We start from the raw sequence: 57,671 nt of genomic DNA, 5'->3' as shown, positions 1-57,671 counted from the left end.
CGTTGGTGCTGCCGATGCCCGCATTTCCGCCGGCGCCGCCGTTGCCGCCGGCGCCGCCGTTGAATCCGGTGCCGCCGGGTGAGGAGCCCACCGCGCCGGTGCCGCCGGTGCCGCCGGTGCCGCCGGTGCCGGCACTACCGCTGCCACCAGCGGGGCCGCCGCCGCCGAAGAAGCCTGCCGCGCCGCCGACTCCACCGGCGCCAGCGCTTCCGCCGACACCGCCGTCGCCGCCCGACTGACCATCGCTGAGGACGCCCGCACCGCCCGTGCCGCCGATACCACCGCTGCCGCCGTCGCCGCCGATCCCACCGGCGCCGCCGTTGCCGAACAACAGTGCGTGATTGGCGCCACCCGCCCCGCCTTGTCCGCCGGCCCCACCGGCTCCGCCGGTCCCCGCGGCCGCGCCCCCGACAATGCCCGAGGTGCCGGTGCTACCGGTGCCACCGACACCACCGGCGCCACCGCGGCCGCTACTTCCACCGAGCAGTCCGTGATTGGCGCCCCCGGTTCCGCCGGTCCCGCCGCTTCCGGCGTCCTGTCCGTTCGCTGCCGTGCCACCGGCTCCGCCCGCCCCGCCATCGCCGCCGACGGCGCCCAGCAGCGCCATCCCGGCGCCGCCCGCTCCACCGGCGCCGCCGGCGCCGGCAACCTGCCCTACCGCGCCGGCCCCGCCGGCCCCACCGATCCCGCCGGTGCCGCCGCTGCCGAACAGCAGCCCACCGCTGCCGCCGGATCCGCCGGTACCGCCGATCGCGCCTGCCAGGGCCGCGGCCCCACCGGCACCGCCGTTACCGCCTCGGCCGATGAGTCCGGCCGCTCCGCCGGCCCCGCCATTGCCGCCCGGCGCTCCGGACCCGCCGTTGCCGCCGTTGCCCAGCAATATCCCGCCGGCGCCGCCGGCCTGTCCCGTGCCCGCCGCCCCGCTGGTGCCGTCGCCGAGTAAGGGGCGCCCCAGCAATGCGTTCGTCGGCGCATTGATCACTGCCAGCAGGCTTTGCTCGAGGGTCGCCAGCGGCGCCGCGCTGGCCGCTTCCGCAGCCGCATACGCTCCCGAACCCCCGCGCAACGTCAGCACAAACTGCTCATGAAACTCGGCCGTGCGCGCGCTGAGCGCTTGGTAGTCCTGCGCGTAGCTGCCGAACAACGCCGCAATTGCCGCTGACACCTCGTCGCCGGCAGCGGCCGCCATCCCCGTCGTCAACGGCGCGGCGTTGGCGCTGGCCTTCCTGATGGCGGCTCCGATCCCTGAGAGATCCCCCGACACGGTGGCCAGCGACTCAGGCATGACAACGACGTACGACGACATCAAAGACCCCCATCAGGACGAGATGGACCGCAACAGGACTTCAGATCTACGCGACTCGGCGTCGACAAACCAGCAGTTGCGTAAATTTGTACAAAACATGCGATTTGCTCAGCATTTGGACGGCGTCCATTAACGAACGGTCTGATCACCTCCCGGGACGCATACCTGCCTGGTTTCACCCCGCGATTCGGCGGGTGCGCGGCGCTGCGGTACGAATGGGAAGTGGCTGAGCCTACGATTTTGCTGCTGTCGACGTCCGATACGGACCTGATCAGCGCCCGTTCCACCGGCAAGAACTACCGCTGGGCCAACCCGTCGCGGTTGTCGGAGGTCGAACTGCCCGACCTGCTCGCCGAGGCCTCGATTGTCGTGGTGCGGATTCTCGGTGGCTACCGGGCCTGGGAGGACGGCATCGATACGGTGCTGGCCAGCGGCGTACCGGCCGTGCTGATCAGTGGCGAGCAAGCCGCCGACGCCGAGTTGACCCGGCTGTCGACGGTCGCGGCGGGTATCGCGGTGCAGACGCACATCTACCTGGCGCACGGCGGCATGGACAACCTGCGCCAACTGCACGCCTTCCTGTCCGACACCGTGCTGATGACCGGGTTCGGCTTCAGCCCGCCGGTGCAGACCCCCACCTGGGGTGTGCCGGAGCGAACCGACAGCGGAAATCCGGACGGGCCGACGATCGCGGTGCTCTACTACCGCGCCCAACAGTTGGCCGGCAACACCGCGTACGTCGAGGCGCTGTGTCAGGCGATCGAACAGGGGGGCGGTCGCGCCCTGCCGGTCTATTGCACATCGTTACGCACCGCCGAAGCCGAGTTGCTGAAAACTCTGCGACGCGCCGACGCCATGGTGGTCACGGTGCTGGCCGCCGGGGGAGCCAAACCCGCGGCCGCGTCCGCCGGCGGCGACGACGACAGCTGGAACGTGGAACATCTTGCGGCTCTGGATGTCCCGATTCTGCAGGGCCTGTGCCTGACCAGTCCACGAGATCAGTGGTACGCCAACGACGACGGCCTTTCCCCGCTCGACGTTGCCACCCAGGTCGCGGTGCCCGAGTTTGACGGCCGCATCATCACAGTTCCTTTCTCGTTCAAAGAGATTGACGACGACGGCCTGATTTCCTATGTTGCCGACCAAGAACGTTGTGCACGGGTGGCCGGGTTGGCGATCAGGCATGCCCAGCTGCGCAAGATCGCCCCGGCGGACAAGCGCGTGGCCCTGGTCTTCTCTGCCTATCCCACCAAGCACGCTCGGATCGGCAATGCCGTCGGCTTGGACACCCCGGCCAGCGCGGTGTCGTTGCTGCGCGACATGCGCGGGCGTGGCTATCAGATCGGCGACCTGCCGGGTGTCGATGCCGAGGACGGCGACGCCCTCGTCCACGCGCTGATCGAACGTGGCGGCCAGGACCCCGATTGGCTCACCGACGGGCAACTCGCCGGCAATCCCATCCGGGTCTCCGCCAAGGACTACCGGGACTGGTTCGCCACCCTGCCCGCCGAACTGACCGACGCGGTGACCCACCACTGGGGCCCGGCGCCCGGCGAATTGTTCGTCGACCGAAGCAACCACCCGGACGGCGAAATCGTCATCGCTGCAATCCAATCCGACAACGTCGTATTGATGGTCCAGCCGCCGCGCGGGTTCGGCGAGAACCCCGTCGCGATCTACCACGACCCGGATCTGCCACCCAGCCATCACTACCTGGCGGCCTACCACTGGCTCGACGCAGGGTTCAACGCGCATGCCGTCGTCCATCTGGGCAAGCACGGCAACCTGGAATGGTTGCCGGGCAAGACGCTGGGCATGTCGGCAGCCTGCGGGTCCGATGCGGCGCTGGGCAACTTGCCGCTGGTCTACCCGTTCCTGGTCAACGACCCCGGCGAGGGGACCCAGGCCAAGCGACGCGCGCACGCGGTGCTCGTCGATCACCTCATCCCACCGATGGCTCGCGCCGAAACCTACGGCGATATTGCCCGTTTGGAGCAACTGCTTGACGAACACGCCAACGTCGCGGCACTGGACCCCGGCAAGCTGCCTGCGATTCGCCAGCAGATCTGGACGCTGATCCGGGCGGCCAAGATGGACCACGACCTGGGCCTGACTGAACGTCCTGAAGAGGACACGTTCGACGACATGCTGCTGCACGTCGATGGCTGGTTGTGTGAGATCAAAGACGTCCAGATCCGCGACGGGCTGCACATCTTGGGCCAAAAGCCAACGGGAGAAGTCGAACTGGACCTGGTACTCGCCATCCTGCGGGCTCGCCAGTTGTTCGCCGGCGAACTTGCCCTGCCGGGTCTGCGGCAGGCACTCGGATTGGCCGAGGACGGCACCGACGAACGGACGTCGGTGGACCGGGCCGAGGCGGCAGCCCGCGAGTTGGTCGCGGCACTGCAAGCCAGTGGTTGGGACCCTGACGCCGCCGACCGGATCACCGAAAACGCCGATGTCGCAGCCGTATTGCGGTTTGCCGCCACCGAGGTAGTGCCGCGTCTGGCTGGCACTGCCGGCGAAATCGATCAGGTGCTGCGGGCGCTGGACGGCCGGTTCATCCCGGCCGGGCCATCGGGTTCCCCGCTTCGCGGTCTGGTCAACGTGCTGCCCACCGGACGTAACTTCTACTCCGTCGACCCCAAGGCGGTGCCGTCCCGGCTGGCCTGGGAAGCCGGTGTGGCACTGGCAGATTCGCTGCTGGATCGCTACCGGGGCGACCACGGGCAGTGGCCGCAGTCGGTAGGTCTGTCGGTGTGGGGGACCTCGGCGATGCGCACCTCCGGTGACGACATCGCCGAAGTGTTGGCCCTGCTCGGTGTGCGACCGGTCTGGGATGACGCGTCGCGACGAGTGGTCGACCTGGCGTCGATCCCGTTGGAAGAGTTGGGCAGGCCCCGCATCGACGTGACCGTGCGCATCTCCGGATTCTTCCGCGACGCATTCCCGCACGTGGTGACTATGCTCGATGACGCGGTGCGTCTGGTCGCCGAGTTGGACGAGTCCGACGACGACAACTACGTGCGGGCACACGCACAAGCGGACCTCGCCCAGCATGGTGACCAACGACGCTCCACGACAAGGATCTTCGGATCAAAGCCGGGCACCTACGGCGCCGGACTGCTGCAGCTGATCGACAGTCGCAACTGGCGCGACGATGCCGACCTCGCGCAGGTCTATACCGCCTGGGGAGGGTTCGCCTACGGCCGTGGATTGGAAGGCCGCGAAGCCGTCGACGACATGAACCGCCAGTACCGGCGAATCGCTGTGGCCGCCAAGAACACCGACACCCGCGAGCACGACATCGCCGACTCAGACGACTATTTCCAGTACCACGGCGGCATGGTTGCCACCGTGCGGGCGCTGACCGGGCAGGCACCGGCCGCCTACATCGGCGACAACACCCGGCCTGACGCCATCCGCACCCGGACATTGTCGGAAGAAACCACCAGGGTATTCCGGTCTCGGGTGGTCAACCCGCGCTGGATGTCCGCGATGCGCCGGCACGGCTATAAGGGCGCATTCGAGATGGCGGCGACGGTCGACTACCTCTTCGGCTACGACGCCACCGCCGGGGTGATGGCCGACTGGATGTATGAACAACTCTCCGAGCGTTACGTGTTGGACCCCGAGAACCGCAAGTTCATGACGGAGTCCAATCCGTGGGCGCTGCACGGCATGGCCGAGCGATTGCTGGAAGCCGCCGGCCGCGGGATGTGGGCCGAGCCGCAACAGGACACCCTGGACGGATTGCGTCAGACGCTGCTGGAAACCGAGGGCGACCTAGAGGGCTAGTTCCTCCGCTCGCCGTGCTAGATGAAGTCAGAGCCGCCGTCCACGTTGACCGTCGCGCCGGTCACGTAGCCGTTGCGCCGGGACGCCAGGTACGCGGTGATCGACGCGACCTCTTCCGGTAATCCGGCACGCCCCAAATCGCAGGGCTGGTGAAAGTTGTTGTCGATCCACGTCATCACATCGCGCGGATCGGTGGCGTCCAGGCCGTCGGCGGCCAGGATGTCCTTGAGCACCTCGGTGAAGCTGGCCGTCACAATTGTTCCCGGACAGATGCAGTTGACCAGAATGCCATCCACCGCAAGGCTTTTCGACAGGTTTTTGGTGATGCTCGCCAGCGCCGCCTTCGATGCGGTGTAGGCGACGATGCGTGGATTCTGGCGCTGAATGGAATGTGCCGACAGGGTCACAATGCGGGCCCAGTCCGCCGCGCGCAGCTGGGGGAGCGCGGCTCGGATCGACCGCACCGCCGACATCGTCCCGACCGAGAACGCCGCGTCCCAGTCAGAATCCGCCATTTGCTCGAAATACCCGTCACCCGGTCCGATGGTGTGGACCAGGGAATTGAGTCGTCCCCACCGCTCGGCAACCTGGGCGAACCCGGCCGCGATGGATTCGGCATCGGACATATCCACGCTGATCCCCACGGCATCCGGGGCACCGGCGTCGCGCAGCGACACCACGGCAGCGTCGAGCGCCTCCTGCCCCCTGGCCATCACCGCGACGCTCGCACCTTCGGCCGCAAGGGTTTCGGCAATGGCCAGACCCATGCCCTTACTGCCACCCGTCACCACGGCCGTCGCTTCACCGAAACCCAAATCCATCGAGCACCTCCTTAGTCAGTCAGAACAAACCTGCCAGATCACATCCGCTGCCACACCCAACGCCCGCAGGCAGAACCACAGCATGCGCTCGCGGATCTCCGCGCGGTCGCAGTCACCGCGTGTCCAGTGCCGGTCAATGCCCGACCACACCACGCCGTGGATGAACTGGGCGTCGGTCAGCGGGTCGATGTGATCGAAAGTTCCGCGCTGCACGCCGCGTTCGAGCGCTTCCACGAGCGGTTCGAGCATCGCGGTGTAGGCGGGCTGAACCAGATTGGGGGAGGCCAATGTTTGTGACTGCGCCTCCAATGACAGGCGCCGCAGGTCGGATCGGACACTATTGTCGAACGCCAAATCAAGCCGGCCATCGATCCACGCCACGACCGCGTCGATTTCCGTTGCGGCCGTACTCATTCGATGCCGAAGCCGCTCTGTCTCGACGCGGGCACCGGCCAGGAATACCGCGGCTACCAGCTCGTCTTTGGAATCGAAGTGCCGATAGAACGCGCGGGTGCCCAGACCTGCGCGCTCGAGAACCGCGGAGATGCTGAAGCCTCGGATTCCCTGCTCTTGCAGCGTCGCCGACGCGGCGGCGAGGATCTCGCGGCGCACATCGGGGTCCGGGGCCAGCTTTTCACGCCGCCGGGTGCGGGGGGCGCTCATTCGATCAAGCTGTTGCATCGTAGGTAGCGAGGTAATCCGCGAACCGCGCGCGAACACCGTCGGATGTCAGGCCGTAGTCGGCCAGATCGTAGTCGTGTGCACCACGCGAACCCGGTTGGTGACCTTCGGCCCACCGTTTGACCGAGTTCAGGGTGTCATCGGTGAACGTCAGCCCCAGAGTTTCGTAGCTACTTTGCAGAGTGGCAACGGGATTGGACTGCAACTCGGCGAACGACACATCCGCGAATCGATCGTTGCCCACCCTGGCGCGGAAGTCCATCGCCCGCCGAACAGCTTCCGCCCAGCTGTCGACCTGCTCGGCGCCGAGTTCGTCGGCGTCGTTGCGGTCGCTGCTCCAACTGCGCACGTAGTGGATCAGACTGCACACCGACCCCATCACTTTGGCCGGATCACGGTGACTCCAAAGGAATTTGGCATTCGGGTACGCCTCGACCAGTGCGTCGAGTGCGAACATGTGCACTGGCGTCTTGAGATGCCACAGATTCGGCGGGCAATGCCATTGCAGCAGTTTGAGGACCCGGCGGTGGAAGGTGTACGTCTCGCGCATGTCGCAATCCATCAGCCAAGCCAGATACGCAGGTGCTCGTACCGCGCCGTCGAAGTGAAATGTCCGGAAGCTCATGCCCATCAGGTCTTGGCATTCCGTCGGGGCCGTCGCCTCGGAGTTGTAGAGCGTCTTCATCAACGGGAACATGTCATCGAGCATCTTCAGGCCGGCCTCGGCCTGCGCGATTCGCGGATCATCGTGCTGGGTAGCCGATTCCGGCGGCGGAACAGGTGCCTGCGACTCCCACATCCGTAACGACCGGAACTGCGGATCGGCAGCCACCAGTTGGCTCAGTGCGGTGGTGCCGGTGCGAGGCAGTCCGATGACGAAGACCGGGCCGCCGACAACCTCGTCGTCGATCTCCGGGTGCTTGCTGTAGGTGTCTTCGATCTTCAGACGTTGGATCAGCGCGTTGCTGATGGTGGCATGCTGAATGACGCTGCCCAGCTCGTTGAGATCGGCTTCGGTGTTCAGCGCGTCGACTATGCGTTCCAGCCCCTCCCGGTAGTGGGGCGAGCCGAAATTCTCCAGACCCGTTGCGGCGCAGGCGCCTTCTTCCAACTCGGCCGCACTGAATGTCATCGTCCGAACCTTTCTCGTACGGCCTCGCGCCGCGCTGCAACAATGGATGACCGCCGCTCCGGGGTGACCAGTGCGGTATCGGCAGGTAGGGCGCCGAGCACGTCATCGATCGGCACAACCCGCGTCGTCGGTGTCGGCGCGGTCTTGGTCCGCACGCAGCGCAGAATGATCGGACCGTTGCTGTGGCCGGCGGTGTCGAGCCAATTCGCAACGCCGGGGTCATCCGCGGACACCACCACGCGCACCAAGCCGTCGGAATCCACCACCGCTTGATGGGCGTTCAGACTGGACTGGTGACGACCGTAATGAATCGTTTCCCACCAGGGGTTGCCGATCGAGAAACTCCAGTAGATGCCTTCTGGCGGTTCGACTTCGAGGATAAGCGCCTCGCCCGGTTGCAGCTGCCACCGGCCGATCACCGGTCGGTTCTCCGCGGCCGCCCCCATGTCGCTGCGATCGATTGGCGGCAGGAATCCGTTGCTGGGTGCCGCGGCGCCGAACTGCAGGAAAAATGCCAGATTATCCTGAACGAAGTCACCGAGGGCTACCAGCTGTCGTGACAGTGCCGCGCCCGCATCGACCGGGCCACTTTCGCTGACGACCGGATCACCGATCCTTTCGATCCGCAGCGACGACACCACCTCGGTATCCCAGTCGTAGAAGAAGTGCCGCACGGTCAGCGTGGGGTGGTCACCCTCGATCCGCATCCAGTTGCCAGCCTGCTGCTCGGCGGACAACACGACCTCGAAGTTTCCGTCGGCATCCACCTCGAGTTCGTCCACCAGGGCGTTGGCGGTCGCCGCGATCCCGTTCATCGTCTGCAGACCCACGTAGCGTGCCGAGCCGCGATTTCCGAACAGCCGGTAGCTCTCGCCGCCGCGCAGCACCGCGCGGGTGTAGACACAGTCCGGGCACTCCATGCCCCAGGTCACGATGTCATCGGTGCTGGTCTGCTGCACCCGCAGCACGGGGTCGGTGTCGAAACGCAGCACCTCGTCGATGCCGGCGGTGAGCAGAACGAGCAGGTGCCGCACGCCCGAGGTCAGGTCGGCGCGATTCCTGTTGGCCGGGGCGCTCGCGACGGCCTTTGCGGCGTCACGCAGGCCGTCCAGGAGCTGCCCCCACGCCGGCGCGAGGTCGAGTGCGGCGCCGGTTTCTGACAGCGCCGCCTCGGCAATCGAGAACGGCAACCAAGCCGCCGACTTCTGCGGGTCGCCCACGTCGGATCCTCGCTTCCGTGCGTCCTTAAATGAAAATATTATTTTCACTTAACGTAGGACGACTATCGCAGTCCATCGCGGGAAATGTCAACGGAGGCTTGTGAGCGCTAGGTTGGCAACCGTGACACCCACGTACGCCGACCTGGCCAAAGCGCAATACATCCTGCTGACCACCTTCACCAAGGATGGCCGGCCCAAGCCGGTTCCGATCTGGGCCGCCGCTGACGGTGACCGACTGTTGGTCATCACTCAGGAAAAGTCATGGAAGGTCAAGCGGATTCGCAACACGCCCCGGGTGACCCTGGCCATCTGCGACATGCGCGGCAACGCAAAAAGTGAAGCCGTCGAGGGCACTGCGGCCATCCTGGACAAGTCGAAAACCGCTGCCGTCTACGACGCGATCGGCAAGCGCTACGGCATCATCGGCAAGGTCTTCAACATCTTCAGCAAGCTGCGTGGCGGCATGGAAAACAATGTCGGCCTCGAACTGCGGGTAACCGCGGCCTGACGCCCGCCATGGCAACCATCCTGATCCCGATCCCGGACCGAGACTTCGACCCGACCGAGGTCGCGGTGAGCTGGCGCGTTCTCGTCGACGACGGGCACAAGGTCATCTTCGCCACCGAGAGCGGCAACGCCGGCGTTGCTGACGACATCATGGTCACCGGCCGCGGTCTCGACGTGTGGTCCGCGTTGCCGGTTTTCAAGGTCATTCCGCTGGTGGGTCTGATGTTGCGGGCCAATAAGGACGCCCGGCGTGCGTACGGCGAAGTGGTGCAATCGCCCGAGTTCCGGCACCCGGTCAGCTGGTCTGAGGCCACCCTCGACGGCATCGATGCACTGCTGCTGCCCGGCGGCCATCGGGCCCGCGGCATGCGCAGCTACATCGACAGCGACATCTTGCAGCGACTGGTGGTGGCGGCCTTCACGAGCGGGGTGACTGTCGCCGCCATCTGCCACGGGGTGCTACTCGCCGCTCGCAGCGTCGACCCCGCTACCGGCCATTCGGTGCTCTATGGGCACAAGACCACGTCGTTGACCTGGGCGCTGGAGCGCACCGCCTGGCAGCTCACCCGCGTCACCCGGTTCTGGGATCGTGACTACTACCGCACCTATACCGAGGAACCCGGCCAGGGCCGTGGATACATGTCGGTTCAATCCGAGGTCACTCGCGCGCTCGAGAGTCCGACCGATTTCTGCGACGTCGAACGCGGCTCACCGCATTGGTTGCTGAAGAGTTCCGGCATGGTGCGCGACACCGCGACCGAGCCGAAGCCGGCATTCGTTGTCGACGACGGCAGCTACCTGTCGGCGCGCTGGCCCGGAGACACGCACACTTTTGCGAAAATCCTTTCGGCGAAACTGAATTCGGCAAGCTAGCGACTATTGCCCGGTCGCTGCACCGTAGCTTTGCCACCACTGGTAGAGATCGTCGAGGCTCGGTCCGCCGTTGACCGTCGCCAACAGCAGCTGGGAGTCGCGGGTCCAGGCGATATCGGACTGATCTTCGACGCTGCCGCACACGATCTTGCCGCCGGGAATGCCGAGGTTCGGTCCGTAATTCCAGGTGCCGGGCGACCCATTGTCACCGGGGCAGGCCGAAACCGACATGCCGGCGACAATGGCGTAGAAGTCGGCTGTCAACGCATCCGAGTTGTTGTACAGCGTGAAACGGGCGTAGTCCGGAGTGTCGGTGTTTCTGTCGTCCGTGCAATCCAGGCTCGCGATCGAGTTCTCGAACCCGTTGGTGGCTGGAGTGCAGGCGCTGGCGTGATAGCCGGGTGGCAACAGCCCAAGGAGATGTTGTTCGGCAGGGGAGAACTGCCCCGGCTCCGCTGCTGCGACGCCCATCGCGTTGACCGCCAGCACAACCGCGAAAGTGCAACAGGCCACGATCGAGCGAATACGCATCAATTGCTCCCGGAGCCCAGGTGCTCACCGAAGAACGCAAAAACGCGACGCCAGGCATCATCGGCGACAGCTTCGTCGTAGCCAAATCCGGTGATACGCAGCAGCGGCTGCCCGGGCAGCTTGTTGGCGAAGCTGTGTCCGGCGCCCGCGTAGGACTTGACGTCGGCGGTGATCTGTTTGGCCTCGGTCACCTTGCGCAGCTTGTTGGGCGCGCCCACACCCAGCGGATCCCGGCTACCGAAGCTGGCCACAATGGGGCACGCGCCGTCCAAGATCTCATTGAGATTCCGCGGCAACGGGGTGCCGTAGAACGGTGCAGAGGCCCCAAAACCATGGGACGACAAGACAAGTGCGAATTGGCCGCCCATACAGAATCCCGCGATGCCCACCTGTCCAGAGCACTCGGGCATTGCCAGCAGATGTTCGCGCGCAGCCAGCACGTCATCGATCGAGCGACCCCGGGTCGTCATCACCTCGCGAATCACCCTGGTAATGCATCGGGCGCGGCCGCCCCGCGCGTACAGATTCGGGGTGAGCGCCACGTAGCCTGCCCGGGCGATGCGCTGTGACACGGCCTCGTTATCGGGCGCGTAGCCGATCGCATCGTGGACCACGACCACACCCGGCCACGGCCCTTCCCCGGTAGGGATACTCAGCAGCGCGTCAATCGGCCCGGCGGGGGTGTCGATCTCAATCGTCGTCATAGCGTCATCTAACTGCAGCCACGCCGCGACCGGCAGAGGAACTCTGGGATGCGACGCAGACGTTGGCATCTCATGTTAGGACGGCTATTTCTCACTTACGCCGTCGTCGAGCTCATGGTGACTGTCGGGCTGGCGGCGACTATCGGCGTCGGCTGGACCGTATTGCTCCTGCTGGGCACGTTCGTGGTGGGCTTGGGTATCGGCGCCCCGATGGGCGGTTTGCAGCTCAGCCGGCAGTTCAGCGCGCTGCGGGCGGGTGCGGGCGAACCGCGCAGCGCGCTCAGCGACGGCGCGCTGACCGCCCTGGCCACCGGTTTGGTGGTCGTTCCCGGCCTGGCCACCACCGTGCTGGGGCTGCTGCTCCTGGTGCCACCGATCCGTGCCGCCGCACGTCCCGCGCTGACGGCGGTCGCGATGCGTGGATTACTGCGGGGCGTCCCGCTGACCGGTGCGGACTCAGCGCGTCTGGATGATGCCTTTGATCGCGGGAAGTCGCCCGACGGTCGTGATTACATCGACGGCGAAGTGATCGACGTCCGCGAAGGATGGGACCACCACGAGCCGCAGACGCTGCCCCGGGCCCCGATCGCCTATGAGCCGCCCGTGCGGCCACGCTCACGCACCATCTAGTTTTTCCGTGTGACGCAGAAATCCACCAGGTTGCTGGTGAACGGCCGGGTGCACAGCCCGACCCATCCCGACGCCACCGCGATGGCGGTACGTGGCGATGTCGTCGCCTGGCTCGGTAGCGACGACGTTGGCCGCAGCCAATTTCCCGACGCCGACGTGCAGGATCTCCACGGCGCTTTCGTGGCGCCGGGATTCGTCGACAGCCATATTCATCTGAGCGCGACCGGTCTGGCGATCAGCGGCTTGGATCTGAGGGGCGCCACCTCGCGCACGCAGTGTCTGCGATTGGTCGCCGACTATGCGGCCGCCCACCCGGCTCGTCCGGTGTGGGGTCACGGATGGGACGAGTCGGCGTGGCCCGACAACACCCCACCCGGTACCGCCGAGTTGGATGCGGTGCTGGGTGATCGGCCCGCCTACCTGGCCCGCGTCGACGTGCACTCCGCCCTGGCGTCCTCCGGCCTGCGACGGCTGGTGCCGGCCCTGGCGGCATCCGATGGATTCTCGGCCGAGCTTCCATTGACCGGCGAGGCCCATCACCGGGCCCGCGCCGTCGCGCGCGGCCTGCTGACCGACGGTCAACTCGCCGAAGCTCGCGTCGACGCCGTGCGGGCCTTGGCCGCTGCGGGCATCGTCGCGGTACACGAATGCGCGGGTCCAGAGATCGGCGGCCTGGACGACTGGTTACACGTGGCCGCCCTCGATCACGGCGTCGAGGTGATCGGCTACTGGGGTGAGGCGGTGACCACCTCGGCGCAGGCCCGCAAGTTGATGGCCGATACCGGGGCACGTGGCCTGGCCGGTGACCTGTTCGTCGACGGGGCCCTGGGCTCGCACACCGCCTGGCTGCACGAACCGTATGCCGATGCACCCGACTGCGTCGGCACCCGACATCTGGAACCCGACGCTGTCGAAGCGCACATCCGCGCCTGTAGCGAGGCCGAAGTGACCGCCGGCTTTCACGTCATCGGCGATGCCGCGGTGTCCGCGGTGGTCGATGCCTTCGAACGAGTTGTAGACGACCTCGGCGTGACCGCGGTCGCCCGCTGCGGGCATCGCCTCGAGCACTTGGAGATGGTCACCGCTGATCAGGCCACCAAGTTGGGGTCGTGGGGAGTCATCGCCAGCGTGCAGCCCAATTTCGACGCCTTGTGGGGCGGTGTAAACGGTATGTACGCGCAGCGTCTGGGTCCGAACCGAGGTTGCCGGCTCAACCCACTTGCGCTGTTAGCATCCCAAGGCGTGCCACTCGCTTTTGGTTCTGACGCCCCGGTCACCGGTTTTGAGCCGTGGGCCAGTGTGCGCGCCGCGATGCACCATCGCACCCCGGGCAGCGGGGTGTCGGCCCGCGCGGCTTTCGCTGCCGCGACGCGCGGTGGCTGGCGCGCCGGCGGCATCCGCGACGGCATCGCCGGAACACTGGTCCCGGGCGCGCCGGCATCTTACGCGGTGTGGGACGCGGGCCACCTCGATGTCAGCGCACCCAACGATGCGGTTCAGCGCTGGTCCACCGACCCGCGTTCCCGGGTGCCTGCGCTGCCGCGCCTGGACGCCTCCGACGCGCTCCCGCGGTGCCGTCAAACTGTGCATCGGGGTGCAGTGATCCATGGCGAGTGAAGACGACGAGCAGCCGGTAGACGCGGCAGAGCTCACCGAACAGCAAACTCCCGATGAGTTGCCGAGCGAAGCTGCAGGAGATTTGCCAGCAACATCCGAGGAGGCTCTGGAAGGGTCGGTGACACCTGAGCCCGCCGGTCCGAGCGTCGCAACGCGGCTGGGCGCCCGCCTGGCAACGTGGCCACCGGCGGTGTGGGCGGCGCTGCGTCCGCGGTTGACGCGCCTGGTGCTGGTGCTGCTCGCCGGTTGGCTGATGTACGCGAGCTTTCCGCCCATCAATTGGTGGTGGGCCGCCGTCATCTCCATCGCTTTATTGAGCTGGGTGCTGATGCATCCGGCCACCACCCCTGCCGGCGGGCTGGGCTACGGCTTCCTGTTCGGCCTCGCGTTCTACGTGCCGCTACTGCCATGGATCAGCACGCTGGTCGGTACCGTGCCCTGGCTGGTCCTGGGGGCGGTGTGTGCGCTTTATCCCGCGCTGTTCGGTGTGCTCGCGGTAGTCGTGCGACGGGTACCGGGCTGGCCGATCTGGTTCGCGGTGCTCTGGGGCGCCCAGGAATGGTTCAAATCCAGCTTCCCGTTCGGCGGCTTTCCCTGGGGATGCGTCGCGTTCGGCCAGTCGGCGGGTCCGCTGCTGCCGTTGGTCCAGCTCGGCGGGGTGGCGCTGTTGTCGACTGCGGTGGTGCTGGTGGGCACCAGTTGTGCTGCGATCGTGGGCGAGATCGTGAAATGGCTTCGCGTCGGTGGCGCCGCAACCCGTCACGCTGACGCCGAAGAGGGCTCAGAAGGCGTCGAAGCAGCTAAGCCACCCGCGGTGTTGCTGCCCGGCGTCAGCATCTGTCTGGTCCTGTTGGCAGCCATTCTGGTCTGGCCGCAGGTGCGGCATTCGGGGGCCGGCTCCGGTGGCGAACCGACCATCACCGTCGCGGTGGTGCAGGGCAATGTGCCCCGGCTTGGACTTGAATTCAACGCACAGCGGCGCGCTGTGCTGGACAACCACGTCAGTCAGACACTGCGACTGTCTGAGGACATCCGGGCCGGCGCCGCCCCGCAACCCCAATTCGTGTTGTGGCCGGAAGATTCGTCGGACGTCGATCCGCTCACCAACCCCGACGCCGCCCAGCAGATCTCGAAGGCTGCGCAGGCGGTCGGGGCACCGATCCTCATCGGCACCGTGCTCGACGTGCCGGGCCGGATGCGCGATACGCCGGAATACACCAACACGATGATCGTGTGGAATCCCGGGACCGGGCCTGCCGACCGGCACCATAAGGCGATCGTGCAGCCGTTCGGCGAATACCTGCCGATGCCGTGGCTGTTCAGTCATCTGTCCGGTTACGCCGACCGTGCCGGCCACTTCGTGCCCGTGCCGGGAACGGCGGTGGTGCGTATCGCCGGTGTGCCGGTCGGGGTGTCCACCTGCTGGGAGGTGGTCTTCGACCGCGCGCCGCGCAACGCGGTCCTCAACGGCGCGCAGCTGTTGACCGTGCCCAGCAACAACGCCACGTTCACCAAGACGATGAGCGAGCAGCAACTGGCCTTCGCCCGCGTCCGCGCCGTCGAACATGACCGCTTTGTCTTGGTCGCCGGCACCACCGGAATCAGCGCGGTGATCGCTCCGGACGGCGCTGAGCTGCGGCGGACCGACTTCTTCGTGCCCGATTATCTAGACGCCCAGGTGCGTCTCAAGACCAGTCTGACGCCGGCAACGCGCTGGGGTCCGATCGTGCAGTGGACCCTTGTCGCAGCGGCGGGAATCCTCATTTTGGTCGCAATACGGCACAATGGTTGGTTCCCGCGTCCGACGCGGCGGCGGTCCGGGCACATCGATGACACTGACGACTCCGATGTCCCCCCGGCCGAATCTGAGGACGACTCAGAGACTCTGAATGACTTAGAGCCTGCGAATGACGACGTAGAGACTGCGAACGAATCCCCGTCCGGCGAGGGCGGAAATACCCACACCGGGCGAAATGAAGGAGCTACATGACCACCGGCCACCCTGCGTCCGAGGTCCCGGGCAAGAATCCCAGCCAGCGTGTCCTGGTCATCATTCCCACCTACAACGAGCTGGAAAACCTGCCGCTGATCCACCGGCGTGTCACGCAAGCCTGCCCCGACGTGCACATCCTCGTCGTCGACGACGACAGTCCGGATGGCACGGGGCGACTTGCCGACGAGTTGGTCGCGGCCGACTCCGGGCGTACCCACGTGCTGCACCGAACCGGCGAGAAAGGTCTCGGGGCGGCCTACGTCGAGGGTTTCGGCTGGGGTCTGAGTCGCGGCTACACGGTGTTGGTCGAGATGGACGCCGACGGCAGCCATGCGCCCGAACAGCTGTACCGCTTGTTGGAGGCGGTCGACGCCGGAGCCGACCTCGCGATCGGCTCGCGCTACGTCCACGGTGGTGCCGTGCGTAACTGGCCCTGGCGGCGGCTGGCCCTGTCTAAAACGGCCAACACCTATGCGCGCCTGATACTCGGCATCGGCGTTCACGACATCACCGCCGGCTACCGCGCCTACCGTCGCGAAGTGCTCGAGACCATCGATCTGGATACCGTCGACTCGAAGGGCTACATCTTCCAGGTCGAGATGACGCTGCGCAGCATCAACACCGGCTTCATCGTCGTCGAGGTGCCGATCACCTTCACCGAGCGGGAGATCGGCGTGTCAAAGATGAGCGGATCCAACATCCGCGAGGGCCTGACCAAGGTCACCCGGTGGGGCCTCAAGGGCCGCTTCGAGGGCCGCAAGAACCGGCGCAACCGCGCCGGCGCGCACACCTAGAGCCACCGGCGATCGCAAGCGCGGCGGAGCCGGGCGCAGCGGGTCGACCAGAACCTGCGATCAGCTGCGGCGGCGCGACCGGATGAGGTCGAGGCGCTCCTTGAGCAGTTCCTCGAGCTCCTCCACGGAGCGACGCTCCAGCAGCATGTCCCAGTGCGTGCGCGGCGGCTTGACTTTCTTCGGCTCGGGCAGGTTGCCCTCGATCAGCGTGCCTTCCATGCCGTTGCGGCACAGCCAGGTGCCGGGAATCTCGGCGTCGTCGGCAAATGGAACCTCGAACTCCTCGCCGTTCTCGGTGCGATAACGCGCGAGCTGGCGGGGTGCGAGGTCGTGGTTGCGGTCGGTCTCGTAGCTCACGGCTCCGAGGCGACTGCCTCGTAGGACACGATCAGCCATTAGTGCTGCTCCTTTAGGGTTCCGGCGAGCTTCTGACGCTGCCGTACTGCAGTTCTCATGAGTCTGTTGTTAAGTAAACGTTAAGACCGTTCACCTGAGTTCCCGGTTCCGCTCGGTTGTTTTCGGCCGTGCGCTGCCGCGACGCGAATACCCATGATACCGGGATCACGCCGGGGATCCGACTAAAGTCTGCAGGCGTGAGTCGTCGGGTTCGGCCCCAGCCATGTCGTTGGTGCGGTCGTGATGTGTCCGATGCCGGAATGGGGCGTCGTCGCCAGTATTGCCGGCAGTCGTGTCGCCAGCGGGCCTATGAGCAGCGGGCCATGATCGCGCGAGGAGAGTCGGGGGCTTTGGCGCCCGACGCGGTCGTGCTGTCGGCTGAGGAGGCCGCCGACCTCTCCGATCGGGTCTATCAGGTCCGATGCGCGGCCGAGGACGTTGCTACCGCATTGGATGAAGGCGCAGGAGCAAGCGAACTCCGCGAGCTGTGTGACCAACTGCTGCATGCGGCCCGGACTGCGGACGGCTGGCGCCGGGTGGGCGTCTGAGCGGCGCTCGGGTACTCCCGATTTGCCGTGGAGGTACAGTCACGCCAGGCGGCTGACCAGGTGTACAAGGGAGTACTGAGGGCATTTGACGCGCCGCGGATCCAGCCCATGGTCTACCCGGGTGCGCTGGTGCTTTAGCAGTTCCTCGTGTAGGCGGGAGTGTCCGAAGTTTTGAAATCCTGCCGGAGTTGGCGATACTCACCTCGAGATTCTTGGGTCGGAGAACTGCGCGCGGATGGTCGGCAAGACCTGAAAATTCGAAGTCGTCAACTTCGCACAGCAACTTTCATGACTCGGCGAGCGCCGCATCCGGCGGGTCAGAGACGACCAAATTAGGCGAGGGGTTAGTAATGGTTGATCAGCTCCAGCACGCGACTGAAGCGTTGCGGAAAGCGCTGGTCCAGGTTGAGCGCCTGAAGCGCAACAACCGTGCGCTCCTGGAGCGGTCGAGCGAGCCGATCGCGATCGTCGGAATGTCGTGCCGTTTCCCTGGTGGGGTCGACTCTCCGGACAGCCTGTGGCAGATGGTGGCCGAAAACCGCGATGTGATCGCAGAGTTCCCCACCGATCGCGGCTGGGACGTCGGCTCGCTATTCGACCCTGACCCCGACGCCGCGCACAAGTCCTACGCCAACACCGGTGGCTTCGTCGACGGTGTCGCAGACTTCGACCCCGCCTTCTTCGGGATCGCGCCGAGCGAGGCGCTGGCGATGGATCCGCAGCACCGCATGCTGTTGGAGCTGTCTTGGGAGGCCTTGGAGCGGGCCGGCATCGATCCGGGTTCGTTACGCGGTAGCGCCACCGGGGTGTTCGCCGGGATCATCGCCCAGGGCTATGGCATGTTTGCTGAAGAGATCGAGGGCTACCGACTTACCGGCATGACGTCCAGCGTCGCGTCCGGCCGGGTGTCCTATGTGCTGGGCCTGGAAGGCCCGGCAGTCTCGGTGGACACGGCGTGTTCGTCTTCGTTGGTTGCGCTGCACATGGCGGTGCAGTCGCTGCGGACGGGGGAGTGCGATCTGGCGATCGCCGGGGGCGCAACCGTCAACGCCACCCCGACGGTGTTCGTCGAGTTCAGTCGGCATCGGGGTCTGGCTCCGGACGGTCGATGCAAGGCCTACGCGGGGGCCGCCGACGGGGTCGGCTGGTCTGAAGGCGGCGCCATCCTGGTGGTGGAGCGACTCTCCGATGCGCAACGGCTCGGGCATCCGGTGTTGGCGGTGGTGCGCGGTTCGGCGGTGAACCAGGACGGTGCTTCCAACGGGTTGACGGCGCCGAACGGTCCATCGCAGCAGCGCGTGGTGCGGGCCGCGTTGGCCAATGCCGGGCTGTCGGTCACCGATGTGGATGCCGTCGAGGGTCACGGCACCGGCACCACGCTGGGTGATCCGATCGAGGCCCAGGCGTTGTTGGCGACCTACGGGCAGGGCAGGTCGGAGGTCGGGCGACAGCCGCTGTGGTTGGGCTCGATCAAGTCGAACATGGGTCACACCCAGGCCGCGGCGGGCGTCGCCGGTGTCATCAAGATGGTCCAGGCGATGCGCCACGAGGTGTTGCCGGCCACCCTGCATGTGGATGCACCCTCGCCGCACGTGGATTGGTCCGCAGGTGCGGTGGAACTGCTGACGCAAGCGCAGCCCTGGCCGGCCGAGGGCCGCGCCCGCCGGGCGGCCGTGTCGTCGTTCGGGATCAGCGGCACCAACGCGCACGTGATCATCGAGTCGGTGTCTGCGATCGAGGCACCGGCGCCCGACGCGGCTCCCAAACCGGCGACAGTTCCGTGGGCGATTTCGGCCAAGTCGGCGTCGGCATTGTGTGCGCAGGCGGGACGGCTGGCCGAGTACGTAACCGACCACGAAGAACTCGACATCGCCGATGTTGCCTGGTCTCTGGCGGGCCGCTCATCGTTTGAACATCGCGCCGTCGTGGTCAGTGCTGACCGGGCCGAGTTGCTGGCCGGTCTGGGTGAATTGGCCTCGGGCGAGCCGGTCAATGTCCTCAGTGGAGCCGCCCAGCCCGCCGGTAAAACCGTCTTCGTCTTCCCCGGCCAAGGCTCGCAATGGGTCGGCATGGGTGTCGAATTGCTGCACAGTGCACCGGTATTCGCCCAGCAGATCGAGGCATGCGCCGAAGCTTTCGCGGATTTCGTCGACTGGTCGCTGACCGACGTGCTTCGCGGCGCGCCCGGCGCACCCGGACTGGACCGCGTCGACGTCGTGCAACCGGTGCTGTTCGCCGTGATGGTGTCGTTGGCCGAATTGTGGAAGTCGGTCGGAGTACGCCCCGACGCCGTCATCGGCCATTCTCAGGGCGAAATCGCTGCCGCATACGTGGCCGGAGCGCTGTCGCTGCGCGACGCCGCCAAGGTGGTGACGATGCGCAGCAAATTGCTGACCGGTCTGGCCGGCCCCGGCGGCATGGTCTCCATCGCGTGCGGTGCCGAGCAGGCCCGAGAGTTGTTGGTGCCCTTCGCCGAACGGATCGACATCGCGGCCGTCAACGGCCGGTCGGCGGTCGTGGTGTCGGGTGAAGTCGCCGCACTGGACGAGCTGATTCAGCTCTGCACCGACCGGGAGCTCCGGGTGCGGCGCATCGACGTGGACTACGCGTCGCACTCCGTCGAGGTCGAGGCGATCCGCGGCGAACTCACCACGGTCCTGGCCGAAATCCAGCCGCAGTCCACGCGGACCGCTTTCTTCTCGACGGTGACCGGAAGCCGTTTGGACACAGCCGATCTGGACGCCGAATACTGGTACCGCAACATCCGCCAGACGGTGCAACTCGACCAGGCGGTGCGCAGCGCGACTGAGCACGGATACCGCGTGTTCATCGAATCCAGCCCGCACCCCGCGTTGATCGCCGGTGTCGAGGACACGGCCAACGATTGCCTGGCCAACGCCGCCGCCGACGTGGAAGCGCTGGTGGTCCCCACCTTGGGCCGCGAAGACGGCGGGCTGCAGCGGTTCTTGTCGTCAGCGGCGACCGCCTTCGTCGGTGGTGTCAACGTGAACTGGCGTGGTTTGTTGGACGGCGCGCGCTTCGTCGAATTGCCGACGTACGCCTTCGACCGGCGCCGATTCTGGCTCTCCAGTGAGGCTTTCGACGCCGACGCCTCCGGTTTGGGGCTTGCGGCCAGCGAGCATGCGCTGTTGCGGGCGGTGGTGGAGTTGCCCGCGTCGGGCGGCGTCATCCTGACCGGCCGGCTTTCGCCCAGCGCCCAAAGCTGGTTGGCCGATCACGCCGTGTCCGGCATGGTGGTGTTCCCCGGTACGGGGTTCGTGGAGTTGGCGATCCGCGCCGGCGACGAGGTCGGCTGTTCAGCGGTCGACGAACTGACACTGCGGTCACCATTGGTGATCCCGGCGGGGAATTCCGTTGCCGTGCAGGTGGTGGTCGGCTCCGCTAGCGAGGGTTCGGCAGAGTCCGCCAAGCGCAGCGTCTCGATCTACTCCCACGCCGACGTCGACGGCGGCTCGGTGTGGGTATGCCACGCCGAAGGCACCCTGAGTACCGGCACGGCCGAGCCAGGCGCCGACCTGACAGCCTGGCCGCCGGCCGGCGCCGTCGCCATCGACTTGGCCGGTGGCTACGAACGGTTGGCGGAGCACGGCTACGGATATGGGCCGGCGTTTCGCGGGCTGACCGCGTTGTGGTCCCGCGGCGAAGAGTTGTTCGCCGAGGTGAGGCTGCCGGAGGCGGCCGGCGGTACGACTGGATTCGGGGTACACCCGGCGCTGTTGGATGCCGCACTGCACGCGGCCGTGCTGGCCAATCCGGCGGCGGAGCTGGTGCTGCCGTTCTCCTGGCAAGGCGTGTCGCTGCACGCGGCGGGCGCGTCGGCGGTTCGGGCGCGGATCGCACCCGTCGGGCAGTCGGCGGTCTCGGTTGAGCTCGCCGACGGTCTGGGGTTGCCGGTGTTGTCGGTCGCCGCCATGGTCGCCCGGCCGGTCAACGAACAACGACTGCGCGCCGCCATCTCCGGATCGGGTCCGGAACGGCTGTTCGAGCTGGCCTGGTCGCCGGCGGCGTCCACCAATGGCGAGGCCCCGTCGTCTTACGAGATCTTCGAATCCGTTGCAATCGACGAAGATCCGGTGACAGCGAGCCATCAGCGCATCCACCAGGCGCTGGCCGCCGTGCAGTCCTGGCTGACCGACCACGAATCCGGGATGCTCGTGGTGGCCACCCGGGGTGCCGTTGCCTTGGCCGGAGCTGACGTCACCGATCTGGCGGGCGCGGCCGTCTGGGGTCTGGTGCGCTCGGCGCAGACCGAAAATCCGGGCCGACTGTTACTCGTCGATTCCGATGTGCCGCTTGATGATTCGACGATGAAAGCGGTCTTTGCGGTCGGCGAACCACAGGTGTTGCTGCGCGGCGGACAGGCGTACACGCCGCGAGTGCGCAGCAGTCGGGCGGTCGAGGGCATTCTGCAACCGCCCGGCGACGGGCCGTGGCGGCTGGGTCTGAGCAGTGCGGGCACCTTCGAAAATCTGCGCCTCGAGCCGGTTCCCAACGCCGAGGCACCGCTGCAGCCCGGCCACGTCCGGGTCGCTCTGCACGCCATCGCAGCCAACTTCCGCGACATCATGATCACGCTGGGCATGTTCACCCACGAAGCGTTACTCGGTGGCGAAGGCGCCGGCGTGGTCGTCGAAGTAGGACCCGGCGTCACTGAATTCGCGGTCGGCGACTCGGTATACGGCTTCTTCCCCGACACCAGCGGCACCCTGGTCCCGGGTGACATCCGGTTGTTGCTTCCGATGCCTTCGGACTGGTCGTATGCCGAAGCCGCGGCGATTTCGGCGGTGTTCACCACTGCGTGGTTCGCCTTCATCGACCTGGCCGCGGTGAAGCCCGGGCAGCGGGTACTGATCCATGCGGCCGCGGGCGGCGTGGGGATGGCGGCCACTCAACTGGCCCGGCACCTGGGTCTGGAGGTGTTCGGCACCGCCAGCAAGGGCAAGTGGGACACCCTGCGGGCCATGGGATTTGACGATGACCACATCTCTGACTCGCGCAGTCTGGACTTCGAAGAGAAGTTCCGCGCCGTCACTGGCGGCGCTGGGTTTGATGTTGTGCTGGACTCGCTGGCCGGCGAATTCGTCGACGCCACACTGCGGTTGGTCGCTCCGGGTGGAGTTTTCCTGGAGATGGGCAAGACCGACATCCGCGACCCCGGCGTCATCGCGCAGCAATACCCGGGAGTGCGGTACCGGGCATTCGACCTGTTCGAGCCCGGCCGTCCGCGCATGCATGAGTACATGCTCGACCTCGCCGAACTCTTCGACGCCGGTGTGCTGCGCCCGTTGCCGGTGACCACGTTCGACATTCGGCGGGCACCGGCGGCACTGCGGTACCTCAGCCAGGCGCGCCACATCGGCAAGGTCGTCATGACCCTGCCTTTCGCGCCGGGTAACGGCATGGGCAAGGGCACCGTCCTGATCACCGGCGGCACCGGCATGGCGGGCTCGGCGTTGGCTCGACACGTCGTGAACCAGCATGGGGTCCGTGATCTGCTGCTGCTGAGTCGGCGGGGTCCGGATGCACCGGGGGCCGCGGAGTTGGTCGCCGAACTGGAGGCCCTGGGTGCGCAGGTGCAGGCGGTGGCGTGCGACGCCTCCGATCGGCCCGCGCTGGCCAAGGTGATCGCCGACATCCCGGTGCAGCGCCCGCTGTCTGCGGTGATTCACGCCGCCGGCGTGCTTGACGACGCGGTGGTGACGTCGCTGACACCCGATCGGGTGGACACCGTGCTGCGCGCCAAGATCGACGCGGCCTGGAACCTGCACGAGCTGACCCGCGACCTGGATGTGTCTGCCTTCGTGATGTTTTCGTCGATGGCCGGACTGGTGGGTTCATCCGGACAGGCCAATTATTCGGCCGCGAACTGCTTCCTCGACGGGTTGGCCGCGCACCGCCGGGCCCATGGGTTGCCGGCGATGTCGCTGGGCTGGGGGCTGTGGGATCAGGCCAGTGCGATGACTGGCGGACTGGACGCCGCCGACCTGGCGCGCCTGGGCCGCGAAGGTGTGCTGGCATTGTCCTCGCAGGAGGCAATGGAACTATTCGACACCGCACTCATCGTCGACGAACCATTCCTGGCGCCGGCACGCATCGACCTGGCCGCGCTACGCGCCCATGCCGTCGCGGTGCCGCCGATGTTCCGCGATCTCGTCAACGCTCCGACAAGGCGGCAGGTCGACGACTCACTGGCTGCGGCCAAGTCAAAGTCGGCGCTCGCGCACCGACTGCACGGGCTGCCCGAGGCTCAACAGCATGCCGTCCTGCTGGAATTGGTGCGCTCGCACATCGCCACCGTGCTCGGAAACGTCGCGCCCGAAGCCATCGATCCCGATAAGGCGTTCCAGGACTTGGGTTTTGATTCGCTGACCGCGGTCGAGATGCGTAACCGGCTCAAATCCGCGACTGGACTTTCACTTTCGCCCACCCTGATCTTCGACTACCCGACGCCGAGTGGTCTGGCTTCCTATATGCGCACCGAGCTCGCCGGGGTACCGCAGGAGATCAAACACACCCCCGCGGTACGTGCCACCGGTGACGACGCCATCGCGATCGTAGGTATGTCCTGCCGCTACCCGGGTGGGGTGGCGTCGCCGGAAGACCTCTGGGACATGGTGATTCAGGGTCGCGACGTACTGTCGGACTTCCCGACCGACCGCGGCTGGGACGTGGCAGGCCTGTACAACCGCGATCCCGACGTGGCCGGCACCTGCTACACCCGCACCGGTGGGTTCCTGGACGGCGTCGCCGACTTCGACCCCTCCTTCTTCGGGATCGCGCCCAGCGAAGCGCTGGCGATGGACCCGCAGCAACGCATGTTCCTCGAGCTGTCGTGGGAAGCGCTGGAACGAGGCGGAATTGAGCCCGGCGCATTGCGGGGCAGCGCGACCGGCGTGTTCGCCGGTGTGTACACCCAGGGCTACGGCATCGGCGCCCCGCAGACCGCGGAGGGATTCCGGTTGACCGGACAGTCCTCGAGTGTCGCGTCTGGCCGGGTGGCCTACGTGCTCGGTCTGGAGGGCCCCGCTGTGTCGGTCGACACCGCATGCTCATCGTCGTTGGTGGCGCTGCACATGGCGGTGCAGTCGCTGCGCTCGGGGGAGTGTGACCTGGCCCTGGCCGGCGGCGTCACTGTCAACGCCACCCCGGACATCTTCGTCGAATTCAGTCGGATGCGCGGGCTCTCGCCCGACGGTCGGTGCAAGGCGTTCGCCGGCGCGGCCGACGGCACCGGTTTCTCTGAGGGCGGCGGAATGCTTGTCGTCGAACGCCTTTCGGATGCGCAGCGGTTAGGGCACCCGGTGCTGGCGGTGGTAGCCGGTTCCGCTATCAACCAGGACGGCGCCTCTAACGGCCTGACCGCACCGAACGGTCCTTCCCAGCAGCGAGTGGTGCGGTCGGCGTTGGCCAGTGCCGGGTTGACGGCGGCCGAGGTGGATGTCGTCGAGGGTCACGGCACGGGCACCATGCTGGGTGATCCGATCGAGGCCCAGGCGTTGCTGGCCACCTATGGCCAGGGCCGGCCGGGCCGACCGCTGTGGTTGGGCTCGATCAAGTCGAATATGGGCCACACCCAAGCGGCCGCCGGCGTCGGCGGCGTGATCAAGATGGTGCAGGCGATGCGCCATGAACTGCTGCCGGCGACATTGCACGTCGATGAGCCCAGCCCGCACGTGGATTGGTCGGCTGGATCCGTCGAACTGCTGACGCAGGCACAGCCGTGGCCGGCCGAGCCGGCATCCGGGCGGGTACGCCGCGCGGGTGTGTCGTCGTTCGGCATCAGCGGCACCAACGCCCACGTGATCATCGAATCGGTTCCGGCCCCGGCCGCCGTCGAGTTGGCTGGGCGCAAACCGGCTGTACTGCCATGGGTGATATCGGCCAAGTCGGACTCGGCACTGCAGAACCAGGCGGCACGGTTGGCCGAATACATCGGCGGCCGTGACGAACTGGATGCTACCGACGTCGGTTGGTCGCTCGCCGGCCGAACTTCTTTCGATCATCGGGCAGTCGTCATCGGCGGCAACCGAGACGAGCTGCTGGCCGAGTTGGATGAGCTGGCCTCCGGCGAGCTCGGCGTGGTCGTCCGTGGTGTCGCCCAGCCCGCCGGCAAGACCGTCTTCGTCTTCCCCGGGCAGGGCTCCCAGTTGTTGGGCATGGGCATGGGGCTGCATGCCACGTATCCGGTGTTCGCTGAGGCGTTCAACACGGTGGTCGGCGAGTTGGACCGCCACCTGTTGCGGCCACTGCGTGAGGTGATGTGGGGTCACGACGAAAACATCTTGAATACAACTGAATTCGCTCAGCCGGCGTTGTTCGCCATCGAGGTTGCGATGTTCCGGCTGCTGGAGTCGTGGGGTGTGCGGCCCGATTTCGTGATGGGGCACTCCGTCGGCGAGTTGTCCGCCGCGCATGTCGCGGGTGTGCTGTCGCTGGAAAATGCCGCGGTGCTGGTGGCGGCGCGCAGCCGCTTCATGCAGAGGTTGGCGCCCGGCGGTGCGATGGTCGCGGTGCAGGCCACCGAGGAGGAGGTCGCACCGCTGCTGAGCCCCGAGGTCAGTATCGCCGCGGTCAACGGGCCGGCGGCGGTGGTGATTTCCGGTGCCGAAGACGCAGTCATCGCGATCGCCGAGCGCCTCCGGGCGGATGGCCGCCGCGTCCACCAACTCGCGGTATCGCACGCCTTCCATTCGCCGCTGATGGATCCGATGATCGACGAGTTCGCCGCCGTCGCAGCCGGATTGCCGATCGGGCAGCCCACCATCCCGATCATCTCGAACCTGACCGGGCAACCGGTCGGAGATGACTTCGGGACCGCGGGGTACTGGAAGCGCCATGTCCGGGAGCCCGTGCGGTTCGCCGACAGCATCCGTTACGCACAGTCGGCAGGTGCGACCCGTTTCCTCGAGGTCGGGCCCGCAGGCGGGTTGACGGCATCGATCGAAGAGACGCTGCCCGACGCGCCGGTCACCGCGATTTCCGCTCTGCGCAAGGACCGGCCCGAGCCGACGACACTGACCAACGCGGTGGCTCAGGCCTTCGTCACGGGTGCCACGGTCGACTGGCCGGCAGTGCTGGGGCGGGCAAACTTCGTCGAACTGCCGACGTATGCCTTTGAGCGTCGCAGGTTCTGGCTGTCCAACGACGGCGCTGCCGTCGACGCCGCTGGTCTGGGTCTGGCGGCCAGCGAACACGCGCTGCTGGGCGCGGTGGTTGACCTGCCGGCCTCGGGCGGGGTGGTGCTGACGGGCAGACTGTCCACCGCGACGCACAGTTGGCTCGCTGACCACGCCGTGGGCGGCGTCGTGATCTTCCCGGGCGCAGGCTTTGTGGAGTTGGCCATCCGGGCCGGTGACGAGGTCGGCTGCTCGGTGGTCGACGAACTCACGTTGGCAGCGCCGCTGATCTTGCCGGAAGCGGGTTCGGTTGCGGTGCAAGTAGTGGTCGACGCTGCCAACGAATCGGGTTCGCGCGGCGTTTCGGTGTTCTCTCGCGCCGACACTGGGTCGGGTTGGCTGCTGCACGCCGAGGGATCGGTGAGTTCCGCTGCGGTGCAAGCCAACACGGATACCTCGGTGTGGCCGCCGGCAGGCGCCCAACCGGTGGATGTCGCCGGGACCTACGAGTGGATGGCTGAGCGCGGGTACGGATACGGTCCGGCCTTCCAGGGCTTGACCGCGATGTGGCGACGCGGCGACGAACTGTTCGCCGAGGTGTCGCTGCCGGCCACCGCGGGACTTTCGCCGACCGGCTTCGGTGTGCACCCGGTGGTGCTGGATGCGGCGTTGCACGCAATCATCGTCGGCGCCAGCGCCGATGAGCGCCGCACCGACGGTGTCCTGGTGCCGTTCGCCTGGCAGGGCGTGTCGTTGCACGCCGCGGGCGCTTCGGCGGTACGAGCCCGCATCACCCCGACCGGCCCGTCGTCGGTATCGGTGGAGTTGACGGACGCACTCGGTCTGCCGGTGCTGTCGGTGGCGTCGATGGTGGCCCGCCCGGTGACCGAGCAGCAGCTCAAGGCTGCGTTGTCGGGTTCGGCCGGCGACCGCCTCTTCGAAGTCGTCTGGTCACCCGCGCCGGTGGTGCCTACGCCAAACACACCGCCGTACGAGGTGTTCAAGTCCGAACCGGTGCCCGGAGACACCCTGGCGGGCGTCTACACCGCGACGCATCGCGCGTTGGGTGTCGTCCAGTCCTGGTTGACCGAGCACGACTCGGGAGTGCTGGTGGTCGCGACCCAGGGCGCGATGACGCTTCCGGGTGAGAATGTCACCGATCTGGCCGGCGCCGCGGTGTGGGGCCTGGTGCGTTCGGCGCAGACCGAGCATCCCGGCCGGATCGTGCTGGTCGACGCCGATGTACCCGTCGGCGACGAGGAGGCGGTGGCCGTCCTGGCCGTCGGTGAGCCACAGGTGGTGTTGCGCAACGGCGTCACCCACATTGCCCGCGTGCACGGCAGTCGCGCGGTGCGGGGGCTGTTGGTGCCGCCGGGCGGTGTTCCGTGGCGCCTGGGCATGAGCGTCGCGGGCACCTTCGAGAATCTGCGCATGGAACCACTCCCGGACGCGGATGCGCCGCTGGCGCCGCGTCACGTGCGTGTCGCGACCAGCGCTATGGCCGCCAACTTCCGCGACGTGATGATCGCGCTGGGTCTCTACCCAGACGAAAATGCGGCCATGGGTGTCGAGGCTTCCGGTACGGTGCTCGAAACCGCTTCCGAGGCAAGCATTTTCCAGGCGGGCGACCGGGTCACCGGCCTGTTCCCGGAAGGCACCGGGGCCGTTGCGACCACCGACGAGCGGCTGCTGATCAAGGTGCCGACGGGTTGGTCCGACACCGATGCCGCCACTGCGCCGGTCGTTTTCGCCACGGCGTACTACGCGCTGAAGGTCCTGGCCGATGTACAGCCCGGACAGCGGATTCTGGTGCACGCGGCGGCGGGCGGCGTCGGCATGGCCGCCGTCCAACTGGCCCGGCACTGGGGGGTGGAGGTCTTCGCCACCGCCAGTAAGGGCAAGTGGGACACCCTGCGGGCCATGGGCTTTGACGACGAGCACATCGGTGACTCCCGCAGCGTGGAGTTCGAGGACAAGTTCCGTGCCGCCACAGATGGTCAGGGCGTGGACGTGGTGCTCGACTCGCTGTCCGGTGAATTCGTCGACGCCTCGCTGCGACTCGTCGCTGCGGGCGGCGCCTTCCTGGAGATGGGCAAGACCGATATCCGTGACGCGGCCGAGGTGGCCGAACAGCACCCGGGTGTGCGCTACCGCGCGTTCGACCTGTTCGAAGCCGGACCCGACCACATCCAGCAGATGCTCGCCACGCTGGCCGGATTCTTTGCCGACGAAGTGCTGAAACCCCTGCCGGCCAAGATTTTTGATGTGCGACGGGCTCCGGCCGCGTTGCGCTACCTCGGCCAGGCGCGCCACGTCGGCAAGGTCGTGATGAACATGACCGACGCTGCAGGCGGGGGTCTGGGAACGGGCACCGTCCTGATCACCGGCGGCACCGGCATGGCCGGCTCGGCGCTGGCCCGTCACGTGGTGACCCGGCACCAGGTGCGGCACCTGTTGTTGGTGAGCCGTCGTGGCCTGGATGCACCGGGGGCCCAAGAGCTGACCGCCGAACTCACGGCCGCCGGCGCCCAGGTCCAGGTCGTCGCGTGTGACGCGGCCGATCGGGAATCGTTGGCCAAGGTGCTCGCCGATATTCCGGCGCAGCATCCGCTGTCCGCGGTCATCCATGCGGCGGGCACACTCGACGACGCGGTGGTGACGTCGTTGACTCCGGACCGTGTCGATGCGACATTGCGGGCCAAGGTGGACGCGGCGTGGAACCTGCACGAATTGACCCGCGATCTGGATCTGTCGGCGTTCGTGCTGTTCTCCTCGATCGCCGGTTTGGCAGGTGCGTCCGGTCAGGCCAACTACGCCGCCGGTAACTCGTTCCTGGACGCGCTGGCGGCATACCGGCACGAGCGGGGTCTGCCCGCCGTCGCGCTCGGGTGGGGGCTGTGGGATCAGGCCAGCAGCATGACCGGCGAACTGGGGAAGGCCGACCTGGCGCGGTTCGCCCGCGACGGAATCGTCGCGATGTCGTCCCAGGAAGCGCTCGAATTGCTCGACACCGCGCTGATTGTGGACGAGCCGTTCCTGCTGCCGGCCCACATCGACTTGGTGGCGTTGCGCGCGAAGTTCGACGCAGGCACGTTGCCGCCGATGTTCGTCGATCTGATCAACGCTCCGGCGCGACGTCAGGTCGACGACTCGCTCGCCGCCGCGAAGTCGAAGTCGGCGCTGCTGCAACGGCTCGAGGGCCTGCCTGAAGACGAGCAGCTGGCCATCCTGCTGGATCTGGTGCGTTCGCATATTGCCACCGTGCTGGGCAGCAGCACTCCCGAGGCCATCGACCCGGACCGGGCGTTCCAGGAGCTGGGCTTCGACTCACTGACTGCGGTGGAGATGCGCAACCGGCTCAAAGCGGCTACCGGGCTGGCACTTTCGCCGACGCTGATCTTCGACTATCCGAACTCGACAGCGCTGGCCGGCTACTTCCACCAGGAACTGCTCGGCGGTGAAGGCCAGACCGCGACGGCACTGGCGCCCGGCGAAGAGGAACTGCAACGCGTCGTGGCCTCGATCCCGGTAAAGCGGCTGCGGCAGGCCGGGGTGCTTGATCTGTTGCTGGCGTTGGCCAACGAGAGCGACGGCAACGAGCTCGCGGCCGCGACAGCCGAATCCGCCGGGAAAGACATCGCGGACATGGACCTCGACGACCTCGTCAACGCGGCGTTCATGAACGACGACGAGTAGGCCCGGTCACGTGAAAATCACCGTCACCGGGGCCAGCGGTGTGCTGGGCCGCGGCCTGGTCGCCAGATTGCTCAGCCAAGGCCACCAGGTCACCGGCATCGCCCGTCACCGTCCCGAAAGCTGGCCCAGTGCGGCAGATTTCGTGGTCGGTGACATTCAGGATATGGCCGCGGTCCGACGTGCTGTTGCCGGCGCGGACGTCGTCGCGCACTGTGCGTGGGGGGCGGATGCAGCCGTTAAGGCCAATGGCGGGATCAATATTGCGGGCGTAACCAACGTGCTCTCGGCAATGGCCGAGACCGGTGCCGCGCGCATCGTCTTCCCGTCTTCGGCGCACGTCTACGGCGCCACGACGACACCGGTGACAGAGCGGGATTCACCGCGCCCCGAAACCGCGATCGGTAAGCAGAAGGCCCGCGCCGAGCAACTGCTTGCCGAATCAGGCGCGCAATGGGTGGCGATCCGCTGCCCGCTCATCGTGGGCCGCGGCGTCAACAACGGTTTGCGTCGCCTGCTGGCACTCCCGGTGCTGCCCACCGCGACTGCCGACCGTCGGATGCAATTAGTCCACACCGACGACGCGCTCAGACTTTTGATCCAGGCCATCGAAGACGAAAGTCCCAGCGGTCCAGTTAATCTCGCCGCGACGGGCACACCGACTTTCCGTGAGATCGGCGCGGCGCTGCACCGGCCCGTGGTGCCGCTCAGTGATCGGTGGGCGGCGTTGGGACGACGGCTGCCCCGTTTGTCCGAACTGCAAGCCGATCTGCAACAGCTGCAACACCCCCCGTTGATGGACACCGCCAGCCTGCGCGACGACTGGGGCTTCACGCCGGCCTGGAACGCCGAGGAATCCCTGACCGACTTCGCGTTGGCGGTGCGGGGGCGAGTTACGGTGGGCAAGCGTGTGCTGTCGCTGCCATGGCGGCTGGCACCCATCCAGGATCTGCCCGCGGTGGACACCCTCGCCGACGACGGCGTTGAGCCCAAATTTGCCGGCCCAGAAGATGGCAACGGCGAATTCGACACCCCGATCGACCCGCGGTTTCCAACCTTCTTGGCCACCAACCTGTCCGAAGCGCTGCCCGGCCCGTTCTCACCGTCGTCGGCGTCGGTCACCGTGCGGGGTCTTCGCGCCGGTGGTGTGATCATCGCCGAACGGCTGCGTCCCGGCGGGGTGATCCAGAAGGAAATGGCGATGCGGACCGTGGCGGTGTTCGCGCACCGCCTCTACGGGGCCATCACCTCGGCGCACTTCATGGCCGAAACGGTGCCATTCGCTAAACCGGCGACAATCGTCAGCAACAGCGGGTTCTTCGGTCCCAGCATGGGTTCGCTGCCGATCTTCGGCGAAGAGCGGCCCCCGTCGGAAACGAATCCAGTGCGCCGGCAACTGCGCACCGTGCGCAATATCGGCGTCTTCGGCGTCAACCTGGTGGGCCTGAGCGCTGGTTCACTCGGCGACACCCGCGACTATCTGGACGATGTCGAGCGCTTGGAACAACTCGTCGGTGATGACGTCACCGGATTGGATGATCGGCGACTGCAGAGTCTGATCCTGTTGGCGCGCGACCACGTCGTACACGGCTGGCTGCTGGCGTCCGGCTCGTTCATGCTCTGCGCCGCATTTAACGTCTTACTGCGCGCGCTGTGCGGGCGGGCGACCGCGCCGGCCGCCGGGCCGGAACTGGTCAGTGCGCGATCGGTGGAGGCCGTGCAACGGCTGGCGCTCGCCGCGCAGCAGGACCCGAGCGTGATCCGCGTGCTGGCCGAGCCCGGGGAACGGCTGGACAAGCTCGCCGTCGAGGTGCCCGACTTCCACTCCGCGGTCCTGGCCGAACTCGCCCTGATGGGCCACCGCGGTCCGGCTGAGGTCGAGATGCTGTCGACCAGCTACGCCGACGACCCTGAACTGCTCGTCCGGATGGTGACCAAAGCGTTGAGCGCGCCACCGGCACCGCAGCCGCAGCACGCTCCAATTCCTTTGCACGCCAAGCCTGTTGCGGTGTTGGCCGCGCGGCAGTTGCGTGACCGCGAGGTCCGGCGGGACCGTATGGTCCGGGCCATCTGGGTACTGCGCGGCCTGCTGCGTGAGTACGGGCGACGGCTGACCGACTCCGGTGTCTTCCAGACCGCCGACGACGTGTTCTACCTGTTGGTCGACGAACTCGATGCGCTGCCGCCCAACGTTTCCGATCTCGTCGCGCGCCGTCGCGCCGAGCAGCGCCGGTTGCTGGCCGTAGTCCCACCGACCGTCTTCAGTGGCAGTTGGCAGCCGACGTCGGCCTCGGTGCCGATCCTGGCCGGCGGAGATACCCTGCGCGGTGTCGGCGTCTGCGGTGGACGGGTGCGCGGCCGGGTCCGGATCGTGCGACCCGAGACCATCGACGACCTGCAACCCGGCGAGATCCTGGTGGCCGAGGTCACCGACGTCGGATATACCGCCGCCTTCTGTTACGCCGCCGCAGTCGTCACCGAACTCGGCGGACCCATGTCCCATGCCGCCGTAGTGGCACGGGAGTTCGGATTCCCTTGCGTCGTGGATGTCCAGGGTGCCACGAAGTCGTTGCCGCCCGGCGCGCTGGTGGAGGTGGACGGCACGACTGGAGAGATCCACGTGCTCGAGCCGCCCAAATCCACGGAATAGGCCCCTTTTAGGGATACTCTTTGCTGCACGTCCGGCGGGCCGGGAGGTGCGCGATGTCGTTCGTGTTCGCGACGCCAAAGTGGATGGCGGCAGCGGCAGCGGATCTGGCTGCCGTCGGCTCGGTTGTCAACGCGGCCAACGTAATTGCGACGAGACCGACCGTCGGCCTGCTGGCCGCCGGAGCCGATGAGGTTTCCGTTGGCATCGCTGCGTTATTCAGTGAGCACGCGCTTGGCTATCAGGAGCTCAGCGCCCGAGCCGAGGCCTTTCACGCCCAGTTCGTGCGAGCCCTGAACGCGGGCGCCACGTCCTACGCCAGTGCTGAGGCCACGGCGATCACCGATCTGCTCCAGCTGATCAACCTGCCGACTCAGCTCCTGTTTGGCCGTCCGTTGATCGGCAACGGCACCGACGGCGCTGCGGGGACTGGCGGCGACGGCGGGGGCGGCGGCCTGTTGTTCGGTAACGGCGGTGCCGGCGGCTCCGGCGGCGGCGCACACCCCGCGGGCGGAAGAGGCGGCGCCGCAGGGCTGTTCGGCAATGGCGGGGCGGGTGGCGCAGGTGCCGTCGGTGCGATCGGTGGGTCCGGCGGGAACGGCGGCTGGTTGTTCGGCAACGGCGGTGCCGGGGGCGCCGGCGGCAACGCGGCCGCCGCTATCGGGGGCCTTGGTGGCGCGGGAGGGCAGGCCATCCTGTTCGGCGCCGGCGGGACCGGCGGCGCCGGCGGTCTGGGCGCCAATGGCGGTGGCAACGGTGGCGCGGGCGGCTGGGGCGGACTGCTGGTCGGCAATGGAGCCGCCGGCGGAGCGGGCGGCATGGCGACCGCGGCAGGTAACGGCGGAGTCGGCGGGTCCGGCGGAAACGCCTGGCTGATCGGTGACGGTGGCGCCGGTGGTCAAGGCGCAGCAGCGACGGCATCAACGGCGACGGGCGGGCTCGGAGGGTTCGGAGGAGCTGGCGGCAACGGCGGGATAGTCGTTGGCAACGGGGGATTGGGCGGTGCCGGCGGAACCAGCGCAGCAGGTGGGATCAGCGGGACCGGCGGCAGGGGTGGCGACGCCGGACTCATCGGCACCGGTGGAGCGGGCGGAGCCGGTGGTACGGGTGGCGGCCACTTCAGTGAGGCCGGGGGAGTCGGCGGCAACGGCGGCGCCGGCGGGTTGCTCTTCGGCAACGGTGGTGCGGGCGGGGCGGGGGGAGATGCGCTGGCCCAAGCCATAGGTGCCGGCGGGACCGGCGGAATCGGAGGTGCCGGGGGCGCCGGCCGATTATTCGGTGACGGCGGCCTCGGCGGAGCCGGCGGTGTCGGCGGCCAGGCGAACAACCCGGGCGACCCGGGCGGCGCCGGAGCTCAGGGTGGACGCGGTGGGTCCGGCGGATGGATATTCGGCAACGGTGCCGCCGGTGGACGCGGTGGCGCTGGTGGATCGGCGGTCGCAGGTGCCGGCGGGCAGGGCGGCAACGGCGGCAGCGGGGGATCCGCCACCCTGATCGGCGACGGCGGAAACGGAGGAGCCGGTGGGACAGGCGGATCGGGCGCGCCCAATGGCCTTGGTGGCGCTGGCGGCAGCGGTGGTCTGGGTGGGCTGCTGATCGGTAGCAACGGCAGCGGTGGTCTGCCCGGATAATCCGAATGCGGCGGCGCCGTTAAAGAGCGAAGTCGTCAAAAAGCGAATGAGCCCGCTTCGGTACGCTCCGGCGGTGGACACCGACACTCCGCCGACCGGTCACCCGTCCGGCGCGCCGCGTACGCACGAGCCGCCACCCCCGCAGCTTGTGCTCGACGGTCGCTATCAGTTCGGTACGTACAACGGTCCGATCCCGCGGATCAACCCGCTTGATGTCGTCACCGCCACCGGAGCGCGTGGTCGCCTGCAGCGCGTCGCGCGCAACGCCCGGCTCAAGGAGTGGGAGGCGTTTCAGCTCGGTGACGACGCGGTGTTCGTGCTCGGCGCCGTCTACGACACGAAGTCGATCTCGCTGCTACAGGTGCTGGTCGTCGACAAGCATGCGGCCACGATCCGTCGTTGGGAGCAGAAGGTGCCGACGTCGATGGTGCACGTCGCGCGCGGCCTGAACCACACCCGGTCCCACGGTCACGTCGGGCGCTTCTCGATGCAGCTGACCAACGAGATGGGCTCGGGCCTGGTCGCGGTGGACGCCAGCCACCCTGGGCGCGGCGCGCTACCGCCGCTCGAGTTGCACGGCGCCGGGCGCTGCGGCCCCGGAGAGGCGGGGCACCTCGTGATCTGCCACCCCTTCGCCGACGATCGTGCGCTGTACTCGCACAAGACGATGATGCCGTTCGCCGGTACGCTCCGCGCGGGCGCCGAGCTCAATGTCTTCGACCCCGACCGTTCGTTCATGATCCTCGACGACCACCACGGGGACTACCCCATGCCGATGAAGTACGACTGGGTAACCGCAGTGCGCCGCAACGATGAGGGCCGGGTCGAGGGCTTCAATCTGACCGACAACCAGGTGCGCGACCCGCAGCGCTACAACGAGAACGCCGTCTGGCTCGGGGACCGGGTCCACCGCCTGCCCGCCGTCCGCGTGGAACGGCCCGACGGACCCTGGGGTACCTGGATCGTGCGCGACGTCGGCGGGTCGGGCCAGATCGACGTGCGGTTCACGCCGACCGTCCGCTCCGAAATGCATGTGGGCCCCCGCCGTTCGCTCGCGGAGTATTACGCGCCCTACGGATGGTACGAAGGCCGGATCCACACCGACGACGTCGACCTTTCGGTCAACGGCATGTTCGGTGTAGGCGAACAGAAGTTCATCCGCGTCTGAACCCCGGGCCGCGGGCGTGACCGGCGCACATCAGGACCGGGTCGCAAGGTAGATGGTGGCGCAGGACCGGCCTCCGGTGAGTGGGTTGTCGAACCAAACCTGCTGGGCTTCGACGTCGGTGAACACGGTTTCGAGGACCGCGCTGAAGTCCTCGTCCGGTGCATCGTCGGACCACATGGCGAACGTGCCACCCGGCACGATATGAGCGGATGCGGCTTGTAGGCCGTCGTGGGTGTAGAAGTCAGCGTGTAGATCGTGGAGCAGGTGGCGGGGCGAGTGGTCGATGTCGAGCAGGATCGCGTCATAGGTTCGGCCAGGGCGCTCCGGATCGAATCCCGCCACGCTGGTGGCGGTGGCGAAGAAGTCGGCGCACACCAGGGCGATGCGGCTGTCGGCGGCCAGGCCAACCGTATCCGGAAGCAGGTCGCGTTCGTGCCAGCCGATCACCGCATCGGAGTATTCGATAACTGTCAGGGTCCGAATCCGTTCGCACTCCAACGCTTCTCGCGCTGTATAGCCGAGGCCGAGGCCACCAACGACGACATCCAGGCCCGGTCCGGGCGTCCTCTCGAGGGCCAGCCGGGCCAGTTCCCGTTCGGCGACAGTGAACAGGCTCGACATCAGGTACTCGTCATCGAGCTTGACCTCATACACATCGGTGCGCACCGAAAGATCGAATCGGCGCCGCAAGCTGATCACGCCCATCGGAGTCTGCCGCCAGCCCAACTCCTCGAAGCGTGCGCTCATCAAAGCGACAATGCGTGAGCGGTTAGGCGGGCTTGTGGAACGTGTACACCTGGTACTGGATCAACCCCATTTTGGACAACCATTTCATCCAACGCGTACCTACGATCATGACCTTCTGGGCATCCTCTGACCCCTGCTCGCGGAAGAATTGGATCAGGAACGGGTAGGTCGGCAACGTGTTTTTCCGGATATTGCGGTTCGCGGCGAATTCGAGTCCCGCACGCTTGCCCATGGATTTGTAAGACCGCAGGGGCAGACTGCCCAGCGTTCCGTAGGACTTCGCGATCCGAGAGCGAATCACGGTCCAAATTGGGGTCTTGCCGAAGATGGGCATGGTTGCCACGAAGTCGGACACCGCCAGGTAACCGCCAGGCTTGAGCACCCGCGCGGCTTCGGCCAGGAAACGCTCACGGGACGGGAAGTGGAAGGCGCATTCGACGGCCAGGACACGGTCGAAGGAGTTGTCCTCAAACGGCAGCTGACAAGCGTCGCCTTCCACCCAGGCGATCTGGTTGCCGTTGGCGGCCTTGGTCTGGGTCTCGGCAGCAGCCAGTTGGCGGGGGTCAATGTTCAGGCCGGTGAGGTGCATGCTGGAATGTCCGGCGTTGATCTGCTGGATAGTTCCGCCGAATCCGCAGCCGACGTCCAACAATTGCTGGCCATCGGCGACTTTGCCGGCTTCCAACAGCACGCCGTTCATGTTCTCCATGGCCGCGAAATAGTCGGCTCGGGTACCCTCGGCAGCCTTGGGATTTTCCCAGTAACCCCAGTGCACCTGGCGCTCCCATAGCTGCCCGGTCTCACCGCCCGCCTGCCGCTCGTCGATAAGCAAGTCGAAGTAAGGCAGGTCAGGCATGCGCGGAACCTACCACGGCGCAAACACACAGTGTCGCCAGAACGCGCGCCGATGATCGTCGGTGTTGGCGGACCTTCATATGGTGGGCATGAATTCGGCAAGCGCAAGGATCATGAGTACCACCAAGGCGAGCCCGATCAGCCCGCCAATGGGAACCATGGCCACACAAACCACGACCCAGACGAGAAACCTCAGCCAGTCGAATGGCTGGTTGCCCACCACGCCGCCCCGGCGTTCCCGGAGGGCGTGGTAGGCAGCCCACACACCCGCCCCTACGGCGGCGGCAGCGATGATCCGCAGGCCGCACGGTGTTGCCGTCATAGCGATGCCCGCCACAGTCACCGCGGCCACCACGCGCGCCCACGACACCGTTCGAAACCCGGTCAGACGCGTGACGGCGCGGCTCCGTTCCGGCTCACTGCGGTAGCGCGGGACTCGGCCCTCGATCCCCAATATGCGCCACATCCAGCGTGACCATACGGTTCGCAGACCCAAGTCCTCGGCAATTCGCCGAACGTCGGCGGCCGATTCCGCCAACATCCGGTGCGATTCAGCACTTCGCCAGTAGGCGGTCTTGAAGACTCGTCGCGGGACCCCGAACTGGCGGGCAAAGTCGCGCGGCACCCCCATCGACTCCCCGATCAACCACCGGAGATAAAACGGAAAGGCGATTGCGTACAACGCCCGCTTCACCCGGCCGGCATGTTGCATCCCGTTAGCCAGATAGTCGTCGGCAAACGTGATGTGACGGGCTTCTTCCGCCAGGTGGATGTAGGTGATCTGGTTCAGCAGCGGAGGCACACCAACCGGCCCACGATGCTGCAATGTCTGCTGATAGTGCAGCGGCTGTTCACCGCAAAGTATCCCGACGAAATGGAAGACGCTGGCATAACCGCCAACGACACCCAGGATCGGGCCGATGAACCGGGAGGCTCGTCGCATTCCGGGGACGTCTTCGCCGGTGCGGTTGATGAATTCCTGGAACATCAAGATGTGGTTGGCTTCGTCGACCACCTCGTGCATGAGATACCGAAACACCGAGGAAGCGTTGGGCAACTTGCCGGTGTGGTGCACCACTCCACGGATCAACAACGTCTCGAACTGGATCGTGGACTTGAGCGTATTCGCGGTTACCCAGCGACCCATGTCGATACGCCGCTGCAGCGGCTGCTCGGCGTACCAGTCCGTAGCCGCCAGCGGAGCGCTGTCGGGGTCGAGCTGCCAACGCGGATCCTTCGCGTCGAGCGCGTTTTCGGGGGCGTCCCAGTCGATATCGACGTACGGGTCGAAGCGCAAGCGAACCGTCGCGCGGGAGAGCGCCTCGACCTTGCTGACGTACGAGTCTTCCGCCGCGCCGTTCGCGTCGCTGGTCGTCGTCATTTCTCCATCCAATGCGGCAGAAGCTGAGTCGACGGTATCAGCGGGTTGCCTATGCTCGGGCTTATTGAGCAAACCCGGACCCGGCGTGTTACGGCCACTGTGTACTTGAAAGCTTAACCCTCTGCTGATTCCGGGGTGGCCAGTCGGTGTGAACTGCCGCCCTGTTCGATCACGGCTCTTGGTGGAGCCAGCGCTCCCACACCGTCGCGCGGGAGAGTCGCGCGGTCAGTTAGAGCGACCAACCGCTGGGCTCGGGGGCAAACATGTATGCGGGCGCCGGCGGTAACGGCTGTCGCTCTCCGGTGGATATCGCATCGAGGACAAGAGCGACATATCGCCGCCAGCCGTCGCTGCTCGGATCCATGGTCGACAGCACGCTGTAGAGCATCGCGATCAGGCGCGGCAAGTCATCGGCGACCAGATCGCCACGAATTCGCCCGGCCTGCTGGCCACGCTGGACCAACTCGCCCAGCGCTGCGTCCAACGCGTCAGACACATCGGGCGTCAGCGAACCGGCCCGGCGTGCGGCGATCAACAGGTTCTGTTCCCGGGCCCCGAGCGTGATGGCTGCTTCGATCAGGTGCGTGAGACCGCTCACCGGATCGGGGCTGCGGCGAGCCTCCTCGATCACCGGCGTGAGCTCTTCGGCGATGCTCTGATCAAGGGCGGCCCTGACTAGTTCACCCTTGGTCGGAAATCGGCGGTACAGAGTGCGCTCGCCGACGCCGGCATGGCGGGCAACGGCCTCCACGGGTGCGTCCGGCCCGACTTCGCCGTAGACCTCCCGCGCCGCGCGCAGGATCCGCTCGACGTTGCGCGCGGCGTCCGCGCGCAGCGTCGGCCGGTCTTCGACGGCGGTCATGGTGACAGCGTAACTGCCAGTTGACTGCCAGTACCGTCACCTCTACGCTCAGGTAACTGGCAGTCATCTGACACTTAGTGGGAATCATCTTTCATGTCAACAACTTCCGATATCCGCTCTGAGGCGGATCTTCCGGTCATTCCGGTTCCGCGCGCCGCGCACTGCCCGTTAGCGCCGCCCGCCGAATTTGCAAGCTGGCGCGAGGAGGAAGGTCTGCGCCGGGTGATGTACCACGGTCACCCGGCCTGGATGGTCAGCCGCTACCAGGACATCAGAGCGGCGCTGGTCGATCCTCGCCTGTCTGCGGACACCATCCCGGACGCCATCAAACCGGCCGGTTCCGGCGACAACATCCCGATTATGTTCGCCCGCGTCGATGATCCCGAGCATCATCGGTTGCGGCGCATGATGACTGGCAATTTCACCTTCCGTCGCACCGAAGCGATGCGGTCGCAGATCCAGGAGATGGTCGACCACTACCTCGACGAGATGATCGGCAACGGCCCGCCGGCCGACCTTGTCCGCGACTTCGGATTGCCAGTGCCGTCGCTGGTGATCGCCCTGCTGCTGGGGGTTCCGCCCGAAGACCTCGGACTCTTCCAGCATCACACCACTGTCGGTCTGGACACCCGGTCGTCCGACGAGGAGAAGGCCGCGGCCTTCGGGGTGATGTACGTCTATATCCAGGAGTTGGTGGAACGCAAGCAGCGCGAACCTGGCGACGACCTGATCAGTCGCCTGGTCACGGACTATATGGCCACCGGCCAACTCAACTCCGCGACCGCGGCGATGAGCAGCGTGATCATGATGCAGGCGGGCCACGAAACCACCGCCAACATGATTTCACTGGGAACTGTTGCGCTGCTTGATCATCCGGACGTTTACAAACGTCTCGGCGAGACCCAGGATCGCGCGGTGATCGCCAACATCGTCGAGGAGCTGATGCGCTACCTGAGCATCGTGCACAGTCAGGTGGACCGCGTGGCCACCGAGGACTTCACGCTGGGCGGCCAATTGATTCGTGCCGGGGACGCCGTCGTGATGAACCTGCCTGCCGGAAACTGGGACTCCGAATTCGTCGACGACCCAGAGGCTTTCGATGCAGACCGAAACACCCGCGGCCACTTGGGATTCGGATACGGCGTGCACCAATGCATCGGCGCCAACCTGGCGCGCGTTGAAATGCAGGTAGCGTTCGCCACCTTGGCGCGGCGGCTGCCCGGGTTGAGGGTGACTGTTGCGCCGGATCAGTTGCAGTTCAAGCAGTCTGACATCTACGGCATGAAGGAGCTACCCGTCGCGTGGTGAATTTGCGGTTTGACGAGCAGGTCGCGGTCATCACCGGCGCCGGTGGCGGATTGGGGGAGCAGTATGCGTTGCTGCTGGCCTCGCGGGGTGCCCGCATCGTCGTCAACGACACCGGTGGCTCGGTGACCGGTGAGGGCAGCACCGATACCGCCCAGGCCGTCGCCGATCAGATCCGCCGACATGGCGGCCAAGCCGTTGCCGACAACCACAGCGTAGCGAGTCCCGAAGGGGGACAGGCGATCATCGATAGCGCGCTGTCCGAGTGGGGGCGAGTGGACATCGTGATCAACAACGCCGGCATCACGCGCGACGCACCTTTCGAGGAGATGACCCCCGAGCGTTTCGAACCCCTGATGGATGTGCACCTCAAGGGTGCATTCCACGTCACCCAACCGGCCTGGAAAGTTATGCGGCAGCGGGGGTATGGGCGAATCCTCAACACCTGCTCGGCGGCGGGAATCCTGGGCGCCGAGAACATGAGCAACTACGGTGCGGCCAAGACCGGGCTGATCGGCCTCACCAGGGTGCTTGCGGCCGAAGGGGCCACGGACAACATCAAAGTCAACGCCATCGCGCCGATCGCTTTCACCCGGATGTTGACGAAGTCGATCGACGGCGCCGCCCCCGACGACCCGGCGTCCCAGGCCATACTCAATGATCTTGTCGAGCAATATCTCCGAAAGTTGGACCCTGCTTTAGTGGCTCCGGTGGTGGCCTTCCTTGTGCACGCTGATTGTTCCGTTTCCGGTGAGGTCTATACGGTCGGCGCCGGGCATGTCGCACGGTTCTTCACCGGCAGGACAAAGGGCTTCTACAGTCCCACGCTGTCCGTCGAGGATGTGCGGGATCACCTCGACGAAATCCGCGACGAATCCGGCTATACCGTGCCGGGTGGAACCGCTGACGAGATGACCGAACTCTTCGCTCTGATCACGAGCAATTGAACGCAATGCCCACGCCATCCGGCGGTGGCACCGAACGCAGGCAGCCGTACGGTTCAACACCGGCGCTGCTGAAGCGCGCCGCGGACTGGTGGGCATAGTTCACACAGAACAATCCGGCCACTTCGGCCCGGCAACGGTAGTCGTTGAACGACAGTGAGTCGCCATTGGTCAGTTCGGTTCCGGCGCCGTTGACGAACGGTCCCGGATCGGCCCGGGCCGACCCGACCTGCAGGTTGGTGCCGTCGAAGTCGACCCAGCCGCCTTTCCACTCCCCGTAAGCGGTGTCGGGTTGGGGTGGCGGACTGGTCAGCTCGACCAGGCAGGCCAGCGCGCTTCCGGTGTGCTTGGAGTCCGTCGTGCACTTCGCTTTACCCCCGGGCGCGCTGAATGCGACATCGGTGCCGAGTTGTACGGTAGTGCCGTCCCGGGTCGCGACGTGGTAGCGACCCGGGTCCGCTGGGCGGCCTGCCTCGATCCACGTGATGACGGCGGCGACCGGCGCCCCTGCGGACGGAGCGGTCGATATTGCCGGTGCCTTACTGATCGGCGCCGCAGAGGTCGACGACGTACCTGGGGTTGCCTGGGTGGTGGTGTGCGGGTGCGCCGAGCCGCCGTCAGTGTGTGAGCACCCGGCAATCAGCAACGGGATGGCGACCAGCGCGGCGATCCGCATCCCGTCAGGCTAACCGCCACACCTCGGATTCCGGCTCTGCGCGCGCACTACATACATAGTGTCGGCTACCGTCGGGTGTTATGCATGAGCGCACCGTCCGCGCCCGCACAACCGCCGGCACCGTCGAAGGCTTCACCCGCGACGGCGTCAACCGATGGCGGGGCGTTCCATATGCCAGGCCTCCGGTGGGGCCGCTGCGATACCGCGCACCTCAGCCGGCTCAGCCCTGGTCAGGCGTGCGGCACTGCCACGGATTCGCAAACTGCGCGCCACAGCAGCGCCGCTACACCATGCTCGGTGTCGGCCGATACCAGCCGATGAGCGAGGACTGTCTGACCCTCAACGTCGTCACGCCCGAAGCCGGGCCCGAAACCACTGATGCCACACCGCTGCCGGTCATGGTCTTCATCCACGGCGGCGGGTACATCCTGGGCAGTTCGGCCACCCCGATCTACGACGGTGCCGCACTGGCCCGCCGTGGGTGTGTGTACGTGTCGGTCAACTACCGACTGGGCGCGCTGGGCTGTCTGGATCTGTCGGCTTTGTCGACCTCTGACATCACCATTGACAGCAACCTCTACCTGCGCGACCTGGTCATGGCGCTGCGTTGGGTCAAAGACAACATCGCCGGATTCGGCGGTGATCCCGACAATGTCACCATCTTCGGCGAGAGCGCGGGCGCGCACATCACCGCGACTCTGCTGGCTGTGCCCGCCGCAACCGGCCTGTACCACCGCGCGATTTCGGAAAGCCCGGCAGCGGGCATGACGCGATCGAAAGAGGTAGCCGCCGAGTTCGCGTCACGGTTCGCCCACCTGCTGGGTGCAGGCAGTGCGGATGCCGCAAACGCCGTGATGCAAGCCTCCGCGTCCCAACTCATCGACACCCAACACCGGCTGATCGAGCAGGGCATGCAGAAACGGCTGGGCGCCTTCCCAATCGGGCCGGTATTCGGTGACGATGTGGTCCCGGTCGATCCCGTGGTGGCGATGCGAACGGGTCAGGCGAATCCGGTTCCGCTGATCGTCGGAACCAATGCTGAAGAAGGGCGTCTCTTCACTCGATTCCTGGGCATGTTGCCGACCAATAAGTCAATGGTCGAGGACCTGCTGGCCGAGCTGGAACCCGCTGTCCGCGAACGTATTACGGGTGCCTACCCAAACTATCCGCGGCAGGATGCGTGTATCCAGCTGGGCGGCGACTTCGCCTTCAGTTCGGCGGCCTGGCAGATCGCCGAAGCGCATGGCCAGCACGCCCCCACCTACCTGTATCGCTACGACTACGCCCCCCGGACGCTGCGCTGGTCGGGGTTCGGAGCCACGCATGCCACCGAATTGTTCGCCGTCTTCGACATCTACCGGACCAGGTTCGGTGCGCTGCTGACCGCAGCAGCCGACCGTGGCACCGCGCTGAAGGTGAGCAACCAGGTGCAACGGCGCTGGCGCGCGTTCAGCCGGACCGGTGTTCCGGGCGACGATTGGCCGGTTTACACCCAGGCCGAGCGTGCCGTATTGGTCATCGACAGCAAGACCCGCGTCGAGTTCGATCCGCACCAGGATCGCCGATTGGCGTGGGACGGCTTCTCGCTGGCGCGTTGACCTGGCACGCTGACCGTCATGGCTTCAGACCCCGGCTTCGAACCGGCACGAGACACAGACCATGCCATCGAGGCGCCCAGCGACCTCACCGCCGAATGGCTGACCGCGACCGTGCGCGCGGGTGCCGTCTCGGAGTTCAGCGTCGAGCGGATCGGCACCGGTCAAATGAGCGAGTGCTACCGCATCGGGCTGACGTACGCCAAGCCCGAAGGATTCGGTTTCGCTGGACTCCGGCCCTCGTCGGTGGTGCTCAAGGTCGCCGCAACCGATCCGGTGAGTCGGCAGACCGGCCTGGCGCTCGGCCTCTACGAGCGTGAAGTCCGCTTCTACCATGACATCGCGCCCCGTCTCGGCGGTGCGATCGCGCCCTGCTACCACGCTGCGGTCAACGTCTCCACCGGAGTGTTCGACATGTTACTCGGCGATGCAGGGCCGGCGGTGGTCGGTGACGAAATCACCGGCGCCACAGCCGAACAGGCTTTCCTCGCGGTCGCTGAGCTGGGAAAGCTGCACGGGCCCCTGTTGGGCGATGCCGCGCTGGCGGACTCGCCGTGGCTCAACCGTGAATCACCGCTCAACCAGACGATGATCGGTTCGCTCTGGGGCGGTTTCGTCGAGCGGTATGGCGACGAGATCACGCCGGAACACCGCAACGTGTGCGAGCGCCTCGTCAACGCATTCGACGGATACCTGGCCCAGGAGGCCGCCCGCGGCGGAATCCAGGGCCTGGTGCACGGTGACTACCGGTTGGACAACATGTTGTTCGGGGCTGCGGGAGCAGACCGCGCGCTCACCGTCGTCGACTGGCAAACCGTCTCCTGGGGCCCGGCGCTGACCGATCTGGCCTACTTCCTGGGCTGCGCGCTACCCGTGCAGGATCGTCGGGACCGGTATGACGCGCTGTTGCAGGTCTACCATCAGGCGCTCGGCCCGGGTGCTGCTCTGATCACCCTGGACGACGTTCGCGACGGAGTACGGCGCCAGAGCTTCTTCGGCGTGATGATGGCGATCGTCTCGTCGATGCTGGTGGAGCGCACCGAGCGCGGCGACCGACTCTTCATGACGATGCTGCACCGGCACTGTGAGCACGTATTGGATACCGGTGCCTTGGCGACGTTGCCCGACGCCGCGGTTCCGGAGCCGCTGCGACCCTCGTCCGAGGACGAACGCGCCCATCCCGCGACCGACGAAGCTTTGTGGAGCGAGAGTTGGTATGCCGATTTCGCCGACGCGGCAGAGGGATTGGGCGGCTGGTTCCGGATCGGCCTGATACCCAACCAGCAGATGGCATGGATCCACGCGCTGATCTGTGGTCCCGACCTGCCGACTGTCGCGGTTGACTGCCAGGTGCCGTTGCCCGCGGATCCGTGGAACGTGAGCGCTGACGGCCTCGAACTCGCGCACTCCGCCGATGCGGCGCTGCAAAGCTATCGCGTCGAACTGCGTGCGCAAGGTCAGTCATATGACGACCCGTCCGCGCTGCTGCGCGGGGAGTCGGGTGAGCCGGTCAAGGTTGCGATGAACCTGGTGTGGACCACCGACGGGACCCCGTATCAGTACCGGGTGACGACGCGGTATGAGATTCCGTGCACCGTCTCGGGCACTGTCACGGTGAAACGTGCTCTCTACGAGATCAATTCGGTTCCCGGTCAGCGCGACCACTCCTGGGGAGTTCGCGACTGGTGGAGCATGGACTGGATGTGGAGCGCGCTGCACCTCGACGACGGCACCCACTTGCACGGATTGAGCTTGCAGATCCCGAACACGCACCCGATCAGCATCGGATACGTTCAGGACTCGACCGGAAATACCGCCGAGCTCAACGCCGTGCGTATCCGAGAAGCGTTCGGCAACAACGGTTTACCGCAATACACCATGTTGGAACTCAACGCCGGCGAAATCACGGCGAACATCGATATTCGCGCCCATGCCCCGGTCCGGTTGACTGGTGCTGACGGGCGGGTCAGCCAGTTCCCGCGGGCCTGGGTCGATGTCGCCACCACCGACGGCCGGCGCGGCCTAGGTTGGATGGAGTGGAATCGCAGTCAGGTCGACGGATAGTAACGGACCGCCCCATCGTCGTGATGGGTGTCTCTGGATCCGGCAAGTCAACGGTCGGACTAGCGCTGGCGCAACGATCAACAAGGCCATTTCTTGACGCCGACACTTTGCACCCGTCGGCTAATATCGCCAAAATGACTGCGGGCGAAGCACTTACCGACGATGACCGCTACCCGTGGCTGGACAGCGTGGGTCAATGGCTGGCAGCTCACCCCGATGGCGTGGCGAGCTGCTCTGCGCTCAAGCGCGACTACCGCGACCGGCTGCGCGCGCACTGCTCGTCGGTGCAGTTCATCCATCTAGACGCAACTGTGCACCTGATCGGGCAACGCATCGCTGCCCGATCAGGCCACTTCATGTCGCCGACTTTGTTGCAATCGCAGTTCGACACCTTGGAGCCGTTGAGTGCCGACGAGGACGGGTTCGTCGTCGACCTAGCGGCAGGTCAGGACCCGCAACAGATCGTCAACCTGGTCAGCGCAGCCAGCGCCGCCGGTGACTGTTGTGGTCACTGAACTGGTCGTCGAACCGCTCCCGTGCGGTGTATGCGAGCTCGGTACCCCGGGCCGCTGCCCGGTCGGCCAGTTCGCTACCGCGATGAGCGGCCCGGTCGGCGAGTTCGCTGCCGCGGTGAGCGGCGAGGTCGGCCAGTTCGCTGCTACGGTGACGCGCGGTCTCGGCTAGCTCCACGCTGCGGGCCTGCGCGGTATCCGCCAACTTCTTGCCGCGCTTGCGTGCCTTCTTGGCGTAAGGTGCGCTCTTCTCGGCGGCGGTGCTGGCGAGTTCGCGGCCACGTTCGAGGGCGGCTTCGGCGTACGGCTGGCTCTTTTCGGCGGCGGTGCTGGCGAGTTCGCGGCCGCGTTCGAGGGCGGCTTCGGCGTACGGCTGGCTCTTTTCGGCGGCGGTGCTGGCGAGTTCGCGGCTGCGTTCGGCGCCGGCCTGAAAACCGTGCACAATCCGCTCGCCGAGCTCAGAATCCAGAATCGAGTCACTGGAACCCGGTAGCGCTCCCGACACGCGCTCTTGGAGCCGTTCTGCCGCACGCCTGCCACGCCACCCCAGCGACGGCTTGCCTGCGGTATCGGCCGACGCGATGATCAGACCGCCCAGCAAGCTCACATCAGATAGGAATGCGCGCCGCTTCTCGGCCTTGCGCTCCGGGTCGGGCTCGGCCCAGAACATGTGCGTCCCAAGATTTCCCGGGATGACCGTCAATGCCAGTGCAGCCGAGGCCACCCGGGGCAGCCGGCCGGCGGCGAGCAGCACGCCCCCACCGATCTGCACGGCCGCGTTGACCTGAGCGAACGTCTCGGCATCCGCGGGCACCTTGCTGGCCACCCCGTCGGGCAGCGCCTGCAGACCGCTGACCGTCGGTTGCGCGGCTTGTGCGGCGGGTTTGGGGTTGAGTAGCGCGTCTACGCCTTGGCCGATAAATACTGCGGACAACATGGGTCGCGCGATTCTGCGAATCAACATGGGTGCCGTGTTCCCGCGCCTGCGGGTGCACAAACCCGCCGAGATGGCACCGATCCAACTTGCGAGACCAGTTCAAAACCGGCCGACGGCCAGCCATTGTTCGTCGGCGATAGGGTGGATCGCGTGCGCGCGCTGATCGTCGTTGACGTGCAGAAAGACTTTTGCGAAGGCGGTGCGCTGGCCATTTCCGGCGGGCACGCCGTGGCTGGCTCGATCAGCGACTATCTCGCTGGCGACTCCGACTACCACCACATTGTTGCGACCAAAGACTTCCACATCGAACCCGGCGATCATTTCTCCGACCACCCGGATTTCGAGTCGTCGTGGCCGCCGCACTGCCGCGCCGGAAGCCTCGGCGCTGACTTCGAATCCGCGCTCGACACGCGCCCAATCGAGGCAGTCTTCCGCAAGGGTGCCTACGCCGCCGCCTACAGCGGATTTGAGGGTGTGGACGAGAACGGGACATCGCTGTTGGACTGGCTGCGGCAGCGCGACGTCGACGAGGTCGACGTAGTCGGCCTCGCCATCGACCATTGCGTCCGCCGCACCGCCCAGGATGCGGCCCACGCCGGACTGGCCACGAGAGTCCTGTTGGATCTGACGGCCGGTGTGTCGCAGGATTCAACGGTTGAAGCACTTGCTGAAATGCGGACCGCCGGCATCGAGTTGATCGGAAGTTGCTCATGACAAGATCGCATCGGGACGACTTGATTGCCGCGGTAGAGCGCTCGCCGCAGGCTGTGGGCGCGCACGACCGCGCCGCTTGGGTGCAGGTCTTCACCGACGACGGCTGCGTGGAGGATCCGGTGGGATCCAGCCCGCATATCGGACACGACCAGATCTACCGCTTTTACGACACCTTCATCGGGCCGCGGACCATCACCTTTCACCGCGATCTGGACATCGTCCGCGGCAACAGCGTGCTGCGCGATCTCGCGCTCGAGGTGGGCATGGGTCCGTCGGTCACCATGCACATTCCCGCCTTCCTGCGTTACGACCTGCGAGAGGTCAACGGCGAGTGGAAGGTTGCCCGACTGCGTGCGTACTGGGAGTTACCGGCGATGATGCTGCAGTTCCTGAAAACCGGAACCCGCGCGTTGACGCCGGGGTTGCAGCTCACCCGGGGACTGTTGGGCAACCAGGGCCCGCGCGGCACCGTCGGTTTCATGACCGGATTCCGGCGCGCCGGCGAGCGGCAGAAGACGGCCGTCGAGACCCTCCTGGTCGCTGTCGTCGGTGGCAACAACGCCGCCGCGATCGGAGCGTTGTCATCAGCCACCACAATAACTTTGGGCGATACCGAGGCGCTCGATGCCGTAACGCTCATTAAGCAACTCCGCGGCGCAAGCTGGACCAAGGTGATCGGTGCAGGTCCCACCGTCGTCGTCTCGGTTTCCTCGGACCGAGGGCGCGGCATATTATTCGCCGATGTCGCCCGCAAAGGTGACGCGATCAACCGAATCCGTTATTTTCCAGCCTAATTCGTCAACAGCAGTGCCAACGTGATGCTTGACAGGAGCAGATAACCGCCGGGAAAGGCGATGTTGGAGAAGACGCGCGCCCGTACGTGCACAACGACCGCGCCGACGAAGTACAGCACCAAGCCGATCGCCGCAGCGATGCCGAGATACCGGAGGCCGAGAAGGCCGACGATGAGCCCGCCGGCCCCGGCGAGCTTCAGCACGGCCAGCGTCGGCAGCCACGACCGGGCGACGCCCACCCTGGCCGAATTTGCGAGTACGAATTGCGCGGGGATGAGATCGGGTAGCGCGACGGCCGCGACGGCGGTCGCCGTCGCCGCGACCACGGAAGCAACGTAGATCGGTATGGTCATGGTGCTGGTCTCCTCGGCGGCAGGGCATTCGATGGAAGCGGTCAACTTCTTGACGAATCCCGCCCGAGAAAGGTGACCCGATGAATGCAGCCGAGGATCTGGCCGAGCTCGCCCGACAATTCGAGGCGGCGCGACGCCATCTCAGGGCGGTCGCGTTTCACCTGCTCGGCTCGATGTCCGACGCCGACGACGCCGTACAGTCCGCATGGCTGAAAGCCAGCCGCTCGCAGTTCGCGGACGTCGAGAATCCGACCGCGTGGTTCACCACCATCACCACGCATGAGGCCGTCGACCAGCTGCGGAGCAGGCGGCGGCGGTCCGAACAACCGCTGGCCGACTCTGCCGAATTCGACCGCATCGTGGCTGCGCCGGACGAAGAGACGTTGCTCGCGGACTCGGTCAGCCGTGCGCTGCTGGTAGTCGTGGACCAGCTCTCACCTGCCCAACGCGTCGCCTTCGTGTTGCACGACGTTTTCGCGGTGCCCTTCGAAACCATTGCTGAAGTGCTGAGTCGCTCGCCGGATGCCGCGAAGAAGCTTGCGAGTCGGGCCCGCGCCCGGGTGCGCCCCAGCACGACGGCACGCAACCCGCGCACGGCCCGCCATGTCGAGCTCGTCGAGGCATTTTTGAGGGCCTCGCAGGGCGGTGACATCGGCACCCTTTTGGAACTGCTGGCTCCTGAGGTGGTGCGCCGGGTCGACCCCGCGCTGGTTCCCGCTGACGTGCCCACTGAAATCCGCGGCGCGAGCGAGGTAGCCGAAGAGACTCGGCGATTCGCACACCGGGCGCGCGCCGGCGTTGTGGTCCTCATCGACGGCGTTCCCGGAGTAGCGATCGCACCGCGCGGATATGCGGAGACGTTGCTGCAGATCGGATTCGGCGACGACAATCGCATCCAGGTAATCGACATCACCGCTGATGTCGATCGGGTTCGCAATGTCGTGCTCGCACTTCCGTCTTGAGCCGTTCACCTGACTTCAGCAACACCACAGGGCTATCGACTATGAATGAATTCAGATACGGCCGATGGGAAGGGCCGGGACCGGCCGAGATCGGGAGCATCATGTTCGACAAGCCGTTCGGACGCCGCAGCTTGCTGCGGGGCGCCGGCGCGGTCAGCGCATCCGCCCTGGCCCCCTGGGCTGCTGGGTGTGCTTCCGATGACGACGACACGCTGACGTTTTTCTTCGCGGCCAATCCGGACGAGATCCGTCCCCGCATGCGGGTGGTGAACGAATTCCAGCGTCGTCACCCCGACATCAAGGTGCGGGCGCTGCTGTCCGGGCCGGGGGTGATGCAGCAGCTGTCCACGTTCTGCGCCGGTGGCAAGTGCCCGGACGTGTTGATGACGTGGGAGCTGAGCTACGCCGAACTCGCAGACCGCGGCGTGCTGCTGGACCTCAACACCCTGTTGGCACACGATGCGACGTTCGCGGCCCAGCTCAGAGCGGACAGTATCGACCCACTGTACGAGACGTTCAACTTCGAGGGCGGCCAGTACGCCTTTCCCGAGCAGTGGTCAGGGAACTACCTGTACTACAACAAGGCCCTGTTCGCCGAGGCGGGTTTGCCACCGCCACCCGGCACGTGGCAGCACAGCTGGACCTTCGCCGAGTTCCTGGATGCCGCGCAGGCCCTGACCAAACGGGATGCGTCAGGTCGGGTCACGCAGTGGGGATTCGTCAACGCCTGGGTGTCGTATTACGCGGCGGGCCTGTTCGCAATGAATAACGGAGTGCGCTGGGCGTCACCGCGGCAGAACCCGACGCACCTCAATTTCGACAACGAGGCCTTCGTCGAGGCCGCGCAGTTCTATGCCGACTTGATCAATAAGTATCGAGTGTCACCCGGGGCATCCGATCAACAGTCCATGTCGAACGCCGATCAGTTCGCGGTGGGCAGGGCGGCGATCGCGTTGGGCGGGCATTGGCGCTACCAGACCTTCGACCGCGCCGAGGGACTGGACTTCGACGTGGCGCCGCTGCCGTTGGGCCCGCGCGGCCACACCGCGTGCTCAAATATCGGAGTTACTGGTCTTGCCATCGCATCGACCACGCGCCATCCGGAACAGGCGTGGGAGTTCGTCAAGTTCGCCACCGGCCCGGTCGGGCAGGCCCTCATCGCCGAGTCCAGGCTCTTTGTGCCCGTGTTGCGACCCGCGATCAACTCCGACGGATTCGCCCGCGCGCATCACCGGATCGGCAACCTCGCCGTGCTCAAGGATGGCCCGACGGTCGCCGAAGGACTGCCCATCACCCCGGCATGGGAAAAGATCGTCGCGCTGATGGATCGCAACTTCGGACCGGTACTGCGCGGCACCCGCCCGGCGACGTCGCTGACCGGTTTGTCACACGCCATCGACGAGGTGCTGCGGAATACATGACTGTCACCGCCACCTCGGCCTCGCCCGACCCGGTCCGCGCGAAGAGTCGGCCGCCACGTCAACGGGCCTGGTCGGGCCGCATATTCGTGGCTCCCAACCTGGCCGCGGTGCTGCTGTTCATGTTGTTCCCGCTCGGATTCTCGCTCTACATGAGCCTGCAGAAGTGGGACATGTTCACGCCCGAGGAATTCGTGGGTCTGGCGAACTTCCGCAAACTCTTCACGGCCGACCCGTTGTTTCTGATCGCGGTCCGCAACACCGTCATCTATACCGTGGGAACCGTTGTGCCCACGGTGCTCATCAGCCTCGTCGTCGCCGCCGTGTTGAATCGGAAGGTCAAGGGAATCGGCCTTTTTCGCACCATTGTCTTCCTGCCGCTGGCAATTTCGACCGTGGTGATGGCGGTCGTCTGGCAGTTCGTTTTCAATACCGACAACGGCCTGCTGAACATCATGCTCGGCTGGGTCGGGATCGGCCCGATACCGTGGCTGGTCGAGCCGCACTGGGCCATGGTGTCGTTGTGCATGGTCAGTGTGTGGCGCAGCGTCCCCTTCGCCACCGTGATCCTGCTTGCCGCGATGCAAGGGGTACCGGAGACGGTCTACGAGGCAGCCAAGATCGACGGAGCGGGGGCGATTCGGCAATTCGTATCCATCACGGTCCCGTTGATCCGCGGCGCCGTGTCGTTCGTGGTGGTCATCTCGATCATTCACGCGTTTCAGTCCTTCGACCTGGTGTACGTGCTGAACGGTGTCAACGGTGGGCCCGAAACCGGCACTTACGTGTTGGGCATCATGCTTTTCCAGCACGCGTTTTCGTTCTTGGAGTTCGGTTACGCCTCGGCGCTGGCGTGGCTGATGTTCGCCATCCTGCTCGCGTTGACGGTGCTGCAACTGCGGATCAGCCGGCGCCGCTCTATGGAGGCCACGCGTGGGCTCAGCTGAATTCGCGGTGAGGCGCCCCGTGACCAGCAGCATCCTTCGCGCTGCCGCCGTGTACGGCGCGCTCATCGTGATCGCCTGGTGTGCACTGTTCCCGATCTTGTGGGCGCTGTCCGGCTCGCTGAAAAAGGAAGGTGAGATCAACGAACCGAAGTTGTTGCCGGGCAGTCCCCAATGGTCCAACTACACCGAAGTCTTCGGTTTGATGCCGTTCTGGCGGATGTTCTTCAATACGGTGCTGTACGCCGGATGCGTCACCGCCGGCCAGGTCTTCTTCTGCTCGTTGGCCGGGTACGCGTTCGCGCGACTGGAGTTTCGTGGCCGCGACACGCTGTTTCTGCTGTACCTGGGCACGTTGATGGTGCCGTTGACGGTGACCGTGATTCCGCAGTTCATTCTGATGCGGACCGTCGGGTGGGTCGACACACCCTGGGCGATGATCGTTCCGGGCTTGTTTGGCAGCGCGTTCGGCACCTACCTGATGCGGCAGTTCTTCCGCACGCTGCCGACCGACCTCGAGGAGGCCGCGATTCTGGACGGCTGCTCGCCGTGGCAGATCTATTGGCGCATTCTGCTGCCGCATGCCCGGCCCGCGGTGATGGTGCTGGTCGTTTTGACCTGGGTCAGTGTGTGGAACGACTTCCTGTGGCCGTTGTTGATGATTCAACGCAACACCCTGGCCACCCTGACGCTCGGACTGGTCCGACTGCGTGGCGAATACGTCGCACGCTGGCCGGTGTTGATGGCCACCTCGATGTTGATTCTGCTGCCGCTGGTGATCGTCTATGCCGTCGCGCAGCGCTCATTTGTCCGCGGTATCGCCGTGACCGGGCTGAGTGGGTAGCCGTGGCGTCGGTGAGTTTCGAGCAGGCAACGCGGCGCTATCCGGGCACCGATCGGCCGGCCCTGGATCGTCTGAATCTGGTTGTCGAGGACGGTGAGTTCGTCGTCTTGGTGGGGCCGTCAGGATGCGGCAAGACGACCTCGTTGCGGATGGTGGCCGGCTTGGAAACACTCGACTCCGGCAGCATCCGGATCGGTGACCGCGATGTCACCAACGTGGATGCCAAAAATCGTGACATCGCAATGGTTTTCCAGAACTATGCGCTCTACCCGCACATGACTGTGGCGCAGAACATGGGTTTCGCGTTGAAGGTGGCCAAACTGCCCAAGCCCGAAATTCGCGAACGGGTGCTGGCCGCGGCGCAAATGCTCGATCTGGAGCGGTACCTGGACCGCAAGCCCAAAGACCTCTCCGGCGGGCAGCGGCAGCGGGTGGCGATGGGCCGCGCCATCGTCCGCCGCCCGCAGGTTTTCCTGATGGACGAGCCGTTGTCCAACCTCGATGCCAAGTTGCGGGTGCAGACCCGCAACCAGATCGCCGCCCTGCAGCGGCAGCTCGGCACCACCACGGTGTATGTCACGCACGATCAGGTCGAGGCGATGACCATGGGTGACCGTGTCGCGGTGCTGTGCGACGGTGTGCTGCAGCAGTGCGCCGCACCACGCGAGCTGTACCGCAACCCGGGCAACATGTTCGTCGCAGGATTCATCGGGTCGCCCGCGATGAATCTTTTCACCCTCCCGATCGTCGATTCCGCTGTGTCACTGGGAGACTGGGTTATCCGCCTGCCACGCGAGATCGCCGACGCGGGCACCGAGATCGTGGTCGGCGTTCGCCCCGAGCACTTCGAGTTGGGCAGCGTCGGCATCGAGGTAGAGGTCGACGTGCTGGAAGAACTGGGTGCCGACGCCTATCTCTACGGCCGAATCACCGGATCCGACAACGTGATCAGCAAACCCATCATCGCGCGCACCGACGGCTACGACCCGCCGGCGAAGGGCAGTCGGGTGCGCCTGCACCCGCAACCCCGCAAGTTGCATTTCTTCGGTGCCGATGGCCGCCGCATAGCTGAGAGCCCAGCTAAGATGCGGTGATGGGCGCGCAGTGGTCCAGCGGACCGGACCATTCGCGAAGCAACTCGGGCGACGACCGAATTTATTTCGGTCCGCCGATACCTCGGCGGTCCGCTGGACGGGTCCGAATCGCGGTTGTTTTAGCGCTCGTCATGATAGTGCTGGCGATTCTCATGGCCGGTGCCGTCATTGCCGCAGCCATATTCTTCAAGGGATCTGACGATTCAGCTGCCAGTGCGGATGCATTCCTTGATAAGGCCACCGCCACAAGCATTTTCGTGAGCCACCCGGCGTGCCTAGGCGGACTTTCCTGGTGAGATTCCTAGTATTGCCGGGTGATGGATCGCTACGGAACCGATGTGCTGGCCGGGGGAGGGAAGCGCAAACCCCGTTCGGTTGAGCGCCCCGTCGAGATGGGGATGGTCGTCGAGGACGCACAGACCGGCTACGTGGGCGCCGTGGTGCGCGTCGAGTACGGGCGCGTCGATCTTGAAGACCGCAACGGCAAGGTCCGCGGGTTTCCGTTGGGTCCTGGTTATCTGCTCGACGGCGAACCGGTGATTCTGACTCCACTGCGCCGCACTCCACCTGCCACCCCGGCTCGGACCGCATCCGGTTCGGTCGCGGTCCGCGGCGTCCGCGCCCGGGTCGCGCGGGCCAGCCGTATTTACGTCGAAGGCCGCCACGACGCGGAACTCGTCGCACAGGTTTGGGGTGAGGACCTGAAGATCGAAGGCGTCGTCGTCGAGTACCTCGGCGGCGTCGACGATCTGGCGGGGATCGTCAAGGAGTTCCAGCCCGGTCCGGGTTGTCGGCTCGGTGTTCTGGTCGACCATCTCGTCGCCGGATCGAAAGAGTCGCGCATCGCAGATGCGGTGCGCAGGGGACCCGGCGGTGCCGACACATTGGTGGTCGGTCACCCGTACGTGGATATTTGGCAGGCCGTCAAGCCGGAGCGGCTGGGCCTGAAAGCCTGGCCGGTGGTGCCGCGGCATATCGAGTGGAAGCACGGCATTTGCCAAGCGCTCGGCTGGCCGCACGCGAACCAGACCGACATCGCCAGGGCCTGGCAGCGAATCCGTTCCAAGGTTCGCGATTGGAACGACCTGGAACCCGCGCTGATCGGCCGGGTCGAGGAGCTGATCGACTTCGTGACTCAGCCGGCCAACTAGCGCGATGTTCGCTGTGTGCTAGGTCACCGTCACGTTTCCGGGCGCGCAGGGCACTAACCCTGTGAACAGTCAATACCGCCTGGATAATTTGGAGGACGTCCATGACCGACGCGCTTGTCATCGATGCTGAAGCCCTCGACCGGTTGTCGTGTAACGCCAAGTCCGACCCCAGCACGGGCAAGAAAACCCTGAAGGCCAAGACGGTCTGTGAGTCCGGGTTCCGCAACATGACCTACGTCCGCGACCTGGCGCCGATGCTGGTCGGCGAGCCGCCGGCGCTGCTGGGCGACGACTCGGCGCCCAACCCGTCCGAGGCCTGCCTGGCGGCACTGGGGTCGTGCATTTCCGTCGGTCTGCTGGCCAACGCCACCCACCGCGGCGTGACGCTGACGAAGATCGAGGTCGAGATGGAGGGCGACATCGACATCTCCGCGGTGTGGGGCGTCGGTGACACTCCGGACGGCAAAGTCCTCGGAATCACCGACGTCCGCTGCAAGGTGACGCTGGCGGGAGACGCTGACGACGCCACTCTGAAGGAAATTCACGACAATGCGATCGCGTGGTCACCCGTGGTGAATACATTCAGGCGTCCTGTAACTGTCGACTCCCAGCTTTCCCTCGGCTAGGCAGGCAATGTGACTACGACGATTGACGCCAACGTCAGCCTGCTCGATTCGGATCTGCTCGCTGATATACGTGCCCACGCAGGTGCCCTGGACCGCGGTCAGGACACCTCGCGGCGCAGTTTCGCCGCCCTGGGTGCGGCGGGTCTGCTCGGGGTGGGCGCACCCGGGAATGCCGATGGCAGGCTGCCGCAGATGGCCGAAGTGATCAGGCTGATTTCCGGTGAGTGCATGAGCACCGGATTCTCGCTGTGGGCTCACCGCATGTCGGTGGAATACCTGCTTACCGCCGCGACGCCGTTCAGCCTGGCTGCCGTTCAGCCGGTGCTGGCCGGCACGGTGTTGGGGGTCACCGGTATGGCGGCCGCGTTCAAAGAGTTGGCCGGTTGCGGCAGCATCGAGCTCAGCGCGACGTCGGTCGATGGCGGCTACCGGGTCAGCGGTCCAGTTCGCTGGGCCAGCAACCTATATGACGATTCGCTGCTGATCACCGCTGTTCGCACGGACCGCGGCGACAAGCTGATCGTCGCGTTGCCGTTGAGCACCCCGGGGGTCACAGTGGGGGACCACTTCAAGCTGTTGGCGATGGACAGCACCGCGTCGTCCTACCTGGAGCTCAAGGATGCATACGTCCCAGACGGGCAGGTGTTATCCACCGACTTTGAAGGTTTCCTTGCCTCGGTCCGTCCGACGTTCCTCGTGCTGCAGTCGGCAATGTGCGTCGGGTTAGCCAAAACCATTGTGGCTCAGGCTAAGAGCGGTCTCACCGGGGTAAACGAAGTGTTCGCCGGCGAGGTGGATCTGGTCGCGGAGAAGCTCACCGAGGCGGAGGCGGCCCTGACCACATTGGCCGGTGCGGTCGGTGGGCAGCAACCACCGAGCAAGAAGGATCTGCTTTCGCTGCGACTTGCTGCAGCTGAAACAGCCAGTACGAGTGCAGCTTTGGAGATCCGCACGGCAGGCGGCAAGGGTTATGCAAGCAAGACCCCGGCGAGTCGCCGCTACCGAGAGGCCGCATTCATCCCCGTGCAGTCGCCGTCCGAAGCCCAGTTGCGCTGGGAACTAGGCG

At 66.2% G+C, this 57,671-nt stretch carries 40 protein-coding genes and 1 pseudogene (2 of these 41 cut by a window edge); 26 read left to right on the top strand and 15 right to left on the bottom strand.

The genetic code is table 11. From position 1 onward, the window contains the following. Nucleotides 1-1,306, bottom strand: the 5' portion of a protein-coding gene (locus ACZY1I_RS25615) for a PE family protein (RefSeq protein WP_463758998.1). 2,192 nt of this gene lie to the left of the window's left edge; only the first 1,306 of its 3,498 coding nucleotides appear in the window; it begins with the start codon at nt 1,304-1,306; its stop codon lies beyond the left edge, outside the window. Between the two features lie 222 nt (nt 1,307-1,528). On the opposite strand from ACZY1I_RS25615, the gene cobN reads away from it, so the two are divergent. Continuing rightward, nucleotides 1,529-5,104 carry a cobaltochelatase subunit CobN gene (gene cobN / locus ACZY1I_RS25610; RefSeq protein WP_463758994.1) on the top strand — a complete coding sequence of 1,192 codons (3,576 nt, stop codon included), beginning with the start codon at nt 1,529-1,531 and terminating at the stop codon, nt 5,102-5,104. Between the two features lie 17 nt (nt 5,105-5,121). Here cobN and ACZY1I_RS25605 read toward each other — a convergent pair whose 3' ends face one another. The 4 genes from ACZY1I_RS25605 to ACZY1I_RS25590 are packed head-to-tail and all read right to left on the bottom strand — an operon-like array spanning nt 5,122 to nt 8,958. Beyond that, on the bottom strand, nt 5,122-5,925 hold the full coding sequence (locus ACZY1I_RS25605; protein WP_463758989.1) for an SDR family NAD(P)-dependent oxidoreductase: 804 nt from the start codon (nt 5,923-5,925) through the stop codon (nt 5,122-5,124). A gap of 15 nt (nt 5,926-5,940) precedes the next feature. Further along, on the bottom strand, nt 5,941-6,588 hold the full coding sequence (locus ACZY1I_RS25600; protein WP_463758987.1) for a TetR/AcrR family transcriptional regulator: 648 nt from the start codon (nt 6,586-6,588) through the stop codon (nt 5,941-5,943). Nucleotides 6,589-6,592: 4 nt separating this feature from the next. Continuing rightward, nucleotides 6,593-7,738, bottom strand: coding sequence for a sulfotransferase family protein (locus ACZY1I_RS25595; RefSeq protein WP_463758983.1), 1,146 nt, complete (start codon nt 7,736-7,738; stop codon nt 6,593-6,595). Further along, the gene (locus ACZY1I_RS25590) at nt 7,735-8,958 is read right to left on the bottom strand and encodes a DUF1214 domain-containing protein (protein ID WP_463758980.1); all 1,224 of its coding nucleotides are present in this window, start codon (nt 8,956-8,958) and stop codon (nt 7,735-7,737) included. The genes ACZY1I_RS25595 and ACZY1I_RS25590 overlap by 4 nt, the downstream gene beginning before the upstream one ends. A 121-nt stretch (nt 8,959-9,079) precedes the next feature. Between ACZY1I_RS25590 and ACZY1I_RS25585 the strand changes: the two genes are divergently transcribed. Both ACZY1I_RS25585 and ACZY1I_RS25580 read left to right on the top strand, forming a co-directional pair. Further along, nucleotides 9,080-9,466 carry a PPOX class F420-dependent oxidoreductase gene (locus tag ACZY1I_RS25585; RefSeq protein WP_463758977.1) on the top strand — a complete coding sequence of 129 codons (387 nt, stop codon included), beginning with the start codon at nt 9,080-9,082 and terminating at the stop codon, nt 9,464-9,466. Nucleotides 9,467-9,474: 8 nt separating this feature from the next. Next, the gene (locus ACZY1I_RS25580) at nt 9,475-10,338 is read left to right on the top strand and encodes a type 1 glutamine amidotransferase domain-containing protein (RefSeq protein WP_463758973.1); all 864 of its coding nucleotides are present in this window, start codon (nt 9,475-9,477) and stop codon (nt 10,336-10,338) included. 3 nt (nt 10,339-10,341) lie between these two features. On the opposite strand, the gene ACZY1I_RS25575 is transcribed toward ACZY1I_RS25580, so the two are convergent. Beyond that, nucleotides 10,342-10,869: a hypothetical protein gene (locus ACZY1I_RS25575; protein WP_463758969.1), complete on the bottom strand. Its 528-nt coding sequence runs from the start codon at nt 10,867-10,869 to the stop codon at nt 10,342-10,344. Then, on the bottom strand, nt 10,869-11,573 hold the full coding sequence (locus ACZY1I_RS25570; protein ID WP_463758967.1) for a dienelactone hydrolase family protein: 705 nt from the start codon (nt 11,571-11,573) through the stop codon (nt 10,869-10,871). The genes ACZY1I_RS25575 and ACZY1I_RS25570 overlap by 1 nt, the downstream gene beginning before the upstream one ends. A gap of 72 nt (nt 11,574-11,645) precedes the next feature. Here ACZY1I_RS25570 and ACZY1I_RS25565 point away from each other — a divergent pair, with 72 nt between their 5' ends. The 3 genes and pseudogenes from ACZY1I_RS25565 (at nt 11,646) to lnt (ending at nt 16,607) form a co-directional block, all read left to right on the top strand. After that, nucleotides 11,646-12,203 (top strand): FxsA family protein, encoded by a 558-nt coding sequence (locus tag ACZY1I_RS25565; RefSeq protein WP_463758965.1) that lies wholly within the window; start codon nt 11,646-11,648, stop codon nt 12,201-12,203. Nucleotides 12,204-12,284: 81 nt separating this feature from the next. Continuing rightward, a complete protein-coding gene (locus tag ACZY1I_RS25560) occupies nt 12,285-13,820 on the top strand; it encodes an amidohydrolase (protein ID WP_463759305.1) in 1,536 nt (511 codons plus the stop codon). Between the two features lie 157 nt (nt 13,821-13,977). After that, nucleotides 13,978-16,607: pseudogene (gene lnt / locus ACZY1I_RS25555) on the top strand (apolipoprotein N-acyltransferase). A 60-nt stretch (nt 16,608-16,667) separates the two neighbouring features. Here lnt and rbpA read toward each other — a convergent pair. Continuing rightward, the gene (gene rbpA / locus ACZY1I_RS25550) at nt 16,668-17,003 is read right to left on the bottom strand and encodes an RNA polymerase-binding protein RbpA (protein ID WP_463758962.1); all 336 of its coding nucleotides are present in this window, start codon (nt 17,001-17,003) and stop codon (nt 16,668-16,670) included. Between the two features lie 197 nt (nt 17,004-17,200). Here rbpA and ACZY1I_RS25545 point away from each other — a divergent pair, with 197 nt between their 5' ends. From ACZY1I_RS25545 to ACZY1I_RS25525, 5 genes are all read left to right on the top strand, one after another. Continuing rightward, nucleotides 17,201-17,551 carry a hypothetical protein gene (locus tag ACZY1I_RS25545; RefSeq protein ID WP_463758958.1) on the top strand — a complete coding sequence of 117 codons (351 nt, stop codon included), beginning with the start codon at nt 17,201-17,203 and terminating at the stop codon, nt 17,549-17,551. 350 nt (nt 17,552-17,901) lie between these two features. Next, nucleotides 17,902-30,384 carry a type I polyketide synthase gene (locus ACZY1I_RS25540; RefSeq protein WP_463758956.1) on the top strand — a complete coding sequence of 4,161 codons (12,483 nt, stop codon included), beginning with the start codon at nt 17,902-17,904 and terminating at the stop codon, nt 30,382-30,384. Nucleotides 30,385-30,394: 10 nt separating this feature from the next. Beyond that, nucleotides 30,395-33,031, top strand: a complete 2,637-nt coding sequence (locus tag ACZY1I_RS25535) for a sugar epimerase family protein (RefSeq protein WP_463758954.1) — start codon at nt 30,395-30,397, stop codon at nt 33,029-33,031. 53 nt (nt 33,032-33,084) lie between these two features. Next, nucleotides 33,085-34,659 carry a PE family protein gene (locus tag ACZY1I_RS25530; protein ID WP_463758952.1) on the top strand — a complete coding sequence of 525 codons (1,575 nt, stop codon included), beginning with the start codon at nt 33,085-33,087 and terminating at the stop codon, nt 34,657-34,659. 73 nt (nt 34,660-34,732) lie between these two features. Beyond that, complete coding sequence (locus tag ACZY1I_RS25525) at nt 34,733-35,827, top strand: DUF2804 family protein (protein ID WP_463758950.1); 1,095 nt, start codon at nt 34,733-34,735, stop codon at nt 35,825-35,827. A 30-nt stretch (nt 35,828-35,857) separates the two neighbouring features. Here ACZY1I_RS25525 and ACZY1I_RS25520 read toward each other — a convergent pair whose 3' ends face one another. The 4 genes from ACZY1I_RS25520 to ACZY1I_RS25505 all read right to left on the bottom strand — a co-directional run bounded on the left by ACZY1I_RS25520 (nt 35,858) and on the right by ACZY1I_RS25505 (nt 39,672). Next, the gene (locus ACZY1I_RS25520) at nt 35,858-36,574 is read right to left on the bottom strand and encodes a polyamine aminopropyltransferase (RefSeq protein WP_463758948.1); all 717 of its coding nucleotides are present in this window, start codon (nt 36,572-36,574) and stop codon (nt 35,858-35,860) included. 22 nt (nt 36,575-36,596) lie between these two features. Continuing rightward, a complete protein-coding gene (locus ACZY1I_RS25515; RefSeq protein ID WP_463758945.1) occupies nt 36,597-37,430 on the bottom strand; it encodes a class I SAM-dependent methyltransferase in 834 nt (277 codons plus the stop codon). Nucleotides 37,431-37,505: 75 nt separating this feature from the next. After that, complete coding sequence (locus ACZY1I_RS25510; protein ID WP_463758941.1) at nt 37,506-38,810, bottom strand: AurF N-oxygenase family protein; 1,305 nt, start codon at nt 38,808-38,810, stop codon at nt 37,506-37,508. Nucleotides 38,811-39,039: 229 nt separating this feature from the next. Continuing rightward, a complete protein-coding gene (locus tag ACZY1I_RS25505) occupies nt 39,040-39,672 on the bottom strand; it encodes a TetR/AcrR family transcriptional regulator (RefSeq protein WP_463758937.1) in 633 nt (210 codons plus the stop codon). A 93-nt stretch (nt 39,673-39,765) separates the two neighbouring features. Here ACZY1I_RS25505 and ACZY1I_RS25500 point away from each other — a divergent pair, with 93 nt between their 5' ends. Together ACZY1I_RS25500 and ACZY1I_RS25495 are read left to right on the top strand one after the other, a co-directional pair. Further along, entirely contained in the window at nt 39,766-40,980 is a 1,215-nt protein-coding gene (locus tag ACZY1I_RS25500; protein WP_463758934.1) for a cytochrome P450, read from the top strand. Continuing rightward, the gene (locus tag ACZY1I_RS25495) at nt 40,974-41,924 is read left to right on the top strand and encodes an SDR family NAD(P)-dependent oxidoreductase (protein ID WP_463758932.1); all 951 of its coding nucleotides are present in this window, start codon (nt 40,974-40,976) and stop codon (nt 41,922-41,924) included. The genes ACZY1I_RS25500 and ACZY1I_RS25495 overlap by 7 nt, the downstream gene beginning before the upstream one ends. Here ACZY1I_RS25495 and ACZY1I_RS25490 read toward each other — a convergent pair. Further along, entirely contained in the window at nt 41,911-42,597 is a 687-nt protein-coding gene (locus ACZY1I_RS25490) for a hypothetical protein (RefSeq protein WP_463758930.1), read from the bottom strand. The two genes, ACZY1I_RS25495 and ACZY1I_RS25490, sit on opposite strands and share 14 nt — an antisense overlap. Nucleotides 42,598-42,677: 80 nt before the next feature. On the opposite strand from ACZY1I_RS25490, the gene ACZY1I_RS25485 reads away from it, so the two are divergent. Genes ACZY1I_RS25485 through ACZY1I_RS25475 form a run of 3 tightly spaced genes read left to right on the top strand, consistent with a single transcriptional unit; the run spans nt 42,678 to nt 46,771 of the window. Next, entirely contained in the window at nt 42,678-44,195 is a 1,518-nt protein-coding gene (locus tag ACZY1I_RS25485; RefSeq protein WP_463758926.1) for a carboxylesterase/lipase family protein, read from the top strand. An 18-nt stretch (nt 44,196-44,213) separates the two neighbouring features. Beyond that, the gene (locus tag ACZY1I_RS25480; RefSeq protein WP_463758924.1) at nt 44,214-46,256 is read left to right on the top strand and encodes a DUF7064 domain-containing protein; all 2,043 of its coding nucleotides are present in this window, start codon (nt 44,214-44,216) and stop codon (nt 46,254-46,256) included. 23 nt (nt 46,257-46,279) lie between these two features. After that, a complete protein-coding gene (locus ACZY1I_RS25475) occupies nt 46,280-46,771 on the top strand; it encodes a gluconokinase (protein ID WP_463758922.1) in 492 nt (163 codons plus the stop codon). Here ACZY1I_RS25475 and ACZY1I_RS25470 read toward each other — a convergent pair. After that, nucleotides 46,731-47,732: a DoxX family protein gene (locus ACZY1I_RS25470; protein ID WP_463758920.1), complete on the bottom strand. Its 1,002-nt coding sequence runs from the start codon at nt 47,730-47,732 to the stop codon at nt 46,731-46,733. The genes ACZY1I_RS25475 and ACZY1I_RS25470 overlap by 41 nt on opposite strands. Before the next feature lie 123 nt (nt 47,733-47,855). On the opposite strand from ACZY1I_RS25470, the gene pncA reads away from it, so the two are divergent. Next, nucleotides 47,856-48,419 carry a pyrazinamidase PncA gene (gene pncA, locus ACZY1I_RS25465; RefSeq protein ID WP_463758918.1) on the top strand — a complete coding sequence of 188 codons (564 nt, stop codon included), beginning with the start codon at nt 47,856-47,858 and terminating at the stop codon, nt 48,417-48,419. After that, nucleotides 48,416-49,213 carry a nuclear transport factor 2 family protein gene (locus ACZY1I_RS25460; protein ID WP_463758915.1) on the top strand — a complete coding sequence of 266 codons (798 nt, stop codon included), beginning with the start codon at nt 48,416-48,418 and terminating at the stop codon, nt 49,211-49,213. The genes pncA and ACZY1I_RS25460 overlap by 4 nt, the downstream gene beginning before the upstream one ends. Here ACZY1I_RS25460 and ACZY1I_RS25455 read toward each other — a convergent pair. Beyond that, nucleotides 49,210-49,566 (bottom strand): DoxX family protein, encoded by a 357-nt coding sequence (locus ACZY1I_RS25455; RefSeq protein WP_463758910.1) that lies wholly within the window; start codon nt 49,564-49,566, stop codon nt 49,210-49,212. The genes ACZY1I_RS25460 and ACZY1I_RS25455 overlap by 4 nt on opposite strands. 80 nt (nt 49,567-49,646) lie before the next feature. On the opposite strand from ACZY1I_RS25455, the gene ACZY1I_RS25450 reads away from it, so the two are divergent. The 8 genes from ACZY1I_RS25450 to ACZY1I_RS25415 all read left to right on the top strand — a co-directional run. Then, nucleotides 49,647-50,528 carry a sigma-70 family RNA polymerase sigma factor gene (locus tag ACZY1I_RS25450; RefSeq protein WP_463758908.1) on the top strand — a complete coding sequence of 294 codons (882 nt, stop codon included), beginning with the start codon at nt 49,647-49,649 and terminating at the stop codon, nt 50,526-50,528. A gap of 101 nt (nt 50,529-50,629) precedes the next feature. After that, the gene (locus tag ACZY1I_RS25445; RefSeq protein ID WP_463759302.1) at nt 50,630-51,949 is read left to right on the top strand and encodes an ABC transporter substrate-binding protein; all 1,320 of its coding nucleotides are present in this window, start codon (nt 50,630-50,632) and stop codon (nt 51,947-51,949) included. Further along, nucleotides 51,946-52,893 (top strand): carbohydrate ABC transporter permease, encoded by a 948-nt coding sequence (locus ACZY1I_RS25440; RefSeq protein ID WP_463758906.1) that lies wholly within the window; start codon nt 51,946-51,948, stop codon nt 52,891-52,893. Before ACZY1I_RS25445 ends, ACZY1I_RS25440 begins: the two co-directional genes overlap by 4 nt. 7 nt (nt 52,894-52,900) lie before the next feature. After that, nucleotides 52,901-53,734, top strand: coding sequence for a carbohydrate ABC transporter permease (locus ACZY1I_RS25435; RefSeq protein ID WP_463759299.1), 834 nt, complete (start codon nt 52,901-52,903; stop codon nt 53,732-53,734). A gap of 2 nt (nt 53,735-53,736) precedes the next feature. Beyond that, nucleotides 53,737-54,828 (top strand): ABC transporter ATP-binding protein, encoded by a 1,092-nt coding sequence (locus ACZY1I_RS25430; RefSeq protein WP_463758903.1) that lies wholly within the window; start codon nt 53,737-53,739, stop codon nt 54,826-54,828. Nucleotides 54,829-55,142: 314 nt separating this feature from the next. After that, the gene (locus tag ACZY1I_RS25425; RefSeq protein WP_463758901.1) at nt 55,143-55,979 is read left to right on the top strand and encodes a DUF3097 domain-containing protein; all 837 of its coding nucleotides are present in this window, start codon (nt 55,143-55,145) and stop codon (nt 55,977-55,979) included. Nucleotides 55,980-56,080: 101 nt separating this feature from the next. Continuing rightward, nucleotides 56,081-56,605 carry an OsmC family protein gene (locus ACZY1I_RS25420; RefSeq protein ID WP_463758898.1) on the top strand — a complete coding sequence of 175 codons (525 nt, stop codon included), beginning with the start codon at nt 56,081-56,083 and terminating at the stop codon, nt 56,603-56,605. 9 nt (nt 56,606-56,614) lie between these two features. Then, on the top strand, nt 56,615-57,671 hold the 5' portion of the coding sequence (locus tag ACZY1I_RS25415; RefSeq protein ID WP_463758895.1) for an acyl-CoA dehydrogenase family protein. Its footprint extends 11 nt past the window's final position; the window shows 1,057 of its 1,068 coding nt (coding positions 1-1,057); the start codon lies at nt 56,615-56,617; its stop codon lies beyond the right edge, outside the window.

It is taken from the genome of Mycobacterium sp. IDUB_37 (assembly GCF_055419245.1).
Note: the sequence above shows the minus strand (reverse complement) of the source record. Positions and strands in the feature narration are given on the sequence as shown.

What these genes read in the sequence shown, in the direction of transcription:
- ACZY1I_RS25500 (WP_463758934.1), top strand. Translation starts at nt 39,766, where the DNA reads ATGTCAACAACTTCCGATATCCGCTCTGAGGCGGATCTTCCGGTCATT.
- ACZY1I_RS25600 (WP_463758987.1), bottom strand. Translation starts at nt 6,588, where the DNA reads ATGAGCGCCCCCCGCACCCGGCGGCGTGAAAAGCTGGCCCCGGACCCC.
- ACZY1I_RS25580 (WP_463758973.1), top strand. Translation starts at nt 9,475, where the DNA reads ATGGCAACCATCCTGATCCCGATCCCGGACCGAGACTTCGACCCGACC.
- ACZY1I_RS25445 (WP_463759302.1), top strand. Translation starts at nt 50,630, where the DNA reads ATGTTCGACAAGCCGTTCGGACGCCGCAGCTTGCTGCGGGGCGCCGGC.
- ACZY1I_RS25440 (WP_463758906.1), top strand. Translation starts at nt 51,946, where the DNA reads ATGACTGTCACCGCCACCTCGGCCTCGCCCGACCCGGTCCGCGCGAAG.
- ACZY1I_RS25605 (WP_463758989.1), bottom strand. Translation starts at nt 5,925, where the DNA reads ATGGATTTGGGTTTCGGTGAAGCGACGGCCGTGGTGACGGGTGGCAGT.
- ACZY1I_RS25530 (WP_463758952.1), top strand. Translation starts at nt 33,085, where the DNA reads ATGTCGTTCGTGTTCGCGACGCCAAAGTGGATGGCGGCAGCGGCAGCG.
- ACZY1I_RS25455 (WP_463758910.1), bottom strand. Translation starts at nt 49,566, where the DNA reads ATGACCATACCGATCTACGTTGCTTCCGTGGTCGCGGCGACGGCGACC.
- ACZY1I_RS25595 (WP_463758983.1), bottom strand. Translation starts at nt 7,738, where the DNA reads ATGACATTCAGTGCGGCCGAGTTGGAAGAAGGCGCCTGCGCCGCAACG.
- ACZY1I_RS25560 (WP_463759305.1), top strand. Translation starts at nt 12,285, where the DNA reads ATGGCGGTACGTGGCGATGTCGTCGCCTGGCTCGGTAGCGACGACGTT.
- rbpA (WP_463758962.1), bottom strand. Translation starts at nt 17,003, where the DNA reads ATGGCTGATCGTGTCCTACGAGGCAGTCGCCTCGGAGCCGTGAGCTAC.
- ACZY1I_RS25470 (WP_463758920.1), bottom strand. Translation starts at nt 47,732, where the DNA reads ATGTTGATTCGCAGAATCGCGCGACCCATGTTGTCCGCAGTATTTATC.
- ACZY1I_RS25565 (WP_463758965.1), top strand. Translation starts at nt 11,646, where the DNA reads ATGTTAGGACGGCTATTTCTCACTTACGCCGTCGTCGAGCTCATGGTG.
- ACZY1I_RS25540 (WP_463758956.1), top strand. Translation starts at nt 17,902, where the DNA reads ATGGTTGATCAGCTCCAGCACGCGACTGAAGCGTTGCGGAAAGCGCTG.
- ACZY1I_RS25570 (WP_463758967.1), bottom strand. Translation starts at nt 11,573, where the DNA reads ATGACGACGATTGAGATCGACACCCCCGCCGGGCCGATTGACGCGCTG.
- ACZY1I_RS25490 (WP_463758930.1), bottom strand. Translation starts at nt 42,597, where the DNA reads ATGCGGATCGCCGCGCTGGTCGCCATCCCGTTGCTGATTGCCGGGTGC.
- ACZY1I_RS25505 (WP_463758937.1), bottom strand. Translation starts at nt 39,672, where the DNA reads ATGACCGCCGTCGAAGACCGGCCGACGCTGCGCGCGGACGCCGCGCGC.
- ACZY1I_RS25575 (WP_463758969.1), bottom strand. Translation starts at nt 10,869, where the DNA reads ATGCGTATTCGCTCGATCGTGGCCTGTTGCACTTTCGCGGTTGTGCTG.
- ACZY1I_RS25420 (WP_463758898.1), top strand. Translation starts at nt 56,081, where the DNA reads ATGACCGACGCGCTTGTCATCGATGCTGAAGCCCTCGACCGGTTGTCG.
- ACZY1I_RS25485 (WP_463758926.1), top strand. Translation starts at nt 42,678, where the DNA reads ATGCATGAGCGCACCGTCCGCGCCCGCACAACCGCCGGCACCGTCGAA.
- ACZY1I_RS25475 (WP_463758922.1), top strand. Translation starts at nt 46,280, where the DNA reads ATGGGTGTCTCTGGATCCGGCAAGTCAACGGTCGGACTAGCGCTGGCG.
- ACZY1I_RS25450 (WP_463758908.1), top strand. Translation starts at nt 49,647, where the DNA reads ATGAATGCAGCCGAGGATCTGGCCGAGCTCGCCCGACAATTCGAGGCG.
- ACZY1I_RS25520 (WP_463758948.1), bottom strand. Translation starts at nt 36,574, where the DNA reads ATGAGCGCACGCTTCGAGGAGTTGGGCTGGCGGCAGACTCCGATGGGC.
- ACZY1I_RS25460 (WP_463758915.1), top strand. Translation starts at nt 48,416, where the DNA reads ATGACAAGATCGCATCGGGACGACTTGATTGCCGCGGTAGAGCGCTCG.
- ACZY1I_RS25515 (WP_463758945.1), bottom strand. Translation starts at nt 37,430, where the DNA reads ATGCCTGACCTGCCTTACTTCGACTTGCTTATCGACGAGCGGCAGGCG.
- ACZY1I_RS25510 (WP_463758941.1), bottom strand. Translation starts at nt 38,810, where the DNA reads ATGACGACGACCAGCGACGCGAACGGCGCGGCGGAAGACTCGTACGTC.
- ACZY1I_RS25480 (WP_463758924.1), top strand. Translation starts at nt 44,214, where the DNA reads ATGGCTTCAGACCCCGGCTTCGAACCGGCACGAGACACAGACCATGCC.